This window comes from Pirellulales bacterium (assembly GCA_019636345.1).
Lineage (GTDB): Bacteria > Planctomycetota > Planctomycetia > Pirellulales > Lacipirellulaceae.
The window spans coordinates 461,372-519,042 of sequence record JAHBXQ010000001.1 but is presented as its reverse complement, the minus strand read 5'-3'; the positions used below and the strand labels follow the sequence as shown (position 1 = coordinate 519,042).

Annotated in this window: 44 protein-coding genes and 2 tRNA genes (1 of these 46 cut by a window edge); 21 read left to right on the top strand and 25 right to left on the bottom strand. The window is 66.1% G+C overall.

Annotation, left to right across the window (positions count from 1 at the left end; translation table 11 throughout):
- Positions 1-812: the start of a hypothetical protein gene (locus KF688_01945; protein ID MBX3424417.1), read on the bottom strand. 1,081 nt of this gene lie to the left of the window's left edge; 812 of the gene's 1,893 nt are visible here — the first part of the coding sequence; its start codon is at positions 810-812; the stop codon falls past the left edge of the window.
- A 319-nt stretch (positions 813-1,131) separates the two neighbouring features.
- On the opposite strand from KF688_01945, the gene KF688_01940 reads away from it, so the two are divergent.
- The 4 genes from KF688_01940 to KF688_01925 all read left to right on the top strand — a co-directional run bounded on the left by KF688_01940 (position 1,132) and on the right by KF688_01925 (position 7,259).
- Complete coding sequence (locus KF688_01940; GenBank protein MBX3424416.1) at positions 1,132-1,833, top strand: MBL fold metallo-hydrolase; 702 nt, start codon at positions 1,132-1,134, stop codon at positions 1,831-1,833.
- 749 nt (positions 1,834-2,582) lie between these two features.
- Positions 2,583-4,163, top strand: coding sequence for a MotA/TolQ/ExbB proton channel family protein (locus KF688_01935; GenBank protein MBX3424415.1), 1,581 nt, complete (start codon positions 2,583-2,585; stop codon positions 4,161-4,163).
- Complete coding sequence (locus KF688_01930) at positions 4,160-6,232, top strand: hypothetical protein (protein MBX3424414.1); 2,073 nt, start codon at positions 4,160-4,162, stop codon at positions 6,230-6,232. Before KF688_01935 ends, KF688_01930 begins: the two co-directional genes overlap by 4 nt.
- Positions 6,219-7,259: a hypothetical protein gene (locus KF688_01925; protein MBX3424413.1), complete on the top strand. Its 1,041-nt coding sequence runs from the start codon at positions 6,219-6,221 to the stop codon at positions 7,257-7,259. The genes KF688_01930 and KF688_01925 overlap by 14 nt, the downstream gene beginning before the upstream one ends.
- Positions 7,260-7,272: 13 nt before the next feature.
- On the opposite strand, the gene KF688_01920 is transcribed toward KF688_01925, so the two are convergent.
- The 3 genes from KF688_01920 to KF688_01910 form a co-directional block, all read right to left on the bottom strand.
- Entirely contained in the window at positions 7,273-7,671 is a 399-nt protein-coding gene (locus KF688_01920) for an Rrf2 family transcriptional regulator (GenBank protein ID MBX3424412.1), read from the bottom strand.
- A 223-nt stretch (positions 7,672-7,894) separates the two neighbouring features.
- A complete protein-coding gene (locus KF688_01915; protein ID MBX3424411.1) occupies positions 7,895-8,473 on the bottom strand; it encodes a signal peptidase II in 579 nt (192 codons plus the stop codon).
- 46 nt (positions 8,474-8,519) lie between these two features.
- Positions 8,520-8,900 carry a TraR/DksA family transcriptional regulator gene (locus tag KF688_01910; GenBank protein MBX3424410.1) on the bottom strand — a complete coding sequence of 127 codons (381 nt, stop codon included), beginning with the start codon at positions 8,898-8,900 and terminating at the stop codon, positions 8,520-8,522.
- A gap of 425 nt (positions 8,901-9,325) precedes the next feature.
- Between KF688_01910 and thrC the strand changes: the two genes are divergently transcribed.
- The 4 genes from thrC to KF688_01890 all read left to right on the top strand — a co-directional run bounded on the left by thrC (position 9,326) and on the right by KF688_01890 (position 12,207).
- Entirely contained in the window at positions 9,326-10,798 is a 1,473-nt protein-coding gene (gene thrC, locus KF688_01905) for a threonine synthase (GenBank protein ID MBX3424409.1), read from the top strand.
- A gap of 15 nt (positions 10,799-10,813) precedes the next feature.
- The gene (locus KF688_01900) at positions 10,814-11,287 is read left to right on the top strand and encodes a DUF2975 domain-containing protein (GenBank protein ID MBX3424408.1); all 474 of its coding nucleotides are present in this window, start codon (positions 10,814-10,816) and stop codon (positions 11,285-11,287) included.
- A 361-nt stretch (positions 11,288-11,648) separates the two neighbouring features.
- Positions 11,649-11,909, top strand: a complete 261-nt coding sequence (locus KF688_01895) for an addiction module protein (protein MBX3424407.1) — start codon at positions 11,649-11,651, stop codon at positions 11,907-11,909.
- The gene (locus tag KF688_01890) at positions 11,902-12,207 is read left to right on the top strand and encodes a type II toxin-antitoxin system RelE/ParE family toxin (GenBank protein MBX3424406.1); all 306 of its coding nucleotides are present in this window, start codon (positions 11,902-11,904) and stop codon (positions 12,205-12,207) included. Before KF688_01895 ends, KF688_01890 begins: the two co-directional genes overlap by 8 nt.
- Before the next feature lie 325 nt (positions 12,208-12,532).
- On the opposite strand, the gene KF688_01885 is transcribed toward KF688_01890, so the two are convergent.
- The 3 genes from KF688_01885 to KF688_01875 form a co-directional block, all read right to left on the bottom strand.
- A complete protein-coding gene (locus KF688_01885; protein ID MBX3424405.1) occupies positions 12,533-13,030 on the bottom strand; it encodes a toll/interleukin-1 receptor domain-containing protein in 498 nt (165 codons plus the stop codon).
- Positions 13,031-13,210: 180 nt separating this feature from the next.
- Positions 13,211-13,549 carry a hypothetical protein gene (locus KF688_01880; protein ID MBX3424404.1) on the bottom strand — a complete coding sequence of 113 codons (339 nt, stop codon included), beginning with the start codon at positions 13,547-13,549 and terminating at the stop codon, positions 13,211-13,213.
- A gap of 630 nt (positions 13,550-14,179) precedes the next feature.
- Complete coding sequence (locus KF688_01875) at positions 14,180-14,980, bottom strand: DUF1566 domain-containing protein (GenBank protein ID MBX3424403.1); 801 nt, start codon at positions 14,978-14,980, stop codon at positions 14,180-14,182.
- Positions 14,981-15,526: 546 nt separating this feature from the next.
- Between KF688_01875 and KF688_01870 the strand changes: the two genes are divergently transcribed.
- The 3 genes from KF688_01870 to KF688_01860 all read left to right on the top strand — a co-directional run bounded on the left by KF688_01870 (position 15,527) and on the right by KF688_01860 (position 21,096).
- Positions 15,527-16,570, top strand: coding sequence for an SUMF1/EgtB/PvdO family nonheme iron enzyme (locus KF688_01870; GenBank protein MBX3424402.1), 1,044 nt, complete (start codon positions 15,527-15,529; stop codon positions 16,568-16,570).
- A 96-nt stretch (positions 16,571-16,666) separates the two neighbouring features.
- Complete coding sequence (locus KF688_01865; protein ID MBX3424401.1) at positions 16,667-18,106, top strand: aldehyde dehydrogenase family protein; 1,440 nt, start codon at positions 16,667-16,669, stop codon at positions 18,104-18,106.
- 209 nt (positions 18,107-18,315) lie between these two features.
- On the top strand, positions 18,316-21,096 hold the full coding sequence (locus KF688_01860) for a proprotein convertase P-domain-containing protein (GenBank protein ID MBX3424400.1): 2,781 nt from the start codon (positions 18,316-18,318) through the stop codon (positions 21,094-21,096).
- Positions 21,097-21,171: 75 nt separating this feature from the next.
- Here KF688_01860 and KF688_01855 read toward each other — a convergent pair.
- Positions 21,172-21,243: transfer RNA gene (locus KF688_01855), tRNA-Gln, on the bottom strand.
- Between the two features lie 186 nt (positions 21,244-21,429).
- On the opposite strand from KF688_01855, the gene KF688_01850 reads away from it, so the two are divergent.
- Positions 21,430-23,115, top strand: coding sequence for a SpoIIE family protein phosphatase (locus KF688_01850; protein MBX3424399.1), 1,686 nt, complete (start codon positions 21,430-21,432; stop codon positions 23,113-23,115).
- Between the two features lie 75 nt (positions 23,116-23,190).
- Here the strand turns inward: KF688_01850 and KF688_01845 are convergent, their stop codons facing one another.
- Positions 23,191-24,000, bottom strand: a complete 810-nt coding sequence (locus KF688_01845; protein MBX3424398.1) for an SDR family NAD(P)-dependent oxidoreductase — start codon at positions 23,998-24,000, stop codon at positions 23,191-23,193.
- A 370-nt stretch (positions 24,001-24,370) separates the two neighbouring features.
- On the opposite strand from KF688_01845, the gene pyk reads away from it, so the two are divergent.
- The 3 genes from pyk to KF688_01830 all read left to right on the top strand — a co-directional run bounded on the left by pyk (position 24,371) and on the right by KF688_01830 (position 31,002).
- Positions 24,371-25,858, top strand: coding sequence for a pyruvate kinase (pyk, locus tag KF688_01840; GenBank protein ID MBX3424397.1), 1,488 nt, complete (start codon positions 24,371-24,373; stop codon positions 25,856-25,858).
- A gap of 255 nt (positions 25,859-26,113) precedes the next feature.
- Entirely contained in the window at positions 26,114-26,506 is a 393-nt protein-coding gene (locus KF688_01835; GenBank protein MBX3424396.1) for a response regulator, read from the top strand.
- A gap of 302 nt (positions 26,507-26,808) precedes the next feature.
- On the top strand, positions 26,809-31,002 hold the full coding sequence (locus tag KF688_01830) for a response regulator (protein ID MBX3424395.1): 4,194 nt from the start codon (positions 26,809-26,811) through the stop codon (positions 31,000-31,002).
- A gap of 16 nt (positions 31,003-31,018) precedes the next feature.
- On the opposite strand, the gene KF688_01825 is transcribed toward KF688_01830, so the two are convergent.
- Both KF688_01825 and KF688_01820 read right to left on the bottom strand, forming a co-directional pair.
- Positions 31,019-31,924 (bottom strand): hypothetical protein, encoded by a 906-nt coding sequence (locus KF688_01825; protein ID MBX3424394.1) that lies wholly within the window; start codon positions 31,922-31,924, stop codon positions 31,019-31,021.
- Positions 31,925-32,208: 284 nt separating this feature from the next.
- A complete protein-coding gene (locus KF688_01820) occupies positions 32,209-33,120 on the bottom strand; it encodes an NAD(+)/NADH kinase (GenBank protein MBX3424393.1) in 912 nt (303 codons plus the stop codon).
- A gap of 263 nt (positions 33,121-33,383) precedes the next feature.
- On the opposite strand from KF688_01820, the gene KF688_01815 reads away from it, so the two are divergent.
- Entirely contained in the window at positions 33,384-34,337 is a 954-nt protein-coding gene (locus KF688_01815; protein MBX3424392.1) for an alpha/beta fold hydrolase, read from the top strand.
- Between the two features lie 42 nt (positions 34,338-34,379).
- Here KF688_01815 and KF688_01810 read toward each other — a convergent pair whose 3' ends face one another.
- From KF688_01810 to KF688_01770, 9 genes are all read right to left on the bottom strand, one after another.
- Positions 34,380-34,949 (bottom strand): hypothetical protein, encoded by a 570-nt coding sequence (locus tag KF688_01810; protein MBX3424391.1) that lies wholly within the window; start codon positions 34,947-34,949, stop codon positions 34,380-34,382.
- 226 nt (positions 34,950-35,175) lie between these two features.
- Positions 35,176-38,457, bottom strand: a complete 3,282-nt coding sequence (secD, locus tag KF688_01805) for a protein translocase subunit SecD (GenBank protein ID MBX3424390.1) — start codon at positions 38,455-38,457, stop codon at positions 35,176-35,178.
- Between the two features lie 145 nt (positions 38,458-38,602).
- Positions 38,603-38,995: a preprotein translocase subunit YajC gene (gene yajC / locus KF688_01800; GenBank protein MBX3424389.1), complete on the bottom strand. Its 393-nt coding sequence runs from the start codon at positions 38,993-38,995 to the stop codon at positions 38,603-38,605.
- 253 nt (positions 38,996-39,248) lie between these two features.
- A complete protein-coding gene (tgt, locus tag KF688_01795; protein ID MBX3424388.1) occupies positions 39,249-40,400 on the bottom strand; it encodes a tRNA guanosine(34) transglycosylase Tgt in 1,152 nt (383 codons plus the stop codon).
- Positions 40,401-40,596: 196 nt separating this feature from the next.
- Positions 40,597-41,922 carry a tetratricopeptide repeat protein gene (locus tag KF688_01790; protein MBX3424387.1) on the bottom strand — a complete coding sequence of 442 codons (1,326 nt, stop codon included), beginning with the start codon at positions 41,920-41,922 and terminating at the stop codon, positions 40,597-40,599.
- Positions 41,923-42,070: 148 nt separating this feature from the next.
- Positions 42,071-42,144 (bottom strand) — tRNA-Thr (locus tag KF688_01785).
- Between the two features lie 121 nt (positions 42,145-42,265).
- Complete coding sequence (locus KF688_01780) at positions 42,266-45,217, bottom strand: hypothetical protein (protein MBX3424386.1); 2,952 nt, start codon at positions 45,215-45,217, stop codon at positions 42,266-42,268.
- A gap of 213 nt (positions 45,218-45,430) precedes the next feature.
- Positions 45,431-46,429 (bottom strand): isocitrate/isopropylmalate dehydrogenase family protein, encoded by a 999-nt coding sequence (locus KF688_01775; GenBank protein ID MBX3424385.1) that lies wholly within the window; start codon positions 46,427-46,429, stop codon positions 45,431-45,433.
- Positions 46,430-46,572: 143 nt separating this feature from the next.
- On the bottom strand, positions 46,573-46,992 hold the full coding sequence (locus tag KF688_01770; protein ID MBX3424384.1) for a hypothetical protein: 420 nt from the start codon (positions 46,990-46,992) through the stop codon (positions 46,573-46,575).
- 689 nt (positions 46,993-47,681) lie between these two features.
- On the opposite strand from KF688_01770, the gene KF688_01765 reads away from it, so the two are divergent.
- Positions 47,682-49,079 (top strand): RtcB family protein, encoded by a 1,398-nt coding sequence (locus tag KF688_01765; GenBank protein ID MBX3424383.1) that lies wholly within the window; start codon positions 47,682-47,684, stop codon positions 49,077-49,079.
- A 92-nt stretch (positions 49,080-49,171) separates the two neighbouring features.
- Positions 49,172-49,354 carry a CPXCG motif-containing cysteine-rich protein gene (locus KF688_01760; protein MBX3424382.1) on the top strand — a complete coding sequence of 61 codons (183 nt, stop codon included), beginning with the start codon at positions 49,172-49,174 and terminating at the stop codon, positions 49,352-49,354.
- A 3-nt stretch (positions 49,355-49,357) separates the two neighbouring features.
- Here the strand turns inward: KF688_01760 and KF688_01755 are convergent, their stop codons facing one another.
- The gene (locus tag KF688_01755; GenBank protein MBX3424381.1) at positions 49,358-50,479 is read right to left on the bottom strand and encodes a chemotaxis protein; all 1,122 of its coding nucleotides are present in this window, start codon (positions 50,477-50,479) and stop codon (positions 49,358-49,360) included.
- A gap of 297 nt (positions 50,480-50,776) precedes the next feature.
- Here KF688_01755 and KF688_01750 point away from each other — a divergent pair, with 297 nt between their 5' ends.
- The gene (locus KF688_01750; protein MBX3424380.1) at positions 50,777-51,580 is read left to right on the top strand and encodes a polyphosphate kinase 2 family protein; all 804 of its coding nucleotides are present in this window, start codon (positions 50,777-50,779) and stop codon (positions 51,578-51,580) included.
- A 96-nt stretch (positions 51,581-51,676) separates the two neighbouring features.
- Here the strand turns inward: KF688_01750 and KF688_01745 are convergent, their stop codons facing one another.
- The gene (locus tag KF688_01745; protein ID MBX3424379.1) at positions 51,677-52,768 is read right to left on the bottom strand and encodes a protein arginine kinase; all 1,092 of its coding nucleotides are present in this window, start codon (positions 52,766-52,768) and stop codon (positions 51,677-51,679) included.
- Positions 52,769-52,976: 208 nt separating this feature from the next.
- Positions 52,977-53,495, bottom strand: coding sequence for a UvrB/UvrC motif-containing protein (locus tag KF688_01740; protein ID MBX3424378.1), 519 nt, complete (start codon positions 53,493-53,495; stop codon positions 52,977-52,979).
- A gap of 386 nt (positions 53,496-53,881) precedes the next feature.
- Here KF688_01740 and trpE point away from each other — a divergent pair, with 386 nt between their 5' ends.
- Together trpE and KF688_01730 are read left to right on the top strand one after the other, a co-directional pair.
- Positions 53,882-55,444: an anthranilate synthase component I gene (trpE, locus tag KF688_01735; GenBank protein ID MBX3424377.1), complete on the top strand. Its 1,563-nt coding sequence runs from the start codon at positions 53,882-53,884 to the stop codon at positions 55,442-55,444.
- A gap of 195 nt (positions 55,445-55,639) precedes the next feature.
- A complete protein-coding gene (locus KF688_01730; protein ID MBX3424376.1) occupies positions 55,640-56,191 on the top strand; it encodes a YqgE/AlgH family protein in 552 nt (183 codons plus the stop codon).
- 18 nt (positions 56,192-56,209) lie between these two features.
- Here KF688_01730 and KF688_01725 read toward each other — a convergent pair whose 3' ends face one another.
- Complete coding sequence (locus KF688_01725; GenBank protein ID MBX3424375.1) at positions 56,210-56,947, bottom strand: DUF4405 domain-containing protein; 738 nt, start codon at positions 56,945-56,947, stop codon at positions 56,210-56,212.
- 214 nt (positions 56,948-57,161) lie between these two features.
- The gene (locus tag KF688_01720) at positions 57,162-57,581 is read right to left on the bottom strand and encodes a 6-carboxytetrahydropterin synthase (GenBank protein ID MBX3424374.1); all 420 of its coding nucleotides are present in this window, start codon (positions 57,579-57,581) and stop codon (positions 57,162-57,164) included.
- Between the last annotated feature and the right edge of the window lie 90 nt (positions 57,582-57,671).

Genomic DNA, 57,671 nt, shown 5'->3' with positions numbered 1-57,671 from the left:
TAATACCGTCGGTCGAACAGCGGGTGCATCGCCTCGGGAAACGTCTGCAGATCGACGACCGTGCCGATCGGCTTGTCGGCCATCGATTCGCTGAACGTGCAATCGAGCAAGTAGAATTGCGACGGATAGTGGTTCCGACCCAACCACCAATCCTGCACCCCCGTGAATTGGCAGTTCCGCAGCACGTACTTCATCCGCGGATCCATATGCCCGTCGTGCCACAACGCGGCCGTGCGATCGACCTCCTCGAACTGCGAATCGCGCACGAAGCACCACCCGCGCGGGCAGACGAAATCGACCCGCCCCTGAAACGAGCAATTGCGGTGGTAATACATGCCGAACGACGTGTTCCACAGCGACACCGTATCTCCCCCCACCCCGAGCACGTTGCAGTTGTCCAGAATCAACCGATTAGGCTGTCCGTAGATCGAGAAGGCGTGTTCGCCGCTCGGCTGGGTGTTGGTGATCGAGAGATTCTCCAGCACGCAATCGTCGCCGAACAAATTCACGACCCCGGGGCCGAGCCGATCGGGGCGTCGGTCGTATTCGGACCGGGGATAACTGAACTCGATCCGCACCCCGTCGCGACTCGCGCCGCGCAGCGTGACGCGATTCTGATCGAGCCGGAACCGTTCGTTGTAAACGCCGTCGGGGATCTCGATGACGACGCGCTCGCGGTTGTCGGCCGGGACCGAGTCGATCGCCTGTTGGATCGACCCGACGACCTTCACGACCCGCGGAGCCGCCGGGCATTCCCGCGTCAACGCCGAACACGAACACACGCACGCCAACGCCGCAGTCGACAATCGCATAAACGTCGCCTAAAAAAAGACAAGCGGCTCAACGCCGCGGAGAGAAGCCAAGTCAGGGAAGCGACGATCGCCGCCTCCGCCCCTGCGATTTTAATGAGACCAACGGTCCCCGCCGACCCTCCCCAAGGGTGCGTCTGCGTCGATCCCGGGCGAAATTCCGCAAGCGCGCGAGCCGGGACCTCTGCGTCCCTGCCCCCCGACGCGAGTCCTGTCAGCGCCGGAGGAACTTCGAGATCGCATGGTTCTCGCAGAGGGTCCTTCCTCAGTTCACGTCGATGGGAGTAGGATAAATCCCCCCCGGCCGTGCCGAGCTTGTCCCGTGATTCACCCGATTCGCCTGCGTCTGTCCACCGCGTACCTCGTTTGCAGCGAGCGCCCCGTGCTCGTCGATGCGGGGAGTCCCGGCGAAGCGAAGCGAATTCTTCGCGCCGTCAAGAAGCGCGGCGTCGAGCCGCGCGACGTCGCCCTGATCGTCGCCACTCACGGTCACGCCGATCATGTCGGCGCCGCGGCGGAACTCCAGCGGCTCACCGGGGCGCCCATCGCAGCCCACCGCGGCGATTTGCCGATGATCCGCGCCGGCCGAATGAGCAACCTCGTCCCCGTGCGACCGCGCCATCGAATCCTCCTGCCGCTGGTCGATCGACGATTCGAGTCCTTCGAGATCGACGTCCCGCTCAGCGAGGGGGCGTCGCTGGGCGAGTGGGGACTGCCGGCGCAGGTGCTGGAGACCCCGGGCCACTCGCCCGGTTCGATCACGCTGGTGACGGCCGACGGCGACGCATTCGCCGGCGACGTCCTCATCGGCGGTTTTCTCGGCGGGCTCATTCAGCCCTCGCGACCGCGGCTTCCCTACTTCGCCGAGGACCTGCCGCAACTTTACGATTCCATCGACCGCGTGCTGGCCGCGACGAACGGGCGGCTCTTTGTGGGACACGGCGGCCCGCTCGATCACCCGGCCGTAACGCGGTGGCGCGAGACGCTCCCGCTCACTGCCGCGATCGGCGCGCCGGCGACGTAGGACAGCGCTCGTCCGCTGCGCACAAAAAAAGGCAGGCTCGGTCGTCGACGTCGACGTACCGAACCTGCCGTCCCCCCTGGGATGTGCGATAAAGCTCGCGGTCTGCGCGCATGCGCTTCCGACGTTGGTGGCCGAGCAATCGGCGCCGCGTGAGAAGCATCCCCCTTTGCACGCGCGGCAGAGAGTGCGACGCCCCGCGGTTCCCCCCCGACGGCGGCCGTCGCTCCTTGCGAGCACAAGAGATATCGACCGCGGACGCATCGCTCCTTTGGCAATCTTTGTCGGTTCCTCCGACGAAGCCCAGGGGAGGGTCCCGAAGTGAAGTTCTTGCTGGAACCAGTCGGCTGCAGACTCGGGACTGGCAACCGAGCTTCGGCTCCGGCGCCACGAAGGACTTCTCATTGACCGCAGTTGGGCGCCGAGCAAGGCGTCGCCGGCCGTGAGTCTGCGGCGATCTCCGGTTGCCTGCGTCGTTCCCCCCGAGGGGCGAGACCCACAAGGTCCTTGGCGCACTTGGCGGTTCGAAAGGGGCCTTCGCAGTCCCCCTTGCCCCCAGCCCCTTCGCCAGCACCGCTGGCGCCGGCGTCGGCGTCGGCAGATTTCGCCAAGTTTGACTCAGCCGAGTTTGCCGGTTGCGCCGATTCTGAGGGAACAGCGACAGACCCGCCGCGGCGGTGCGCGCTCGGTTCGTCTGCTTGCTGTCAACAAAATAAGACGCCGAAACGGGGTCGTGAGAAAGGAAGCTCGTCGTGAGTCGCATTACTTCCGTATCCGAATGGCTGTTGCGACAAGGGGTCGTCTGGGGCGGGCTCTTCTGCCTGGCCTTCTACGCCTTTGTGGTGCGCCCTGCCGACGACGCCAGCACGATCGGCCGTTACTTCGACGGCGACGGCTGGGAGGTCAAGTACGCCACGGCCACGCTGTTTTTCGTCGGGCTAGCCGGCCTGACGATCCGTATGCTGGGGCTGCTGGTGCAGTTCGGGGCCCTCGAGCGGACCGGGCTGTCCGCCCCCCCGGCCGACGGGCAGACTCCCGCTGACGCCGACCGGCTCCTCGCCGAAGTCGACGCGGCGCACGAGAGCCTGCAGGACGGCTACTTCCTGCGCCGGCTGCGGCACGCGTTGCTGTACGTCAAAGACAAGGGCTCGGCCGACGCGCTCGACGACCAACTGCGCCGACTCGAAGACGTCGACCTCGACCGCATGAATCAAAGCTACGCGACGGTTCGCGTGATCGCGTCGACGATCCCCATCTTGGGCTTCCTCGGCACGGTCATCGGCATCACGCTCGCCATCGGGCAGCTCTCGGGCAAGGACATGGAGCTCAGTCTGCCCAACGTCATCGCGGGGCTGAGCGTGGCGTTCGACACCACGGCGCAGGCCCTGGCGTTGTCGATCGTGCTGCTGTTCACCAAATTCGCCGTCGAGCGGGTCGACGGACGGCTGCTGAGCCTCGTCGACGAGCGAGTCAATCGCGAGCTGTTGGGTCGCTTCCAGCAGCTCGGGTCCAGCAACGACCCCCACTTGGCCAGCGTTCGGCGGATGAACGAGCAACTGCTCGCCACGATCGAAACGGCCGCCGCCCGGCAAACGGCGCTGATGGGCGACGCCTTCGCCCGCGTCGCCAGCGCGTGGGAACACACGGCGGCGTCGGCGGCCAACGCGCTGCGCGAGTCGCTGGCCGACAGTCTCGCGGCGGGGCTCGACGCTCATGCTCACGCCCTCAACGAGGGAGTCGCCGCTCACACCCGCGACATGAAGGACATGCTCGTCCGGCACGCGGAGATCCTCAGCGAGAACGTCGAGCAACACGCCGGCGCGTTCGTCGCGGCGATCGAAACGCAAGGCGAGACCCTGGCCGGGGCGATGAACCGTCACGCCGATTTGTTGGTCGCCACGGAGCGGGATCTCGGCGAGCAAAACCGGCGCCATCTGGCCGAGGTCGAAGCCGCTCTCGGCGAAGCGATGGTCGTCGCCGCGTCGCGCCAGGAGAAGCTCATTCAGCAAAGCGAAGAACTGCTCCGCGAGATGCAGGTCGCGCTCGTCGAGGCCGCCGGAACGACGGTCGCGCAACAGGAGCAGCTCATCAAGCAAAGCGACGTGCTGCTGCGCGTCGTCGAGTCGACCGGCGCCGTTCGCAAGTTGGAAGAGGCGCTCGTGAGCAACCTGACGCGGCTGGCCACGGTGCACGACTTCGAGAAGCTCGTCAATCACCTGTCGACCTCGCTGCAGTTGCTCAATCTCCGGATCGGCCGGCCGCTGGCGATTGCGCGCGACGATCACTCGGCTGAGACCCCCTCTGAGACCAACTCGAAAAGCCAAGCCGCATGACGAGTCGCCGGGCGATTAAATCCGCCGACGCGATCGCGCTGTTCCCGTTTCTGGCAGTCCTGTTATGCACGATGGGCGGCCTCTTGGTGCTGCTCGTGGTGCTTTCCGAGGCGGCCAAACGGCGAGTCGAGCGCATCGAACCGGCGTCGATCGCCGAAGCGCCGGCCGACGCCGAGCGCCGGGCCGCGATCGTCGCCGCGCTGCGCGAGCTGGAAGCCGAGCAGGCCAAGCTCGGCGAGCTGCGCCGCCAGGCGGCGGACAAGCTGCGCGAAGAGCAGGCTCGGCTCGCCCATAGCGAGGACGCCCAGCGGCGGCTCGAGCACGACCTAGCCAAGCTCCATATCGCCGCCGAACAGCTCAAGGCGGCCGAGAACAACCAAACGGTCGATCGGCTGCAAGCCGCGGCCGAACTCCGGCGGCTCGACCAACTGGTCCGCGACACGCAGCAGCGCCTCGACGAGTCGCGCAATCAGGACACGGCGCCCAAGTCCTACGCGATCGTCCCCTACCAGGGCGCCAGCGGCACGTATCGCAAGCCGATCTTCGTTGAGTGCGTCGCGGACGGGGTCGTCATTCAACCGGAAGGGATCAAGCTCTCAGCCGACGATTTTCTGATGGCCAGTCGCGCAGGCAATCCGCTTGCCTCGGCGATCCGCGCGGCGCGGGAGAAGCTCAACAGCGAAGCCCGTCAAGCGGGGACCGAGCCCCCCAACGCCTATCCGCTGTTGATCGTCCGGCCCGAAGGGGACCAGGCGTACTTCGCCGCGGTGAAGGCGATCCGGGCGTGGGACGGCGATTTCGGCTACGAGTTCGTCGAGTCCGACGCCAAGCTCCGCTACGCCGCGCCCGACCCGGTGCTCGCCGACGTCATGTCGCACGCGGTCATGCAATCGCGCGAGCGGATGCAGGCGCTGGCCGAAGCGGCGCCAAGCCGATTCGCCGTGCGGATGGCCGGCGGAGGCCGCGGGACCGGAGCCGGGGGAGGCGGCTCGGGACTCGGCGGAGGCGAAGGCAACGGCGAGGGATCCGCCGCGGGACCCGGCGACTTCGCAGCGTCGGGAGGATCGACCGCCTATCGCTCCGAAACGTTCAACCGCGAGCAACAACTCTCGATGCAACTCGCCGGCGGCGGGGGAGCGCCCAGCGGCGGCGGTCTCGGCAGCAGCGCCGGCTACAGCGGCGAAGGGGGCGCGGACTTCAGCGGCGCCGGGAGCGGAGCCGCGGGAGGTCAGGGAATGCTCGCTGGGAGCGCAACGGGAGGCGGCGGCTCGGCTGGAGCCGGATCAACGTCGGCGACGACCAGCAGTTCTGGCAGCGGCGCAGCCGGAACAGGAGCTGGAGCCGGAGCCGGAGCCGGAGCCGGAGCCGGGGGAGGCGCCGGCGGACAATCGGGCCCCAGCCTCGCCGGTTCGGCAAGCGGTTCTGCCGGTGCGACGTCGTCCGGTCAGACGGGCGCCGCGGGAGCGACGGCCATGAACTCGTCGAGTTCGTCGGCGGCCGCGGCCGGTGCGCCCGGCGCGGACGCCGGCGACCCCACGCAACAGGTCGCCGGCGGCGCCGCTTCGAGCAGCAGCGCCGCCATGTCGGCCGATCCGGACGCCGTCTCGGGGATCGTCTCGATCCCGAACTCCACGGCGAAGAGCGCCCCCTCCGAACACAGCTTGGCGAAGACCCGCGGCGTCGACTGGGCGCTCAATCTCGCCAGCCGCAACGCGGCGCCGATCAGTCGACCGATTCAAGCGATCGTCCGCGCCGACTCGATCTCGGTGCAATCGAGTCGAATCGCCGACCCGGGCGCGCAACCGACCGGCTCGGAAGTGCGACTCGATCAGCCGACCGACAAGGCCGTCGACGAACTGGTCGACGCCTTGCGCAGCCAGGTGAAGACCTGGGGGCTCGCGGGGCAGAACTTGTATTGGAAACCGGTGCTCGTGGTGACCGTCGAACCGGGCGCCGAGCCGAACGCGACCAAGCTGGCGCGGCTGATGGAAGGGAGCGGCATCGACGTGCGGCTCCCCGAGACCGCCGCGCGCACCGGCACGCAGGAGCCTAGCCATGCGACGCGGTGAGTCGGACGAGGGGATGCCGGGCGAGGACTCGTTCCTCGACGTCATCGCCAACATGGTGGGAATCGTGATCATCCTGGTGATGGTCGCGGGGGTGCGCGCAGGGCGGCTCTCGGAAGCGAAATCGCACTCGCATAGCGCCGCTCCGGAGGCGGGCAAGCCGCTGGCCGAACTCGACGCCGCGCTGCTCGCCGCCCGGCGAAACATGGTCGCCGAGCAGAAGGAGGTCGAGTCGGCGGCCAATCGGATGCTCGGCGCCTATCAGGAATGCAAGCTCATCGAAACGCGCCGCATCGAACTCGAGATGGTTCGCGCCGCGGTCGAGCAGGACATCGCTGCGCGCCGGGCGAAACTCGATGCCGATCGCCAGGAGGAGTTCGACGTGCAGCGCAAGCTCGTCGAGGCGCAGATCCGACTCAACGAACTGTCGCAGGAGCAGTTGCGCCAGTTGGGCGCGGCCCCCGAGGTCGAGACGCTCGAAGCGACCCCGACCCCGATCGCCGAGACCGCCGGCGACGACGTCATTCACGTGCGGCTCTGCCACGGTCTGGCGGCCGTCGTGCCGGTCGACGCCCTGGTCGAGGAAATGCACCGCACCAACGGCGTGAGCTACCTGCGGCAACAGCTTAGCGCCCGCGATTCGGCCTCGGACGTGTACGGCCCGATCGACGGGTTCCGGATGCGGTTCCGGGTCGAGCGGTACGCCGAGGTGCTCGCCGGCCCCAATCCCAACATGACCGTCGCGCGCGCCAAACACGTGCAACGAGGGGTGTTTCTGCCCGAGCACGACGACATCGGCGTGCCGGTCGAGCAGGCGCTCATGCCGGGGGGGGTGCTCGAGCGGGCGATCCGCAACCGGCCCTCCAATCGCACGGCGATCCTGGCGTGGGTCTACCCGGACAGCTACGACGAACTGCGGCTGTTGAAGCGGGCCTTGTGGGAACAAGGAGCCCCGCTGGCCGTGTGGCCGCTGCGGACCGGGCAGCCGATCGAGTTCTCGTCGGAAGGCTCGAAGGCCGCGGCGCAGTAGCGAACGCTGGGCCTCAGGCCGCGCGGCTCAGCTCGTGCAGCGTCACTCGAGCAAGGCGGCGACGGTGTTCCTCGACCGCTGCGGCCAGCAGGGCGCCCAATCGGGCGCTCAGTTCCTGGGAGAGCTCGGGGAGGTCGAGCGGCTCGGCCTTCAGCGGCCCTTGGGTCGCCTCGACGATCTCGAGGAGCGAGATCTCGTGCGCCGGCCGGGCGAGGCGGTATCCCCCCACCACTCCGCGAGTCGACACGAGCAGACCCGCGTTGACCATCATCCGCAGGACCTGCAGCAAGAACCGTTCCGGCATCTTCGCCGCCTCGGCCATTTGCCGGCAGGGGACGGGGGGCGCGGAAGGATCGTCCGACAACTGAACCGCGGCCATCACCGCGTACATGGCTGCTCGAGAGAGTTTCATACGCGTCGCGACAGAACAGATCCCGACGGCAGGCGGATGCGACCGTTCGCATCTGTCACGCTTGCCGCACTCGACAGCAACTCACGTCGGGTCTACCGGGATTCTGAGCGAGAAGTAAACACAACAACCATAAAACTCCTCTCAGATGCGGCGATTTGCGGCATCCCGCAAGCTGCAGCGCGACTGGGGCCTTTCCGACGCCCCGGGCGGCCGCTGCCGGCGCTCAGCTCTCGACCGCCGGGCGCTGGGGCCGGAACGACGCGAGGAGGAGCGCCCCCGCGCCGCAAACCAGCAGCGCATCGGCCACGTTGAAGTTGGGCCACACGAGCCGCTCGGCCGGGTCGTCGCTCCAGCGGCCGGCGAGGAGGAAGAAGTCGCGTACGGCGTAGACGCGCTCGCCGGCGCGGGAAGGGTCGAATCCTCCCCACTCGAGCCCCGGCAGACCGAGCCGGTCGTAAAGGTTGCCGAGCACGCCGCCCAGCACGAGGCCCAGGATGGCGGCAATTCGCCAATCACCCTCGGCGCCGCCGCGGAGGAGCCACCAGGGAATCGCCACGCAGGCCGCCAGACCGAAGGCTGCGAACAGGGCGACCTTTCCCTGTCCCATGCCGAACAGGGCGCCTTCGTTCAGGCTGAGCTGGATCCCCGCGTACCCGGTCCAGGCCCAGCGGACCTCGTGAGCCAGCAGGTCGGGCTGCGCGAAGGCCCACTGTTTGGTGAGCAGATCGACCGCGCAGCCGGCGACGGCGATGACCGCAAACAGCGCCACATGACGCCGACGAGTCGAGAGGCTGCGATCCATCGCGATCACCATGCAGAATGAGGGCCGCGCCCTGCCGGCGGCAGGGTCAGCTCCCGCCCCCGTCCCGATCGCGGGCCTCGGCGCACTTGATGCAAACGGGCGTGAAGGGGAGGGCGTTGAGCCGCAGCTTGGGGATCACCCCCTCGCAATCGACGCACTTGCCGTAGACTCCGTCTTCGATCCGTTGGAGAGCCAGTTCGATGTTTCCGAGCTGATCCTCTTCGGTGGCCAGCAGGCTGAGCGTGAACTCTTGCTCGTAGTTGTCGCTGCCAAGCTCGGCCATGTGGATGGGCATGCTGGAGGAGTCGGGGCCCTCGGCGCCCGATTTCCGCAGGGCGGCATCGGCCATCGAGCTCACGTCGCCGCGGAGTCGCGAGCGCAAATCGAGGAGCCGATCCCGATAAACCTTCATGTCCGCATTCTTCATCGTGTGCTTCTCCTGAGGAGCCCGATGCGACTGCATGGGCGCGACGAGCAAGTTGAGACCCCTTATTGTAAACCCGTCCTTAACGACCGTCAAACCGCTGGCCGCGCTCGCCACGCGGCGCAAGTTGTTTGATTGCCTGCGGTTGCGAGTTGCGAAGGAAAGTTGAACGCCGCCCCCTGCCAGCCTACGCGGTCCGGTCCGCGGCTCGGATCGGCTCGTCCCCCAGCCGCTCGACGGCGACCGGACGGGCTCTCGACGAGGGGGCGGGGCGTCGCGCCGGGACGCCCCCGTTGAGACCCTGGGGGCTTCGTCGTGCGACGCCCCCGTCGCACGAACGAGGGAGCCCAAGTCGGCGTCTGTGCCCCGAGCGCGTCCGCGTTGTCGCGGGTCGTCGCGGGCAGTAAACTACTCTTGTAAGTCCTTGCATGGCATGCGGTTATTGGCGACTTGCCGGTGCGCCGCGAGATCTCGGAGTCCCGACCGTGGCGACCCTCGGCAACGTGAAGACCGATCTGGCGTTCCAGCAGTGCCTCAACCCCGATTGCGGGGCCACGTACGACGTGGGCGAGGTCCGGACCGCGTGCGCCGACTGCGGGGGACTGCTCGACGTGTCGTACGACTGGGACCGGCTCGGGCCCCCCGATTCGCTTCGCTGGTTCGAGAAAAAATGGGCTCGCCGCAACGAGCCCCTGTGTCGCAGCGGCGTGTGGCGGTTCCACGAACTGCTGTCGTTCGCCCCGCCCGAGAAGATCGTCACGATCGGCGAGGGGCAAACTCCCCTGGTCCCCACCGACGGCGTGGGGAAGTACGTCGGCATGGACGCGGGGCGGCTGTTCCTGCAGTACGAGGGGATGAACCCCTCGGGCAGCTTCAAAGACAACGGCATGACCGCCGCGTTCAGCCACGCCCACATGATCGGGGCGAAGCGGGCTGCGTGCGCCTCGACCGGCAACACCAGCGCCTCGCTCGCCCTGTATTGCTGCTCCAGCAAGCTCATGCAGGCGGTCATCTTCATCGGCTCGGGGAAGATCAGCTACGGCAAGCTGTCGCAGGCGCTCGACTACGGCGCCCTGACCGTCCAGATCGAAGGAGACTTCGACGACGCGATGCAGCGCGTCAAAGAGGTGAGCCAGCAACTGGGCATCTACCTGGTCAACAGCGTCAATCCCTTCCGGCTGGAAGGGCAGAAGACGATCATGTTCCGCGTGCTTGAAAGCCTCGACTGGGAGGTTCCCGACTGGATCGTCGTCCCGGGGGGGAACCTCGGCAACTCGAGCGCGTTCGGCAAGGCGTTTCACGAGCTGCACGAGTTGGGGCTCATCGATCGCATCCCCCGGCTGGCGGTCGTCAACGCCGCGGGAGCGAGCACGCTCGACGAGTTGGTCAATCGCCGCGGCGTGCGCTGGAACGACGGCCGGCCCGACATGGACGCGGTCGGCGCCTACTACGCCGAGCTCGACGCGGCGAAGGCCAAGGCGGACACGATCGCCAGCGCGATCGAGATCAATCGCCCGGTGAATCTCACGAAGTGCCTGCGGGCGCTGTCCTGTTGCGACGGGGTGGTCCGCGAGGCGAGCGACCAGGACATCCTGGACGCCAAGGCCCAAGTCGGCGCCAACGGGTTCGGCTGCGAACCCGCCTCGGCCGCGAGCGTCGCCGGGGCGAAACTGCTCCGCGAGCAAGGGGTGATCGCCCCCAGCGACCGAGTCGTCTGCATTCTCACGGGCCACCAGCTCAAAGACCCCACCGCGACGGTCGCCTATCACACGACCGACCAGGACGAATTCAACCGCGTCCTGGGCAAACGCGGGGTGAGCCGCGCGGCGTTCGCGAACCGTGCGGTGAAGACCCCCAACGACTTGGCGGCGATCGTGCAGGCGATTCAACTGAACAGTTAAGCAAGCGAGCGGACCATGCAGCGAAGCGCCACGGTGTTTCTCCAGTTCGTCGTCGTGCTGGTCGGCGTGGGCGCCCTGGCGTTTCTGCTCGGGGAACCGCACTTCGAGGGACGAAACGCCCACGCGACGCCCTTCGAGGTGTACTTCCACGATCCCTTCCTGGCGTATGCGTACGTCGCGTCCGTGGCGTTTTTCTGGGCGCTCTATCAGGCCTTCAAGGTGCTGAGCTACGCTGGGCGGCAGGAGATGTTCACCCCCGCGGCCGCACAGGCGTTGCGGACGATCCGCCATTGTGCGTACGCGCTTGTCGGCTTTGTGGCGCTCGGCGAGGCGTTCCTGCTGCGCTACAGCGACGATCCCCCTGCGGCGATCATGATGGGGGTCCTCTTCGCATTCGGCGCCCTGGTGATCGCCGCCGCCGCTGCGACGCTTGAACGAATCGTCCACGAGGCGGCGGGGCTCAATCCCAAGCGCGACTTGCCGGCGTAGCTTGGGCCGGCCAGATTGCGAGCAAGAGGGAACGCAGCCAAGACTGTTCGGCGCGGAGCTTGCGTGCATCGTTCCGGGGCGGATCAGACTCAGGCGAGAGGCGTAGAGAGGCGGTTCGGTTGTCGGCAGGCCGCGCTGCTTGCTGGGCTCCCGGGGGATGCTTTGCCGCGCGCTCACTAGCAACGTGGTTCGGCTCTCGCGATTTGGATCGAAGAAATCAACTGCGTTCCTTTCTCCTTCGACTCTCAGGAACTTGGAGAAAGTCGCGGCCCTGACGTTGTGAGAATGGCTTGCGTCGAGCAGGCGAGATTGTGATAGAATGAAAGCGCCGGCTGCCACGAAACCCGCGAGAAGCGACCCGATGGACACTCAAGCCCAGCACATTCTTGCCGAGGCGCTTAAACTGCCGGCGGACGCGCGAGAGGATTTGGCCGTTCGTCTGATGGGGAGCGTTGAGCCGACCCAAGCCGAGGCTAAAACGGTCCGGCAGGCGTGGATCGAAGAGGTTGACCGAAGGGTCGCCAGCCTCGAAAGCGGGGAAACGACGGCAATCCCCATTGAAGACGCCTGGCCCGGTATCACCGGCAAGCCCTGGCAATCGAAGTCACCGGACAATGGCTAAGCGGCTCGCATTTCTGCCGGAGGTCCCTGGCGAGATTCAAGAGGCCAGCGACTGGTACGCCGAGCGGAACCCCGAGGTCGCCGACCAGTTCCTGGCCGCCCTGGAGCGCGTGCTGGGCTTGATTGAGGAACATCCTCGGCAAGGCGCCTACCACGATGACAGCCGGTTGTACCGCTGCCGTCGCCTGACCCGATTCCCCTTTGTCGTCGTCTACCGAGAAGACGTTGATCGCACGCTGATCGTCGCCGTCTACCATGCCAGCCGACACCCAGATCACTGGAAGAAGCGGGGGCAATGATCCGTTCGGCTGGTCGCAGGTCCAACGCCTTGCTGACCCGCAGGCGGGTGTCAAGCTGTTGCTGGGTGAGCTTCCTTCGCGGGCGACTCGGGCAGCGAGACAGCGGGCGGTCCAGCATCAGCAACATTCAGGTTGCTGAGACTTGCAGCGGAGACACGACCTCAGCGGCTTTGAGTGCGTTCTGGGGCGATTGGCTCTGGGCAGCTAACGTTCGAGCTGAATCGCCCGGAGCGGCCGGAAGCTTTGTCCGGCAGACCGACAATAACTGCCCCCAGTCCGCCGGGCAAAGCAGTCGGCCTTGGAGGGTCGCCTCTCGAGCGAGGGGTTAGACGGCAGTCGCAGCCAGGAACGTACGTGCGGCAGACAGCATCTGGTTCGGTGAGCGGCGGTCCTGCGCATAGAAGAGCTCTTGTGACAGCTCAGAAACGAGCTGAATGAGGGCGTCCAAGCTCTTCAGGTCGCAATACACAAGGCCTTGTAGCAGCGCAGGGATCTTCGTTGTTGCGCTCTCCAGCACAAGAGGCGCCAGGGAGGTTTCGAGAGCCCATGCGGCACCTATCTCGAAAGCGACGAACTCACTGCTCAACGTGTTCGGGGTGATCAAGGGCAGAAAGTAGTCGCAGTTCTCGATCTCGTCACGCAGTCGGTTGGCGATCAGTGAACCAATCGCGAGGCCAGTTGGCGAGTGCGACGTGCAGCGAATGTCATCCGGTTCAAGGCCAACGCCTGCGATCAGGAAGTTGACCAACGCCTCCGCGATATTCTTGTCTCTGTGCGAGTGGCTGATGAAGACTGCAATCTCCGAGTCGGCGTTCCGCGGCATGTATGGAGGACTCCTGGATGTGCGACGACGGCGCCTTCTGCCGCCTAACGCCAAAGCTCAGTTGCCCGCCCTCAAGCGAGCAGGATCGATCATCAGTATACCGCCGTGGAGGAGAAACGCCAAAGCGACCGTAGGGTCGGCGCAGGGCCGCCGAGTGAACGGCAACGCGTTGCTAGGCGATTACTTGGAAACCAAGAATATGAGACCCAGCACAATAGCAATAGGAGCCCAAAACTGCATGGGAATAAAGAACAACGTGTTGCCGCCTCCGATTTGGAGTACGACTTGCTCTCCTGTGTTGGGATCAACTAAAGTCCGCTCAGGCGCCTTTCGGTTCAGCCAACGACCAAGTGGCCATAGTATTGCGGCAACAACGCAAAAACCGATAAACTTCACCCAGGGATTGTTTTGATAGAACGCATCGTCGCCGGCGATAAACTCAGAGATGGCTTCTGTCAGCGCCAGAACCGCTAACCCGATGATTGGCACAAGAAATCCCCAGCGCTCCGAGACAAACATGCACACACCGCCGAACTTGTTTATAGAATGCTTAACGTAACGCCTGGAGGCTACAAGGTCGTCAGCCTAACGCGCAGGCGGCCGAGCCTCGCAAGTCGCAGTGTAGACGCGGGTTGCGTCTCTATCAATCTTCTCGCTGCGTGATGCAGTGCCGATCCGTTGTTCAAACGGACGTGCGGCATGGCCTCGACGGGCCGTCGTCGTGGGCATGTCTTCCCGATACTGCGCCATGCCCACGCGGACGAGGGCATGCCACACTGGGGGAAACGGAGCGAGGGAGCGGTTGAACCGGTTCGAGGCGTTGGCGGCAGTCACCGGCGGCTAGCGCCGGCCGCTCAGGAGTGGCGAATGAATGGCGGAACGTGCGGCTTGTGACTCGTTTCGTCGGCCCCGCTTGTCCAGCAGCCTGCTTAAGAGACTTTGGGGCGAGAGACTCGTGACCATGAGGCCTTCCGTGATTGTCGGCCTTCGCCTTGGCCCAGCGATGGTTTTGAGGAGACACGAACTGCCAAACCCATTCGCGGTTGGCAGGGGGAGACTTGCGAGCCAGACGCAGGATGGGCCGCCAGTCGTTAGATCCGAACAGTCGTCAGAGTTGCGTCCCCGGGGGGGGAATGATTTGCCACGCGATCAATCGCGCCGTGGTTCGGCTTCCGCGCTGTGGACCAAAGAAATGTGCGTTCCCTTTCTTCTTCCAAGGGCGGCTGCGAACAGCAGAACGGGCCCCGCCAGCCAGGCACTGGAAAGCTCTGGCACCACCGCGATCTGCCCGCTGAACACGGGCCACACGTAGAAGGGAAAGTCCTTGTTGAGAAAATACTGGTCTCCCTGGCCGACGTGGAAGCCGTAGGGCTGAACAATGTCGGTGTTGTCGAACAAGGTAAACGACCAGTACTGCGCATGGACTTCGTCGGTGAAGTAGTTCAGGGGATCCGCCATTCCGGTGAACGTGGAGTTCAACTCGTCGTAGTAGAGCTGCCCGAAGTCGCCGGATTTGACGTAGCCGCTCGGGAACGGGTTGGGGTAGACCGTGTTGATCGCGTCCGGCAGGCGCCACCCGTTGATGCCGCCGTACGAGACGGCGTTCAAGTACTCGACGAATGCGAAGGCGCCGTAGAACGTCGCTCTGCCGTCGGCGCCCCATGCCCCCGAGTAATCGCCTAAGACAAGCGTGTGCACCTCGGGGCCCGAGAACGAATAGGACAGCGTGACCGTGGGCACTTTGTCGGCGATGGCGTCGAAGACGGCTTGGGCGCCGCTGGCGTTGATCCAACTGCCGAGCAGGTTGCCGTGCTGCAACCAAGTGACGTCGCTGACGCTGCTGTAAACCAGATCAATGCCGCCGGCGTTGTACGGAGTCAACGTGGCGCGAGCATTGAGGCTGGCGATGCCGGCGCATAACGCACAGACGATGAAGGTCAACGTTCTCATGACACGCCTTATCCACTCTTGTTTTCGGATCGAACACAAACGCTTCAAGGGGACGGCGCCCTGGAAGTGCGCCGTGCATGCCCAAATTATCACGGCAAAATGCAGGACGCAAATAGATTTTTATTGCGATGGGTCGAGACGGTTCGGTTCGGTTCGGCTGCGGCATGCCCCGTACTGCTCGCTGCGTTCCCGGGAGGAATGATTTGCCACGCGCTCCATCGCGCCGTGGCTCGGCTTTCGATGGTTGGACCGAAGAACTGAGCTGGGTCCCTTTCTACTTCTCGGTTAGTGAGAACTCCGCTTTGTCGCTGCTGGCGGTTCAATGAAGGGACTCTTCAGTTCACCTGTCTACGCGCCGGCCAGCGTTGAAGCGCCGATCATTCCTAGCGCTTTGACACAAGCCGGATTTCGGGGTGGCGACGGCGCAACATCTCACTCCGTCAACAGGTTGCGTCGTCGCCACCCCGAATATACCAGCTGACAAAGCGCTAGGTTACAATAGGTCCGCTTGGCTCGTCACCGCCTCTGTTTCTCAAGGAATGTCTCATGCAGCCGATACGCTTCGCGGCACTCTTCTTGTTGGCTTTCATGGCCAGCGCGGCGACTCATGCGATTGAGATTGACACTGTGTCCGTCGGCAATCCTGGCAATCCGGCGGATACCCGTTACCTCGACGCCGAACACCCGGCCGGGGTCGGCTCGGTCGGCTATTCGTTTCGCATTGGCAAAACGGAAATCACCAATGCCCAGTATGCGGCCTTTCTGAATGCGGTGGCCGCGTCGGACCCGTACGGGCTCTATCACGAGATCTACATGCAGCAAACCTGGGGAGGAGTGGTGCGCAGCGGAGATGACGGCAATTACGCTTACGCCGTCAAAGATCCTGCGTTGAGTGGTGCGTATCCGTACGACAACAAGCCGGTGATGTTTGTGAGTTGGGGCGATGCGGCGCGGTTTGTGAACTGGCTGCATAACGGACAACCGACCGGCGCGGCAGATGCCACAACGACCGAAGATGGCGCCTATCCGCTCCACGGTGCAACAACCGCAGCAGAATTGATGGCCGTCGCCCGCAACCCCGGCGCGAAGTGGTGGATTCCAACCGAAGACGAATGGTACAAAGCCGCTTATCACAAGAACGACGGCGTGACCGGCAACTATTGGAATTTTCCCACTGCGTCTGACAGCGAGCCCGACAACAACTTGCCGACGGCGGACACGGGCAACTCGATCAATGCCCGGTCTTGGAGCGGCAACTACACGACCGGGGACTACAATTATTCCTTGACCGACGCAGGCGCCTATACGCAGTCGGCAAGTTCCTACGGCACGTTCGATCAAGGGGGCAGCGTGTGGGAATTCAACGAACGGGCGTTCTCGGGTTTGTATCGCGGTTTTCGCGGCGGTTCGTGGTCCAACTCTACGATTGATCCCCAGGCTGCGGGTTGGGGCCGCGATGATCCGACGTTTAAGTTCGTGAACAACGGTTTCCGCGTCGCGACGATTCCCGAGCCAAGCACTCTTTACGGCGTCGCATTGGCCGCGATCGGACTGCTCTGGATGGGAAGACGGGGGACGCTGCACGCCTGATCGGCATGGGATTTGCGCACTTGCTCGTCCGACGGCTGATCGTGCATCTTATGGGGCACGGTCGCCAGCATGTACCAATTGCCGAACAGGCGCGGGATGTCCCCTGTGTTGCCCGACGTGATTCCTTTCTTCTTGGCCGGCGAGTCGCGGCTGAGCGATTCGCAGTTGCCGGTTCTCGACAAGTATTCCGGAGTCGAGATTGCGCGCGTGGCGGCGGCCGACGCGGCGGCGATCGACGCGGGGATTGCGGCGGCCGTTGAAGCGGCCGGGCCGATGCGGCGGATGGCGGCTTACGAGCGGCAGGCCGTGCTCGAGCATTGCGTGCGGCGGTTTGGCGAGCGGCGCGAGGAGCTGGCGCAACTGGTGTGCGCCGAGGCGGGCAAACCGATTCGCGACAGTCGCGGCGAGGTCGAGCGGCTGATCCTCACGTTCAAGGAAGCCGCGGCCGAGGCGGTGCGGATCGGGGGCGAGGTGCTCGATCTGGACGTTGCGCCGCGGGCTCGCGGGTATCGGGGGATGTGGAAGCGCGTGCCGATCGGGCCGTGCTCGTTCATCGCGCCGTTCAACTTTCCGCTGAACTTGGCGGCGCACAAGATCGCGCCGGCGATCGCGGCGGGGTGTCCGTTTGTGCTGAAGCCGGCGAGCCGGACGCCGCTGTCGGCGTTGGCGATTGGCGAAGCGCTGGCCGAGACGGATCTGCCGCGGGGGGCGTTTTCGATTTTGCCCTGCCATCGCGACGGGGCCGAGTCGTTTACGACCGACGAGCGGTTGAAGCTGCTGAGTTTCACCGGCTCGCCCGCGGTCGGGTGGGATCTCAAGGCGCGCGCCGGGCGGAAGAAGGTCGTGCTCGAGCTCGGCGGCAACGCGGCGTGCATCGTCGACGAGGACGCGGACCTGGACGACGCGGTCGAGCGGCTGGTGATCGGCGCGTTCTGCCAGTCGGGGCAAAGCTGCATCGGCGTGCAGCGGATCTTGATTCATGAGGCGATCTACGACGAGTTGCGCGACAAGCTGGTCGCCGCGACCGAGCGGCTGGTTGCGGGGGACCCGCGCGACGAGGGGACCTTCATCGGGCCGTTGATCGACGCCAGCGAGGCGGAGCGGCTCGAACGGTGGATCGCGTCGGCGGTCGCGGCCGGAGGGAAGCTGCTGTGCGGGGGGCGGCGCGAGGGCGCCGTGCTGACCGCGACGCTGTTGGAGGACGTGCCGCCGAGCGAACCGGTGTGCGCCGAGGAGGCGTTCGGTCCGGTCGCCGTGCTGAGTCGGTTCCGTGATTTTCGCGACGCGTTGGCCGAGGCGAACGCGAGCCGGTTCGGGTTGCAAGCGGGCGTGTTCACCCGCGACATCCACAAGGCGCATCTCGCGTGGGACGAGCTCGAGGTCGGGGGCGTGGTGATCGGCGACGTGCCCAGTTGGCGAGTCGACCACATGCCCTACGGCGGGGTGAAGCACAGCGGGCTGGGCCGAGAGGGGATCCGCTGGGCGATCGAGGACATGACCGAGCTGCGGATGTTGGTCGTGCGAGATCGCGGGTAGGAGCCGTCGACGGGGCGAGGGCCGAGGCGGGAGGGGCGAGCACGGCGTTCTTCTGGGGGCTTCGCTGCGCTGCGACCCCAGCCACCCGCTCTCATTGCACCAGAAGAGCGCAACCCGCAACCTGGGCGAGGGGAACCTTTTCTTGCGGGATTCGGGGGTCCCAAATAGACTAAACCACTGCGGAACGGGGCTTGAGGGATCGCTTTTCCATGGACAATTTCCACGCGTTGCGAGCCGCGGGAGGGCGGATGGCGGGGTTTGCGCGCTCTCCGGGAGGCGGCGGGACTCGGCGCGTTCTGCGCTTCGAGCCGCTGGAGAGCCGCGTTCTGCTGGCCGCCGATCTTGGCTCGGCCTGGGCGACCGCGGCGCCGGTCGTCGAAGAGGCGCCGGTCGATCCCTGGTACGAAACGGCCTCGAGGAGTCTTGCCGGCGAGGTCGACGAAACCGATCCCGCGCCGCAGCCCTCGGATCTCGAGCTCGTGTACGCGGGCGCCGCGCCGCTGGAGGACACGTTCTTCCTGCACAGTCTGCCGGGGGCGACGAAGGTCATCTATCTCGACTTCGACGGCCATACCACCAGCGGGACGCAGTGGAACACCTCCTACAACGGCGGAGCGGCGTTCACGACCCCGGCCTACAGCTTCGAGGGAGACAGCACGTTCTCAGCGAACGAGTTGACGCGAATTCAAGCCATTTGGGCCCGAGTCGCCGAGGACTTTCTGCCGTTCAACGTGAACGTGACGACGCAAGACCCGGGAGTCAACGCGCTGCGCAAGACGTCGGGCAACGACTCGCAGTACGGCATTCGGGTGGTCATCGGCGGCAGTTGGTCGGATTGGTACGGCTCGAGCGCCGGCGGGGTCGCATACGTCAATTCCTTCACCAGCAGCACCGACACGCCCGCGTTCATCTTTTCGCAGAACCTGTCGAACGGCAGCGAGAAGTCGGTCGCCGAGGCGATCGCGCACGAGGTCGGCCACTCGTTGGGACTGAATCACGACGGCACGACGACCGGCACTGAGTACTACGGCGGCCACGGGTCGGGGGCCACCGGTTGGGCGCCGATCATGGGGGTGGGCTACAACCGGCAACTCACGCAGTGGAGCAAGGGCCAGTACCCTGACGCTAACAACACTCAGGACGATCTCGCCCACATGACGCGTTCGGCCACCGGGGTGACGTACCGAACGGACGACCACGGCGGGACGATCGCGTCGGCGACCAACGTGACGATCGCCGACGCCAGCGTCTCCGCCGAGGGGATCGTCGAGCGCAACACCGACGTCGACTTCTTTCGCTTTACGACCGCCGACGGGGCGGTGAACCTGAACGTCTCTCCCGCGGCGATCGGGCCCAATCTCGACATTCTTGCGAAGCTGTACGACTCGGTCGGCACGGTGATCGCCGCGAGCAACCCCGAGACGAGTCTCTCGGCGTCGTTCTCGCTGACGTTGACCGCGGGGACATATTACCTGTCGGTCGAGGGGACCGGCAAAGCGGCGTCGGGGACCGATTACGGCTACTCCGACTACGGGAGCCTCGGGTACTACAAGATCGCCGGCACGATCGCCTTGGCGCCCGTGCTGGGCAGCCTCCAGGGAGTCGTCTGGAGCGACGACGACCGAGACGGCGTCCGCGGCCCGGGCGAAGCGGGGCTCGCCGGCTGGACCGTCTACATCGACGGCAACGACAACGGAACGCTCGACGTCGAGACGACCGAGGTCGCTTACGCCGAGGGAGCCCTGGCGCTGGTCGACGGCGGCACGACCGTCTCGACGGTCGACGTCGCGGGGGTCGCGGGGACGATCTACGATCTCGACGTCACGCTCGACGTGACTCATGGAAACGTCTCGGACCTGTACGTCTGGCTCGAGAGCCCGGCGGGGACCACGGTCGATCTGCTCCAGTTGTTCAGCGGCTGGGGACCCGATCTCGATTCGACCCACTTCGACGACGAAGCGCCGCAAACGATTCAAGAAGGCGAGGCCCCCTACTCGGCGACGTTCAAGCCGGCCGCGCCGTTGTCGGCCTTCGACGGCCAAAGCGCCGACGGCGTGTGGACGCTGCGCGTGTTCGACGCCGTCGGGGGAGGGAGCGGGACCTTGGAGGGCTGGTCGCTGTCGATCCATGCCTCCGCCGAAGCGATTCGGCAAACGGACGCCGCGGGCGAGTACGTCTTCGCGTCGCTCGTCCCTGGGACGTACGTCGTTCGGCAAGTCGTCGAGGAAGGGTGGGAACAAACCGCGCCGGCCGGCGTCGGCGTCGGTCGGATCGTGACGGTCGGCTCCGGAGAGGCGGTCGTCGCGCAGGACTTCGGCAACGCGGTGGCGCTGATCGTCGCTCCGTCGGCCGATTTCAATCTCGATCACTACGTCGATGGCGGCGATTTCTTGGCCTGGCAGCGCGGGTTCGGCGCGACGGCGGCTGCCCATGCCGACGGGGACGCGAACTTCGACGGCGTCGTCGACGCGAGCGACCTGGAGATTTGGTTCGAACAATACGGCGAGACGGAACCGCCGGTGAACGGCGCACCCGCATCGGCGCCCGCAGGAGCGATTGCGGACGAGGGGACGGGCGCCGGTGACTCGTTCGACGACGCGCTTGTCGACGAGCTGCCGGTCGACGACGACATGGCTCTGGAGTACGCCGTGGCCGACTGGACGTCCGGGGCGCCGCAGACGGCGTTGACGGCGCTCTTCGCCGGCGAGCCCGAGCATGCCGCGGCGGACGACGACGCAATGTCGGGGCGGTTCGCCCATTCGTCGGCCGAGGCGAGTTTCTCGTTCGCGCGAGGCTGCGACGAGAGGATCGCGCCCCGCGGGGGACAGCACGCCGGGGAGTCTTGGCAGCGACTTGCCCGACAGACGGCCGATCACGACCATGTCTGGGAAGCCGAGGACGCCGCCGGGGAAGCGGGGTTCGGCCCGCGGCTGAGAAGCGGCCTGCCGACGCTCGCGGCAGCGCGAATTGCCCAGCGTCATGGGGGATGAGGCGGGCCGTTGGTCGGGCCTGTATGCCGGGCAGCACGCCCGGTCAGGCCCGCGTTCAGGGCGGCTGACGGCAAGCTGGGGTGCTAGGACTTGAACCTAGAATAACAGAGTCAGAATCTGTCGTGTTGCCAATTACACTACACCCCAGTGCGGCGCCGGCGCAGGTTCGGCGGCGGCGGTTGGCAGTGGTCAAAGTTAGGTCCGAGGGGGCCGGGAGTCAAGGGCGGCGGTTGTTGACGGCTGCGCGCAAACGCCCGTAGAATCGCGGCTTACGCCGCCGGCCGCTGCGCCGGCGCAGCGGTCGCCGCCCACTTGGCTCTCCCCGCGTTTCGCATGGCCACGCTCAAGATCGTTCAAGGCCCCGAGGTCGGCAAATCGTTCACGCTGCCGCCGACCGGGACGGCCGTCGTCGGCCGCAGTCCCGAGTGCGACGTCGTGCTCGACGTGGCCGCGGTCAGCCGCAAGCACGCCTCGATCGAGGTCGGCCCGCAGCAGATCTGGCTGCAGGACCACGGCAGCCGCAACGGGACCTACGTCAACGGCCAGCGGGTCGTCGACCGGGTCGAGTTGCGCGACGGCGACCACGTCCTGATTTGCGACGTGCTGTTCGAGTTTCGCATCATCGAGGGCCCGACGCTGCTGGGGGGCGGGGGGCCGCAAACCTCGTCGTTGCTGACGCCGCTGGCCGAGTTGGACGACGACGAAGGCCCCGGGGCCGACATCGTGGCGACGCTCGACGTGTCGCGGGGCGTGTCGAACGCGTGGCAATCGGCGCGGCCGGAGACGCAGCTCGCGGCGATTATCGAGATCTCGCACAACCTGGGGCAAACGCTCGACGAACGCGAGATCCTGCCCAAGATTCTCGACAGCCTGTTCAAGATCTTCGTCCAGGCGGACCGCGGGTTCGTCATCAAACGGCCGGCTCCCGAGGCGCGGCTGGCGGCGGTCGCGGCCAAGGCGCGCCGCGGCGGGGACGACCAGGAGATGCGGTTCAGTCGCACGATCGTCCAAACGGCGATGAACGAGAAGAAGGCGATCCTGTCGGCCGACGCCGCGAGCGATGCGCGGTTCAACATGGCGCAGAGCATCGCGGACTTTCAAATCCGGTCGCTGATCTGTGCGCCGCTTATCGACAACAACGGCGATGCGCTGGGAGTGATCCAGATCGACACGAGCGATCAGCGCAGCCGGTTCACCGAGCAAGACCTGCGCGTGCTGGCCGCCGTGGCGAGCCAGGCGGCAATCGCCATGGACAACGCCCGGATGCACGAAAGCATCATGCGGCAAAAGGCCCTGGAGCGCGATCTGGAACTGGCTCGCGAGATGCAGCGGACGCTGTTGCCTTCCAAGGCGCCGAACGTGCCGGGGTACCACTTCTTCCAGCACTACGAATCGGCGTATCAGGTCGGCGGCGACTACTACGACTACATCGCCCTGCCGGGCGAGCGGTTCGCGGCGGTCGTGGGGGACGTGGCGGGCAAAGGGGTCTCGGCCGCGATCATCATGGCCAAGCTGTCGAGCGACGTGCGGTTCTGGCTGGCGCGGGAGGACGACCCGGCGCTCGCCATGAAGCAAATCAACGCCGCGTTCGCCGCCTACGGCTGGGACGACCGGTTCGTCACGATGATCGTCGCGGTCATCGACCCCAAGAACAACGAGTTGACGCTGGTGAACGCGGGGCACATGCCGCCGCTGTTGCGACACGCCAGCGGCGCGGTCGAGGAGATCGGCGGGGACGAAGCCGGACTGCCCATCGGCGTGGTCGACGATTTCGACTTCGAGCCGTATCGCCGCCCGCTCGCCCCGGGCGATTTCCTGACGCTGTTCACCGACGGCTTCAGCGAGGCGATGAACCGCGATCGCGAACTGTTCGGCCTGGAACGGCTCGCCGAACTGGCGGGCAACAACGAGGTGCCGAGCGACTCGCTCGGGCCGTATATCTTGGAAGAGGTCCGCAAGTTCGCCGGCACCTTCCCGCAAAGCGACGACATGTGTCTGGTGTGCTTCGGGCGGGAGTGAGCGGGAGTTGCGAAGCCGGTTTCTCCGCAACCGGCAGAGGCGACTTTTGGGAGAAAGTCGCCCACCTAGGGACAACTACGAGTTCTTCCGCAGCAGCCAGTCGCCGAGTTTGGGGCTGAGCGCAGCGAGGGCGAACAGCAGGCGGGCCTTCGCCGGGACGACGAGTTCCGCTTGACGGCGTTCGCACGCCGCGAGGATGCACACGGCAAGCCAGGCCGGGTCGATCGCTTTGAGCTTCGCCCCGCCGCCCGGTTTGGTCGCCGACTGCGGCAGGCCGGCCGTTTTGTCGGCGTAGCGCGGCGACGCGTCGTCGCGGGCGATCGGTCCCGGGCAGACGAGCAGCGTGTGGAGCCCCCGGGGCCCGAGTTCCAGCCGCAACTGCTGGGCGACCGCGGCCAGCGCGTGTTTGCTCGCCGGGTAGCCGCCGAGGTAGGGGAGCGCGGTCTTGCTGGCCAAGGAGCCGACGAGGACGAGGCTGCCGCGGCGGTCGACGAGCGTCGGGGCGAACGCGCGGACCAAACGGACGGCGCTCAGGCAGTTCACGTCGAACAGTTGCTGCATGTCTTCGGGGGTCGTGTCGGCCAAGCTGCCGCGGGTCGAGCGGCCGGCGCAGTGGACCACGAGGTCGAGTCCTCCGAACTCGCTGGCGACGGTCGCGGCGAGTCGGTCGACGTCCTCCTGCCATGTGACGTCGGCGGGGCAGGGGACGGCGTGGGCGCCGGCGGCGCGGATCTCGGCGACCGCGGCTTCGAGCGGTTCGACCTTGCGCGCGCACAACGCGAGGCGCGCCCCCTGTCGCGCGAGTTCCGCGGCGACGTGGCGCCCCAAGCCGGCCGAGGCGCCGGTGACGAGGCACGCTTTGCCGGCCCAAGAATTGCGTGCCATCGGTGCGAACCTTGAGAACCTTGCGGACGTCGGCGGGACGCGATCGGTGAATCGGGCGGGAATCGTCGAGCCGGCGGCCCGCGCCCCGCTGCAATGCACGACCCTCGCCGCCGTCAGAACCGGCACGCCGGTGACCAAACTTCGGGCGCCCGGAGGGGGTCGCGGGGTTTCGCCGGATGCGAAATCCCGCCGGAAAAGTATCGTTCAGGAGCCCGGCAGCCACAACCTCTGATCGAGCGGGTCCCCTCGCGCGTTTGCGAGTTGGCTTCCCAACCTCGACTCCAAGGCCCACAATATGTCGACTTGCCCGCCCGTCGTACTTCCCTCCCTTCCCGCCTCGTTCACCGCCCTTGCCGCCGCGGACAGCCTCATGGACGCCTTTCCCTTGTCGCAGGATCACGTTCGGTGGGCCCGGACGAAAATCGTCGCCACGGTCGGGCCCGCTTCGAGCGAGCCGGAGCAACTGGCCGAGTTGATTCGCGCCGGGGCCGACGTGTTTCGCGTCAACATGGCCCACGGCGGCCCTGACAAGCAGCAGGGTTACGTCGACCGTATCCGCCAGGTGAGCCGCGATCTGAACGTGCCGGTGGCGATCCTGGTCGATCTGGCCGGGCCGAAGTTTCGGCTGGGAGAGATCCCGGGGGAGAGCGTCTTCTGCCGGCGGGGGGAAGAATTCTTTTTCGTCGCCGGCGAGTCGCAAGCCCCCAACGAGCTCACCTCGGGCTATGAACCGCTGCTGCGCGAGTTGTCGCCCGGCGACGTCGTGATGCTGGCCGACGGGACGGTGAGCATGCGGGTCGAGACGGTCAAGCCCGAGCGGGTGTCGATGCGGGTGCTCAACCAGGGGACGGTCCGCAGTCGGCAGGGGATCAACCTGCCGGGGGTCAAACTGAGCGCCCCGGCGATCAGCGTCGAGGACCACCAACACGCGTTGTGGGCGGCCAAGGCGGGGGCGGACTTCGTGTCGCTCAGCTTCGTCCGCTCGCCGGACGAGGTGCGGACGCTCAAGGACATCGTCCGCTCGACCGGGTCGAAGGCGGGAGTCATCGCCAAGATTGAAAAGCAGGAAGCCCTGCAGCGGCTGTCGGAGATCGTGCGCGAGGCGGACGGCATCATGGTGGCCCGCGGCGATTTGGGGGTCGAGATCGACGTCGCGAGGATGCCGATCGAGCAGAAGCGGGTCATCAAGACCTGCCAGGAGTTCCACAAGCCGGTGATCATCGCCACGCAGATGCTGGACAGCATGCACGACTCGCCGCGGCCGACCCGGGCCGAGGCGACCGACGTGGCCAACGCGATTCTCGACGGCGCCGACGCCTGCATGCTGTCGGGCGAGACGGCGATCGGCAAGTATCCGCGCGAAGCGGTCGACATGATGAACCGGATCGCCCTGGCGACCGAGGAGACCATGAGGGGCCGCCCGCTTCGCAAGCTGGTCGAGGCGGACGACGGGCTCCACACGATCACGCGCGGCGTGGTGCGCGGGGCGGGGACGATCGCCCAGGTCGTGGGGGCCAAGCTGGTGGTGGTGGCCAGCCACTCGGGCCGCACGGCTTTGGCCCTGTCGCAACAGCGGAGCTTCGCCCCGACGATCGGAGTGAGCACGGTCGAATCGACGCTGCGGAAGATGTGCCTGTACTGGGGCGTGACCCCGCTGCGCGGGGCGCCGGCCACGAACGTCGAGCAACTGATCCGTCACATGGACGTGTGGGCCGCGGGCGCCGGGCTGACCAAGCCGGGCGACTCGATCGTGATCGTCGGCGGATCGCACCTGACCGCCGGCCCCGCCGACGAAGAACTGGCCGCGGGGGTGCACGACATTGTGATCGTGCATGAGGTCGAGGCGATGTCGGACTGAGGGGCTCCGCGGGCTTACGCCTTGCGGCTCGGGGTATGCGATTCGCGGCTTGAAGGATCGAGTTGCATGAATCTCGATTGATTCCCGCGCGGTGGTGACAACTCGCCGTCGATCGGAGACAATGGCAGGCGGAGCGGGGGGGCCGGTCGTGCGGCCTCCGCTCGGAACCCCGGTCAGGTCGAAGTCGGCGGCGCGCTCATCGAAGCGCGAGGAGATCGAGACATCGTCGGGCGCCGCAGCGCCCGGAGCAACCAGATGTCGAGCCCAGTGGTCTACGTGGTGGATGACGACGACGATTGCCGCAGGGCGCTCGGGTCGTTGCTGACGGCGATTGGGGTTGCGGTGCGCACTTTCTCAAGTCCCGGCGAGTTCCTAGAGCAGTTGCCGCACGATTCATGGGGCTGCCTGATTACGGACTTGCGGATGCCGCGCACCAGCGGGGTGGATTTGATTCGACGACTGCGGGCGATCGATTCCGAATTGCCCGTGATCCTTATCTCCGGCGTGTTTCACGGCAAGGATGCGGCCGAGGCCGAGGAACTGGGGGCGGTCGCGGTGCTGTCCAAGCCCTTCGGCGCGGCCCAGTTGAAGGAATCGCTCGATCGCGCGTTTCAGATGCTCGAGCAACGGCGGGCGGCGTCGCACTAGCGAGATGTCCCAAGACTCAAGAATGAGCGGCAGGCGCTCGCCCTCGCTGAAGTTCGATCGAGACCTTGGCGGCAATTCACCGGCGGCTCGCGCCGTCCGCTCATGGTCTTTGGGACACAGGCGTTCGCTTGCGTGCGGTTCGAGCGTCGTTGTCCTGTGAGGTTTTTTCCCCGTCGGGCCGCCGGCTTATGTTGCGATTGGCGCAATCCTGGAAGAAGTCGGCGGGACGGCAGGGCGCTCGTGCGGCGCGGACCGGCTCTGGGCTCAAGAGCAGCGACTCCCGCGGGGCGAGCGCTCGCGTCATGCGGCATGCAGCGGTTGCGATTCTCCTTGCTTGGCCGAGCGGACATGCCGCCGTCGCGGTCGAGCCCTTTCAGCCCGCGTACGTCGACCCGCTGAGCGAGCCGTGGCGGGTGCGCGTCTTTCCGGAACTGAGCGGTCTCGGGGCGAATTGCGTCTCGGAGGCCGCAGACGGAACCATGTGGTTCGGCGCCGTCGGGGGCGTCTGGAGCTACGACGGTTTCGATTGGGTTCATCACAGTGAACCGGACTGCCCCAATCAGGGCGACTCGGTCTGCGCCGGCCCCGGCGGAGAGGTGCTCGTCGCGATTGGCTCCTTCGTCTATCAATTCAAGAATAAACAGTGGACGCCGCTGTTTCCTCCCCATCCCGATCGGATCGACCTGACGTTCCGAAAGCTCGTCACGGCAAAGGACGGGACCGTTTGGGCGGCGACGTCGTCGGGGGCGCTGCGCTACGCCGACTCGACCTGGACCCTCTACACGACCGGCGAGATTGCCGCCCGCTTAGCGGCGAACCAACTCAAGTCGGTTCGCGTCGAGATCATTCCCGAAAAGGTCGTCCAAGCGCCGCGAACCAGCACGCTGCCGGCGGAGCGGCACGACTTCGAGGAAGTCTGCATCGATCCGCGCGGGCGCGTGTGGCTGGGAACCGCCGGTGGCGAGGTGTTGTGCTTCGACCGGTCCTCAGGAACGTGGTCGCTGTTCAACGAGACTGACGGACTGACCGTCGGGCGGCGGCCGGCGATTCTGGGGCTAAGCGACGGATCGACATGGGTCGCGTACGGGATCGATTCGGATGGCCTCAACATCTACGACGGCGAGTCGTGGCGAATCGAGTCGTTGGAGGGGTTCGGCGCCCCTGCGCGTTTCGGAAGTCCGATCGAAGCGAAGGACGGCACGGTCTGGCTGTCAGGGCACTACCGGATCGGAGTCTATCGCGACGGGCAGTGGACGACTTATGCGAAACCCGAGCATCCCGTTCCCTACGCGCTCAACTTCCTGCTGCAGTCGTCCGACGGGGCGCTGTGGATTGGCGGCTCGAACACCGAGATCGTTCGCATCGATTACCAGACGTCGCGATGGCTGACGATCGAGGACCTGAATTTCGGGTGGGAAAGTCCCGCGGGCGAGCAGTGGTTTCTCCATCGCAACGGACGAGTCGTCGTCAATCGCGACGACGACTGGACAAGCTACGGGCCCGAGGACGGCGTGATCAATGCGCCGACGGCCCTCATGGGAACACGGTCCGGCGAGGTTTGGGTCGCCGGAAGCCACGACTCGACGGCAGCGACGGCGCGGTTCGACGGAACCGCCTGGACGCGATTCGTTCACGACGAACTGTCCTGGGGCGTCGACCCGCGGGGGGTGCTTGAGGCGTCCGACGGCTCGCTCTGGTTCTCCGCGGCGGTCGACTCGAGCGCACACGAAAAATACTGCCACGGCATCCTGCAGTTCAAGAACGGCGTCTGGATCCACCATCACCAGGCGGAGCGGACGCCGACGACTGGCGTCACGGAGTTGTTGCCCAAGATCCCGCAACTTCCGGCCAAATTGAATCTGCTGGGGGAATCCCGGGACGGACGGATCTGGGCCGGCCGCAATCTGCTGATCGCCCGGGGGCCCGACGGGTGGGTTCGCATCCCGCCGACCGAGCCTGAAACGGGAGCGATTTTTTCAATGCTGTCCACGAGCCGGGGCGACCTGTGGATCGGGTCGCAACAGCACGGCGTACTGAGCTACGACGGAACGACCTGGACGAATCACCAAGGGGAACGCGGGTTGTCGGCCAACTCGGTGTTCAGTCTTGCCGAAACGGAGGACGGAGCGATCTGGGCGGCGACCGATCGGGGCTTCAGTCGCTTCGACGGCGATCTGTGGACCCCGACGTCGCTGCCGGCGCAGTTGACGCTTACCACGGACGGCGGCGGGCTGAAGGCGTCGGGCGCGGGGAGCGTCTGGATCAACCGCTGCAGCCGGGAGTGGAGTCTTCGCGCCTGGCCTCTGTGGGCCGAAGAAATGAAGGCGGCGACGATCGAGTATCAAACCACGCGTCGCCGCTTCCACGGGCCGGCTCCTCGGACGGCAATCGTCGCGGGGGACAAGACCGTGCAGCACCCGGGCAATCTCTCGGTCCTGTGGACAGGCGCGGCGGCGTGGAGCGACGGGCAAGGATCTCAAATGCAGTACTCCTACCGCCTCGACGATCAACCGTGGTCCCCCTTTACGCCCGACCGGGGGACCTCGTTCTTCTCGCTGCCGGCGGGGGCGCACCGTCTGGAGGTCCAGGCGCGCGACAAAGACTTCAACGTCGATCCCACGCCCGCGATCCTCGAGTTCGTCGTGACGCCGCCGGTGTGGCGGCAAAGCTGGTTCATGGGGATGATCGTGACGTTCGCCGGGCTCATCGCGGCTCAGAGCTATCGCGTGGTGCGCGAGCGCGGTCGGCTCCGACGGGCCAACACCGTGCTGGGCACGGAGATCGTTGAGCGCATCCGCACGCAGGAGGAGATCCGCGCCGCGAACGAACGCTACGCCGAGCAGGAGGCGGCGTTGACGTCGTTGACGCAAGCGTATGCGCTCCACCGGCCCGAGGCGACGGAGCTGATCCGTGACGCGGTCGAGATCGTCGCCCGAACCTTGCGGACAAGACTCGCCAGCGTGTGGGTCTACGGTTCGGACCAGCGGACTCTTGCGTGCCGCGAACGGTTCGATCAGACCGCCGACGCGCAAGCGACCGGAACGACGCTCGCGGCGGACGACTGCCCCGGCTTCTTCGCCCAGATCGCGACCGGCGCGTTGTTCAGCGTCGCGGCCGCCGCGGAGGACGAGCGGACGCGGGGGTTCGCCGCGGCACTGTTCGGCGACTCGGGCAAGGGGGCGATCCTGGCCGTGCCGATCCACGTGTCGGGGAGCGTCGCCGGCGTGCTGTGCGCCGAACACGTCGGATCGGCGCGGCAGTGGACGACCGACGAAGAAACGTTCGCGATCGCCGCGGCGAATATGATCTCGCTGTTGTTCGCCGAGGAGGCTCGCGGACAGGTCGAGGAGCGGCTCCGACAGTCGCAAAAGATGGAGGCCATCGGTCAGTTGGCGGGGGGAGTCGCTCACGACTTCAACAACATCCTGGCGGCCGTCATCATGCAGCTCGAAGTTCTGCGGATGCGCAAAGAAAATCCGGCTGAGGTGCTGGAAGGGTTGCAGGAAATCCAAAGCTCGGCCGAACGCGCAGCGGACCTGACCCGGCAACTGCTGCTGTTCGGAAGCAAACAGATGTTGAGGCCGCAAAAGTTGGACCTCAACGAATCGGTGCGGCAGATCGTGCGAATGCTTGAGCGACTCATCGGGGAGGACGTTGCGCTGCGGTTGCAACTCCACCCGGAGCCGTTGCCGGTGAAGGCCGACGCCGGCATGGTCGACCAAGTGCTCGTCAATCTGGCCGTCAACGCACGCGACGCCATGCCTGCGGGAGGAGAACTGACGATCGAGACGATCGAGGCGACGATCGGCGCCCCGCTCCCCGGTTATCAACCCGAAGTCGCCCCGGGACGATACGCGGGCGTCGTCGTCCGCGACGCGGGCGTCGGGATCCCCCCGGAGATCTTGCCCCGCATCCTCGACCCGTTCTTCACGACCAAGGAACCGGGCAAGGGGACGGGGCTCGGGCTCGCCACGGTGTTCGGCATCGTGAAGCACCATAACGGCTGTCTCAACGTGCAGAGCGAAGTCGGCGCGGGAACCACGATCACGATTCTGCTTCCCTACGCCGCCGACGCGCAAGGGAGCGAACGCGTCTCGTCGCAATCCGGCGCTGCGCCGCGCGGCCGGCGCGAGACCATATTGCTGGTCGAAGACGAAGGGGCCGTCCGGCGGCTCGCTCAGACGATTTTGGAGCAAGGCGGGTATCGCGTGCTCGCGACCGCCAGCGGCGTCGAAGCCCTCGAACTGTGGCGGACCAACTCCGAACCGATTGCCCTGTTGCTGACGGACCTAGTCATGCCGGGCGGGGTGAACGGGCTGGAAGTCGCGCGGCGGCTCCGCGAGGACGACCCCGGGATCAAGGTCCTGTATATGACCGGTTACAGCCCGGACGCCGCCGGCAAGGAATTGCGCCTCGGCGATCTGGAGAACGTGATCGCCAAGCCCTTCACCCAGGATGCGATCCTGCGCAAGATTCGGGAGTGTCTCGAGGGCTGACGGTTGCAGCCGGCAGTCACTTCGTCGTCGTGTGCGACGCCTTGCTCACCGCGTCGCTGTCGACGGGAAGCAGGCGTTCCTCGAACCGCGAAGCGAAGTGCATGCTGCTCGCCTGACCGGCGAAGCCGAGCACCCGGGTGTCGCCGCTGTGGCGTTGCTCGACGATCCGGCCCGCTTCCAGATCGAACCGCACTTTGCCGGTGGTGAGTCGATCGACAAGCTGCGACCGGACGAACGGGTCGACGGGGGTGAGGATGTTGTACTCGACGCTGATCGTGGCGACGCCGTTCTTGACCGCAACGAGCTTGCAGATTCGCCGGGTGCGGACGGCGATCTTGGCGCCCCCCTTGCGCTCGGCCGGGACGTCGTAGACGTTCGACCACCGCTCGCCCACGGCGATCGGCTGGGCGGGCAGCGGCAGCGTGATGGGCATGTCCTTGCTCGCCACGGGCTGGGGGTGCTTCTCCTCGCGGCTGACGACCTCGCCGCTGGGGGAGATCCGCACGACCGAGATCGGCACGTTCACGGCCGCGGCGACCCCTTCGAAACCTGGCGGGGGCGAGGAGTCCTTCGCACTGTCGTACGAGTGGCTCGGTCCGCCGGGAGTGTCGTTGGTCATGCGAACCGACTCGACGAGGTGAACGAACTCCATCTCGCCGTCGGGCAGGACGTCGGTCACTTTCCACGCCTTGGTCGACTCGCTGAGCGACTCGGTCTGTTGCGTCTTGCCGTCGATCGTGGTCCGGACGTTCGTGGCGTGTTCGACCTGGTAGCGAAGCACCTCGCCCATCTTGAACTTGTAAGCGAGGGCGTACTTCGTCTTGGCCGGGGTTGCGGCGCGAACCGACGAGGTCGACGCGACGATTGCGACCAAGGCGACCGTCAGAAGAATCCGGTGCGAGGCACGGTGGGCAAGAGTCATGAGAGCGCTTCCTTGCACGAACGGTGGAGCGCCGACGGCTGCGGCGATCGAAGGGGAGGGGAGATCGTAAGTTGAGATTCGGAGGCCGACGCCGCGACAGCTTGCCTACGGAGCGTCGGAGTCAGGACTTGGACGGCAGTTAAGATTCCGGCTCTTGCTTCCCGGTTGCGTCCGCAACAAACCTAGCGATTTGTCAGCTCGAGTTTTTTTAGGCTGCGTCAAAGCACTAGCGCTTTGTCAGCTCGAGTTTTTTTGGGCCGCGTCAACGACTTGCCTGTTTCGGCTCAATCGGTTCCCTTGGTCGGCAGGCGACCGCCCCAGCCAAGTTTTTCGCGGAGCGTGCGGTAGTAGCCGCGGCCTTCGACCTCGATCAACTGAAACTCCGCGTCGGCGCGTTGGATGCGAATGCGATCGGTCGGCAGCAGAGTGCACACGACGTCGCCGTCGACGACCAGCGAGGTCCCCGCGTGCGGTCGGGCGACCGCCAACTCGTACACGCGATCGGCCGCGTCGACGACCGGGCGGTTGGTGAGCGTGTGGGGACTGATCGGCGAGACGACGAACGCCTGCAAATCCTTCCGCAAGATCGGCCCGCCCGCCGACAGATTGTGAGCGGTCGATCCGACGGGGGTGCTGACGATCAAGCCGTCGCAACTATAGGTCGTGACCAATTCACCGTCAACGTAAAGCTGCACCTCGAGCATCGCGAACGGGGAGCCTGCTAGCACCGCAGCCTCATTGAGCCCGGTCCCTTCGTACCGCAAATCGTGCGCAGCCCAAGCGGGGCCGTCCTTGCGAACGTGCCAGCGGAACATCAGGTGCTTGACCAACCGGTACCGTCCCGAGACGACGCACTGCAGCGCGCTGTCGAGGTATTCGGGCCGTACGTCGGCGAGGAACCCCAATCGACCGAGATTGACCCCCAAGACGGGAATCTGTCGATCGCCCATGAGCCGGGCGGCGCGGAGCATCGAGCCGTCCCCGCCCAGCACGACGGCGACGTCGGCCCGGCACTCGGGAAGAACGCCGTCGAGGTCGGCGACCGCGGCGACCGTGTCGAGATACCGGTCGATGAGCGGCCGCAACTCGGCGGCTCGGCTGGCGAGTTCCGGACGGCTGGCGTCGGCCAACACGACCGCCCGCAACCGGTGCGACGGGCTGCTTGTTTCGATTGAGACGGGTTCGACGAAGCTCATGCCCCCCATGATACCACGCCCGAGATCAACGACCTACGCATGCGCGTCCGAAGCAGAAAACGCTGAGCAATTGGGGGCATTTCGGAGCCGCTGCAAGACAGCAGGAACTCTGCACGGCTCGTGCCGACGGCTTCGTTCGCAAGAGCGTTTGCTCTGCAACTGTTGCGACGGCTGCTATGATGGATTTCGGGGGGCGAGAACCGACGCGGCGACTGCCGCACCGACGGGCCGCGACGCCGCAAATCAGCACCGGGAACACGACGATGAAACGACGCGCAATCGAGGTTCTGCGGAGGATGCTCCTCGCGACCGTCGCGTGGGGGCTGGTCGCTTCGCCGAGGGCGTTGGCGCAGCAACGCGATCGCGTCGCCCCCGACCCGGCGGAATACACTCTGACGACGCGGGACGCCGTGCAGTTGCGCATCACCTATTTCCCCAGCGACGCCGGCGTCGACGCGACGACAGTCGTCTTGTTGCACGACCAGGGGGAGTCGCGAGCCGTGCTGCGCGAGCTGGCTCTCGCCCTGCAGACCCCGACCGACCCGCAGGCGCACCGCCGCGCGGTGGTCACGGTCGATCTCCGCGGCCACGGCGACAGCAAGACCGCTCTGGGCTACGACGATGCGCCGATTGAACTCGACGCGACCCAGTTTCGGCAGGAGGACTACGAAAACATGGTCGGGTTCGACATGGAGGCGATCCGCAGCTTCTTGGTCGAGCAAAACGACGGAAAGAAGCTCAATCTGAACAAGCTGTCGCTTGCGGGGTGCGGCATGGGCGCCACGATCGCCGCGATTTGGGCCGCCCAGGACTGGGCCACGCCCCCGCTGGCCGTCCGCAAACAGGGGCAGGACGTGAAGGCCCTTGCGCTGGTGTCGCCGGCGTGGAGCTACAAGGGACTCGCGCTGAACCTAGCCCTGCGGCAACCCGACGTGAGGCAGCGCGTCTCGCTGTTGCTGGCGTACGGCGACCAGTCGCGCGACGCGGCACGCGACGCCCGCAACATCTTGAGGAACGTCGAGAAGTTTCACCCCGCGCCGCCGGCCGACGAGGGAGTCACGCGCAAGACCCTGTTCGTGTACGAGTACCCGACGACGCTGCAAGGGACGGCGCTGGTCACCAAGTCGGAGTTCGCGCTCGCCCCGAAGCTCGACGAATTCCTCGCTCTGCGCGTCGACCGGATCGACTTTCCCTGGGTCGGCCGCAAGGTGAAGTGAGCGACCTGGAAGCGGACTTCGTCGCTCCGAGTCCCACGGCGGTCAGGGCGCGTGTCGCGGGGGGAGTTGCAGTTCGGCTCCGAGCGGCAGCAGATACGGGTTCGTGAGGACGTCGCGGTTGAGATCGAAGATCTCGAGGGCCCGGCGCTCGTCTCCCAGCCGGCGAGCCGCGATCCGCTCGAGCGTGTCGCCGTTGTGGATCACGTAGATCTCCGGCTCGGCGACGGGGGCCGAGGATGCGGCCCCCAGTCCGGCCGTCTGGTACACGACCCCCTCGGGAACCAGCGGAGCGGCGACGCCAGTCGGACCGAGCCGGGGGGCGCCGTCCGGTTCGGCAAACGCCTGTGGGTCGGTCGCGGAAGGATCAAGCCCGACGATCGTCGGCATGGTGACGGGCGAGGCGGCTGCGATCGGCGCCGCGACGAGACGGTCGTCGTCCGCAGCGGGAGTCGGCAGAGCGGGAGAGGCGACGGGGCGCTGCTCCCACGCGCTCACGGCCTCGATCGGCCCGACGACGGACGGTTCGGGGGCCGAGCGGCGAAAGGGGAGGGCGGCCGCCGTTCCGACGGCCAGGACCGCCAGGGCGGACGCGATGCGACGTTGACGGCTCATGCGGACCACGAAGGGGACGAAGTTCCGACGAGCGGAGACCGAGGGAGATCCTCTTCCGCGTCATCGTCCGCCAACAGGGAGCTTCGCGAGCCAATTTCGCCCAGAACTGCGCCGCAGACGCCGCGGCAGGACAAACTGCGCGCGTCGCGCGACCCGCGCCGGCGGCGGCGACCCGTGCGAACGTGCCGGACGTACCGGTTGGGGAAACCGACCTGGGAAGCCCGCGTCAGGTCCCGCTCACGGGTTGCGGCAGCTTGGCGCCGTGGGCCTTGTCGCTCATCCACAGCAGGGTCGGCGCCGCCACGTGGATCGAGCTGTACGTACCGACGACGATGCCGATCAGCAACGCGAAGGCGAATCCGTGAATCCCGTCGCCGCCGATGAAGTACAGCACAATCACCGTCAACAACGTCGTGCCCGAGGTCAACAGCGTGCGACTCAAGGTCTGGTTGACGCTGGCGTTGATCATGTCGCGAGTCAGACGGGGGCTCTTTCCCTTGACTTCGCGAATGCGGTCGAACACGACGATCGTGTCGTTCAGCGAGTAGCCGATGAGGGTCAAAATTGCCGCGACCATCGGCAGGCTGATCTGGAACTTTTCCAGCTGAAGCAGGCTGGCCAAGGCGGGGACGCCGTCGACGACGTAGGCCGACAGGGCGACGATCCCCAGCGTGATGATCACGTCGTGCAGCAGGGCGACCACCGCGGCCAAGCCGTAGATGACGCCGTTGAAGCGGTACCAGATGTAGCCGATGATGCCTGCCAGCGAGATGACGATCGCCGCGATGGCGTCGCCGGCGAGCTTGCCCGCCACGCGCCCGCCGATCTTGCTGGCCAGCGGAAAGACCGGGTGGCCGTTGATTGTCGATTCCAGTTTGGCGATCACCTCCTGGGCCTCCGCCTCGGGCAGCGCGAGCTGCACGTCCCAGGTGACATGCCGCCGCTTGCTGGTCGGGGCGTAGTTCGGTTCGGGGCTCGACAGCCGATAGGCGGCCCCGGTCTTCTTGGTCGCTTCGAGCGCGTCTTGGACCAGCTTGTCGAGCGCGTCGTAACCGATCCCGTCGTCGCTCGAATCGTCCTCGCCCAGGCTGAACTTCAACGTCGCTTGCGTGCCGTTGACGAATGCGTCGTTGTCGTCGTCGTCGGCGTCGGCGTCGGCCGTTGCGGCGGCTGCGCTCTCGGCGGCGGGCTGGTCCGCAGGTGCGGCCGAGTCGGCCTCCTCCTCGGCCGGCTGAGTCGCTTCGCCGACTTCGTCGGCATCGTCGGCATCCTCCGCAGGGGCGGCCTCCGCCGCCGATTCTTCCTCTTCGGCGGTCGCGACCGACTCGTCGCCGTCGTCCTGCAACAGCGACACCAGCGCGAACGGTCCCGCCGGCACGCCCCACAGCCGAGGCGCCCCGTTGCGCGGCATCGTGGCGGAAATCGGCTGGAGCTTCTCTCGTTCGACGTGATAGGTCTTCAACTTCCCTGCGAACGCCTCGGTCAGCAGCAGTTCGACTGCAGCGACGTCCTCGTTGACGGACGTCACCGTGTAGCGGGTCTGCGTGTCTCCGACCTCGACGAGCGTCAGATTCTGCTTGCCCAGGTCAGTTTTCTCCTCGATCGTCTTTTTGACCTCGGCGAACGACATTGGCTCCTCGAACACCATCGTCACCGAACTGCCGCCGGTGAAGTCGATGTTCAAAATGTCGCGTCCGCGGGAGAACAGGCCGAACAATCCGAGGGCGACAAGCAACAGCGAGGCCGTGACGCAGAACCGCTGCAATCCCATGAAGTCGATCCGCGTTCCGCCTACCAGCCGGGCCATCGTCAGCTTCTTGAGGTAGCCGGTCTTTTCGGCGACGTCGAAGACGATTCGCGACATGAACACTGCGGTGAACATGCTCATCAGGATGCCCAAAATGAGCGTGACGCCGAAGCCTTTCACGTTGTCGGGGGCGATCTTGTAAATGACGATGGCCGTGATCAGCGTCGTGACGCTGGCGTCGACGATGGTCGACATGGCCCGCGCGAAGCCGTTGCGGATGGCCATCCGCAGGGCCGTGCCGCGGTCGAGTTCCTCGCGGATTCGCTCGAACACCAGCACGTTGGCGTCGACCGACATGCCGACGGTGAGCACCAAGCCCGCCAGCCCCGGCAGGGTGAAGGCGCCCTTGATCAGCACCATGCAGCCGAGGATCAACAGCACGTTGGCCGCCAGCGCCATGCAAGCCACGAGACCGGCGAACCGGTAGTAGAACACCATGAACGCCAACACCGCGGCCAGCGACACGGCGATCGCCTTGCGCCCCTTTTCAACCGTTTGCTTGCCGATCGTGGGGCTGATCTGCTCGCGGCTGATAGGGTCCTTGTCGAGCGCCGCCGGCAAGCTGCCGGCCTGCAGGATGCCGACGATCTCCTCGACCTCCTTCTGGGTCATGTTGCCTTCGATGATCCCCTGGTCCGTGATCTTGCTGTTGATGCTCGGGGCGTTCAGCAGCCGATTGTCCAACAAGATGCCCAGGCGGTACTTCTCGCCCGAGGGGTCGGGCAAGTTGGCCGCAGTCAACTCGCCGAACGCGAACGACCCGGCCGTGTTGAACGAGAAGTTGACCGCCGGCTTGCCAAGCTGGTCGGCGCCGACCGAGGCCGACTTGAGATGCTGGTCGCCTTTCACGTCCTGACCGTCGTTGGTCAACACCAGCATCTGCGGCTCCGTGGCCCCGACGCGGCGCACCAGCGACGCGTCGTCGCCGATCTGCGCTTCGTCGTAGCCGACCCAGCGGGCCACAGACGTGCCGTCGTCGAGCCGGACGATGTTGGCGCCCTTGGGGAGCTTCTCGGCCAGTTCAATGATCGAACGATGCTTCGAGAACTTTCGCGAGGCGACAATCCGGAATTCGAGCGCCCCGGCGGTGTAGATGCTCCGCTCGATGCTCTCTAGTTCCTCGGGGCTCGCTTTGGGGATGATGATCTCGATTTGCCCCTCGCCGTAGCTGCGGATCGAGACTTCCTTCGTGCCGGTCGGGTCGACGCGCTTGGCAAGCTGGGTCACCAGGGCGTCGACGAGCTCCTGCTGGCTCCGTTTGGGAGCGTTCGCTTGTCGGTCGTCCCCCCCCGCCTCCTTGTCCGCGGCCGCTTGCTGATCAATTTGGTAAATCAGCGTGATGCCGCCGCTGAGGTCGGGACCGAGCTTGATTTCGCCCCGCGAGACGACCACCGCCGCGGCCGCCAACGTGCCGATCGCCACGGCGAACTTCCAGCCATGGTCAGGCATCCGCAGGCGCTTGCCGAGCCAATTGCCGATGAAAGCCGGCGCGATGAAGATCGCCAGCACGATCCCCAGATTGAGCAGCCCCTGTTGCGAGATCCCCTCGGCGGCCGCAGGATCGGCCGCAACCGCCTCCTCGCCGGCTTCCTGAGCGAACGCCGCGGTCGTCGCCGCCATGGTCAGCGCCGCGACCCCGACCGCCGCCGTCCGCGTCCGCAGTCCCGTCGCCAGATTCCGCCAGTCAACGCGCCTGTCCATCGAACTTCCACCTGCGAATTGTTATTTGCTCTCGCCGCGAGGCGAGGCGTCGTGGTTTGATCGCCGTGTCGCCGACGCGAACGGCCGCTTGGTTTGGCTCTGCTTTTCTGAAGTCCGCCTGTCTCGAAGTTCCGCTCTGCTTCGGCTACGCTCCCTTGCCGTCCTTCTTGTCGTCGTCGACGACCACGCGCGACACGGCCGAGAGGTTGACGCGCAGCTTGGCGCCGGTCGATTCATCGACGCGGATCGTCACCTGATCGCTGTTCCGCTGGACGTTGGTCACGACGCCGTGAATCCCGCCGATCGTGACGACACGATCGTTCTCCTTGAGTTCCCCGAGCATGCTTCGGCGCTGCTGCTCCTCGCGCTGCTTGGGGCGCAGCATGATGAAATAGAACGCCAGAAAAATCGCGACCAGCACCCAGGGGCTGAACAGCGCCGGCGGTTGCTCGACAGCGGCTCCCCCTGCCGCGTCAGCGGCGCCCTCGGCCTCGGCGGCGAGCAGAAACAGCGAGTTCAACGAACGGGCAAATGGCATGGCGTCAGCTCCGCCGGCGCCGCTGATCGGGCGGTCCGCAAGCAGGAGTTGTCAAGGATTCGTGGCGTCGTTCGGCCTCGCGACCGCCCGGTGCGGGCGAGGCCAGGGAAGGCGAACGAACAAAAACGGCCCGACGCGCCACCACGCTGCCGGGCCTCACGCCGAACAACAATCGGCGTATCTTAAATCCTGACGCCATAAGGGACAAGGGCGGGAGAACGAAGGCGAACAGGGGAGGGGGGAGGCGGCCTGCTCAGTCAGTCCTGCCGCCTGTCCCGTGACGCCTGCCCCCTTGTTTCTGCCAGCCGCGGAGCTTCTCCTCGCGGAACTCGGCGTAGGCGTCGGCTTCGATCGCCGCGCGGGCCTCGGCCATCAGCCGCTGGTAGTAGGTGAGGTTGTGGATCGAGGCGAGGATCGGGCCCAGCATCTCGCCCGCCTGAAACAGGTGCCGCAAGTACCCGCGGCTGCGCTGGCAAGCTGGGCAAGGGCACCCCGGCTCGATGGGCGACGGGTCGCGCTCGTGGACCAAGTTCCGCAGTCGCAACGGACCGGCGTCGGTGAAGACCAACGCGTTGCGACCGTTGCGCGTCGGCATGACGCAATCGAACAGGTCGATCCCCCGAGCAACCCCCTCGACCAGATCCTCCGGCCGGCCGACCCCCATCAGGTATCGGGGCCGGTCCGCGGGAAGAACCGGGGTCGTCTCGTCGAGGATCGCGTACATGTCCTCCGGGGGCTCGCCGACGCTCAGCCCGCCGACGGCGTAACCGGGAAAGTCGAGTTCGACCAGGGCCGCCGCACAGCGGCGTCGCAGTAGCGGGTCGAGCCCCCCCTGAACGATGCCAAACTGGGCCTGATCGCCCCGGGTCGCCGCCCGTCGGCAGCGTTCGGCCCAGCGAACGCTTCGCCAGGTCGCCTCCTCGACCGCCGCGGCCGAGTTGGGAAGGGCCACGACGTGGTCAAACGCCATCGCCACGTCGCTCCCCAGGGCTTCCTGGATCGCGATCGATCGCTCCGGGCTCAGTTCGACGAGGCTCCCGTCGATGTGCGAGCGGAACGTGACTCCCTGCTCGGTGACCACCGACCGTTCGGCGAGGCTGAACACCTGGAACCCGCCGCTGTCGGTGAGAATCGGCCCCGTCCACCCCATGAAGGCATGCAACCCGCCGAGTTCGGCAACGGTCTGTTCGCCGGGCCGGAGGGCGAGGTGGTAGGTGTTTCCCAGCACCATCTGGGCGCCCGTCTCGCGGAGCCGCCCGACGTCGACCCCCTTCACCGTGCCGAGCGTCCCGACCGGCATGAACGCCGGCGTCTGGACCTCGCCGTGCGGCGTATGAAACGTCCCTCGCCGCGCACCGGGAGCGCTCGTGCCGTGCAACTCGAAGCGGAAGAGCGCGGCGGTCACAAGTCAGGTCTTCCTCGCGCAAAGGCGCGCTGGGGCGCAAAGAAACGCAACGCCAAGACGCCCGGTCCGGCGGAAGCCACCTCAGCGACCATGCCGCGGTCAGCGAGCTGCGAAAGGGCGGCGTGCAAGCTGAATTTTCATTACGCCTTCGCGCGAGTTCCTCCGGGGGGAGACCCGGGGGCAATTCAGGCCGGGCTCAGTCGCCGCGGAGCTTAAGGCCGTGGGTCGTGAGCTTCTCGCGGACTTCGTTGAGGCTGGTGACCCCGAAATTCTTGCATTCCAGCAGGTCGTCCCCCGTGCGGCGGACCAATTCGCCGATCGTGGTCAGTCCCAAGCGGACCATGCACTTGCGGGCCCGGACCGAGAGATTGAGCTCCGCGATCGGACGATCGAGCAGGGCCCGCTCGTCGTCGCTCATGGAGGTCGCCTCGTAGACCGGCTCTTCCTGCCACTTGTTGGCGGCGAACTGGCCCAGTTCGAGCCCCTTCGAGGAGAGCATCTCGCGGATTTCGACGAGCGACGTCTCGCCGAAATTCTTGCTGGACAGCAGTTCCTGCTCGGTCGTCTCGGTGAGATCGCCGAGGGTCATGATGCCCATCTTCTGCAGGCAATTGCGGCTGCGGACCGACAATTCGAAGTCGGTGACCGGCACGCTGAGGATCTGCGACAGCCGATCCTGCCGGCGACGAGCTTCCTCGTCGTAGTACATGTCGCGCGAGGCGTCGGCGTCCTTGAAGTACAGCCGGGCCCGTTCGTGCGACGGATACGAATCGAGAATGCGGTTGTAGCACTGCTTGGCTCGCTCGTACTGCTCTTGGTCCTCGTAGAGCACGCCCAGGTTCAGCAGCGTGCCGACGTGGGCGGGGAACTGCTTGGCGGCCCGCTCGTAGAGTTGAATCGCCTCGCGGTCGTTGCCGTGACGGTCGTTTTCCATGGCGAGCCCGAACAGGGCGCCGGAGTGGCTGCCGTCGGCGTCGATCGCCCGCTCCAGCAGGGCGACCACCTCGGACCGGTTCCCCCCCAAGGCCGAGACAGTGGCCGAGCGCTGGTACAGGTACTCGGCCGTCTGCTCGACGGCGCCCGACAGCTTGTCGAGCGTAGCGAGCGACCCCTGGGGATCGCCGTTGTAGCGCTGGGCCTCGGCCCGGGCCAGGGCGACGTCGTCCTTGTTATAGCCCGCCTTCTCGGCCGATTCGTACGCGGCCAGCGCGTCGCCGTAACGGTCGAGCGACAAGTGGCTCTTGCCCAGGTAGAAGTGGGTGAGGGCCCCGCCATCGGCGGCCTTCAGCGTGTTGACCGCGTCGGAATAGCGCCCCAGCAAATACTGGCAGACCCCCAGCCGGGCCGACGCCGCGGGAGACCGACCCTCCTGCCGCTCCAGTTCGCCGACCGACTCGCGGAGGATCCGCAGGTTGGTCGGATCGGCCGACAGGGCGGAGCGGATCAGCTTGATTTCGTTCGGCCCGAACGTGCTGTTGGAGACGACGATCTGCTTCAGGTCGACTTCGGCTGCCTGCAACATCAGTATCCCTTTTGTGATCTCGAACAACGCCCGGAGAGATTCGCGACCGGGGCGGGGTCGCGCCAGGGTCCTCGCGGGCTCGCAGTACGCCGGCTGGCCGGCGGTCGCCTGACGGCCGTCGCGCCCTGCGACAAAGGCGCCCAGGAAAAGCCAGCGGTCGGAGTCGAACCGACAACCCCCGCATTACGAATGCGGTGCTCTGCCAATTGAAGCTACGCTGGCGGAGCCCGGAGGGCCCAAGGCGAGCCAAACCGGGATAGCCCGGCAACTTACAACATTTTCCAGGGGTCGGCAATGCCCCCGCGCGGGCGGTCGCCGCGCTGCTTGCGCGAGCCCCCGCGGTTTACCGGCGGTCGCCACGATTTCGCTGCTGATTCCCTCGGTTCTCGCCGTTACGCCCCTCGCCGCCGCGGGACTGGCCCTGGCCTTGGGCTCCCTGGGACGACGGCTTCCCCCCAGGCCACGGCTGCGACAGCGCCTGCGCCAGGGCCGACTTGAGCGCCGCCGAGGTCACGTTACCCCGCACCTCGACGACCTCGACCGTCGACTCGGGGTTCGCCCGCTCGTCGAGCTGAACGACGATTTCGCGGATGCTCGTCCAGACCTGCTCCTCGGCTGAGATGATCAGCGTGTTGGAGATCTCGTCGACGCCGATCGACAGGGCGCCCTCGAAGGCCATCTTCACGGGGGCCGACTTCTTGTCTTTGTCGTCGCTGTCGCCCCCGCCGTAGAAGCGATAGTAGGTTTCGTTGCGGGTCGTCCGCTGGCCGTCGCGACCGCCGTTGGCGAACTCCTTGTCCTTCGAGCTCAACAGGTCGCGATAGACCTCCTTGAGAGCCGTGGCGATGTCCTGCGCCCGGGAGTAGCGAATCGGAATCGCCTCGGTGCGGCGCGAGGCGACGGCGTCCTCGCCCACGGGCTCGTCGTAGATCTTGATCAGCTTCTCGATGACCGCCAATTGCGACTTGCTGGCCCCCTGGACCAGAATCGTATTGGTGTCGATGTCCCAAATGAACTGCAGCGGTCGCCGTCGGCCGAGGGTCGCCGGGCCGGCCGCCTTGTCGCGGGAGCCGCGGTAGTCGCCCCAATAGTCGTAGATCGGCTCTTTCTGGCCCTTGAGCTCTTCGGCGAAGTAGTCCTTGAGATTGAGATACACGTAGTAGACGTCGGCATGGCTCAGTCGGAACACGGCGAACTCGTCCTGCGGCGGCTGCAATTCCGCCATCAGTTCTTCGAGTTGGTCGAGCGCGGCCGGGTCGGCGGAGCTGAGCACGAGCCGGCCGTCAGGAGTGACGGTGAGCGTGATCGGCGGAGCGGTCGCCCCCGCCGCGGCCTCTTCGTCGACCGGGGCTGCGACGAAATGCGCCCGCAGCGAACCTCTGCGTTCGATGCGGGTGACCTTGTCCTCGGTTTGGGGCGCGGGGGCCCGCGGCTCTTCCGCCGGGGCGTCTTGCTTCGAGTCGAGGCCGTTGATGATCAGCGGGTTCTTGCCCTGCCATGATTTTTGCAGTTGTTCGAGCAGCCGAGCCGTCTCCTCCGGGCTCTGGGCCTCGTACACGCGCAACCGATCGCCGCCGACGCCGGGAGTCGGCACGACCCCCAGTTTGGTCAGCAGGGCCATGACCTCTTCGTACTCTGCTTCGGTCGCCCACAGCAGCAATCGGTTCTGCTCCACGTCCGGCTGAATGCGGAAGTCCCCTTCCTGAGTCTCTTCCTCCTGCGGCCCGCCCCAGCCGTAGAACATGTACGAGCGCTGGCGATTGTTCTGGTTGTCGGGCTTCTTCTCGCCCACCATGAGCGCTTGGATCGTGCCTGCGACCTGATCGGCGGCCGAACGACGACTGAGCGGAATGACGTGCAGCCCCCGGCCGCTGCCGTCCAGCTTGTCGATCATCCGCTGGATGCTCTCGTGATCGCGGGCCGTGGCGTAGGCGAAGATCGTTTTCGATTTGGCGTCGGTCTGCAGTTGCGTGAGCGGATCAAGGCTGCCGATCTCTTTGAGCGCGTTGACGATCGCGTCGGGGCCGGTCGTCACGGTGCGGTATTTTCGCATTTCCATCGCCCCGGCCGCGGCGAAGTCGCCGTCTCCCGAGGGAACGTCAAGTTCGGCCACCGTGCGTTCGATGATCGCCATCTGCTCGGGGGGAGCGTTGACCAGCAGCGCGTTGCGCCGTTTGTCGACCGCAATGTGGACCGGGGGACTGTCCTTCGACAGCATCTTGCTGACGTCGGCGCCGCGCTGCTGCATCTGCATCATCATCTGCATCCGCTGCTGTTCGAGCTGCACCTCCTGCGGTCCTTTGCGCGCCGCAGGGTCCATTCCCAGCACCACCATGACTTGGTCGGCAATCCAATCGGCCCGTTGATACCGAATCATGAACGGCCGAGGTCGCACGTCTTCCTTGATCGCCATCTGCTCGCCGTACAGCAGGTCGCGGACGTCGCGCAAATTAACCACCGCGTCGATCACCATCAGTTGCTTCGAGGCCAACAGCGGCACGACCCTGGCGTTGGGGCTCAGCAGGATCTTGACGTCCTCTTTGGCCTTTTCCGCTTCCATCGTCGCGGGAAGGACGAACCGCGCCCGCACGAACTCATGCGGGGGGTAGTCTTCGAGGCTGTCGGGATCGACCTGCGGAATCAGGCTCGGGTCGAGCTTGTCGATCTTCACGGCCGAGAGGATCTCTCCCTTGACCAGCAGCGTATAGCCCCGGGCCATCAGGTGACGATTCAAAAGATCACGCGTCTCATCGAGCGTGTAGCTGCGCGTCGTGGTCAGGTTGAGATAGTCGCCGGGCAGTTCGGTCCAGTCGAAGCTGTAGTTCGCCACGTCGGCGTACCATTGCAGCACGTCCTTCCACGGCTGGCCGTGAAAGCTAAACCGGACGCGGCCCTGTTCGTCGGGGGCGATCTTCAGTTCCGCGGGGTCGGCCTTGGTCTCGGGCTTGTCGGGACGCTTCACCGTGCTGGCTTCGCCGCCGGAGCTTTCGGGTTTCTTCCCCTCATCGGCCTTCTGCTCGCCTGGCTTGGATTCCTTGGGCTTGTCGACCGGCGGGCCGCCCGGTTGCGGCCGGCCCATCATCTCCATGGCGCGACGCTGGGCCGCGGCGGGGTCCTTTTTGGCCAGTTCCTCAAGCTCCTTCATTTGCTCCGGCGACAACGGCGAGGCTGCGGGCATAGCCACAGGTTGCTGCGCCGCTGCGATCTGCGAGGTCAGGCGACACGCGCCGCCGACCGCCGCCAGAACAACCGCCGACAAGGCCGCCCAGCGGCCGCAAGAGACGAAGCGTGGCATTGCAAGCTATCCCGAGAAAGGGGGGCGCCGATCCTGTTCCAAGGGAGCGAGTGCGGCGCACCGCCCCCCCAGACCCCCAGTGTAGACGAACCGCTCCCCGGGGCCAAAAGATCCTTGCCTGCCCCCCGCCGCGAGGGTATCCGGGGCGACACAACCAGGGCGTCGACCCTGGAGCCGGCCAACGGCCCCCCCGACCGTTTCATCAGATCCCGCTTACAGGGCGGCGATGACCGCCCCGACGAACTCGTCGGTCCCGGCCGAGCCTCCCAGGTCGCCGGTGACGGTGCGCCCGGCGCCGATGACTTGGCCGACGGCGCGCTCAATCCGATCGGCCGCAGCCTTCTCGCCCAGAAACCGCAGCATGAGCACCCCGCTGAGGATCAGCGCCGTCGGGTTGGCGATCCCGCGGCCGGCGATGTCGGGGGCCGTGCCGTGGACCGCCTCGAACACGGCGATCCCCTCGCCGACATTGGCGCTGGGGGTCACTCCCAACCCGCCCACGAGCCCGCTGCAGAGATCCGACAGGATGTCGCCGAACAAGTTCTCCATCACCATCAGGTCAAACGACTGGGGGTTGCTGACGAGCTTCATCGCCGCGGCGTCGACGATGCAATCGTCGAACTCGATCTCGGGGTACTCCCCGGCGATCTTCTGGCAGCACTCCAGGAACAATCCGTCGCTCAGCTTGAGGATATTCGCCTTATGGATGCAGGTCACGCGGCGCCGGCCTTGCCGGCGGGCGACGTCGAACGCGAACCGAGCGATCCGCTCCGACGCGACGCGGGTGATGATTCGCTGACTCTCGACGACCCCGGGGACGACCTCGTGCTCGAGCCCGCTGTAGAGCCCCTCGGTGTTCTCGCGCACGACGATCAGGTCGACGTCGCTGAACCGCGTGAGGATCCCGGGCATCGATCGGGCGGGGCGGTAGTTGGCGAACAGATTGAGCTTCTGTCGCAACGCGACGTTCACGCTGCGGAAGCCGCCCCCTTTGGCCGTGGCGGTGGGACCCTTGAGCGTCGCATCGACCGCGCGGACCCCGTCGATCGTCTCCGCGGGGAGCGGATCGCCAAGTTGCTCGTACGCCGTCTGCCCAGCGGCGAGCTCCGTCCAGGCGAGATCAAGACCGACGGCGTCAAGGACGCATCGCGCCGCAGCGCACACTTCAGGACCAATGCCGTCGCCAGGGATGAGCGCGAGGGAGTAAGGCATGACGGGGGCTCCAAGCGGGGGGAGAGGGGCGGGAAGGGGAGGGGGGGCGCAAGCGGGAGGGCAATTGACGGCGACTGCGCTGTCGCCGCGATTCTTTGCCGCCAGTTTAACGCCTCGCCCGCGGAGCCCCGACTGTTTTCCCGCTAATCTCTGGCCGACGGCGGCACCGTCAGCACCGACGCCCCGCCAGCCGTCACGGAAATCGCCAGAAACCCCTCCTGCGGCGGCGTCGCCAACGCCGGGGCCAAGTACGGGAACACCTCGGGGATCTCGCGCCGAGCCTCGGCGAAGCTCACCACGCGGGCGAACGTCGTGGTTTCCTCCGGCGACTCGCGCGCGAATTCCTGTTCGGCGATCGCCGCTTCGACCGCCTCGTCGCCGACCCACGCCCGGGCGATCTCGCCGCCGATCTCGTCCTCGCAATCCACGAGCACGACCACGGGGGTCGGCACGTTGCGTTGGATCGCCTCGTCGTATTCGGCGAACACCAAGGGGAGACAGCTCTCAAGGAGCGCTTGCTGCGACTCGAGCGCCGCTTCCAATTCGTGCTGGTCGTCGTCCATGCCGAGCAGTATCGACCGGGCGGACGAAAGAATCCATAGCCTGTGCGCGAACAACGCTCGTGGAGCGACTCATGTCAGGAGCAGGCGCACAAAAAAAGCAGCCCGGCCGTCTCGAGGACGACCGGGCTGCCGTCGTTGGTTGCTTTGAGTCCAGATGCGCGTCGGAATTGCACGCCGACCAAGCCGTCAGGCGGTCGTCGGCATACGGCATGTCCGCCGCAGCAGGCGCTCAGAAGCAGGTGGTGGCGTCCGCCATTGGACACCCGCCGGTGATCAACGGTTTGCACCACCAATCTGGCGTATCTCACAAAGGTTCAACGGACCACCTCCTTCCTTACGGGGTTTCAGCGGCTTGGGGCGTCGCTGCCAGAGGACGCTTCAAGCGGCCAGGATTGCCCGTCGTGCTGCGTACTGCACGACCTACGGCTGCATTATAATCACGGCCCGGCGAAGTCGAGCAAGATCGATTGAGAATTTTGATTTCGCCGAAAAGTACGCCGTCGAATACCACGACAGACGCGCTGCCAGCGTCAAGGTTCGCGCCGCAGAGCGTTAAATCGAAAACACGTGCTCCAGGGCTCCTGTCGATCGACTCGCTGCGAACCTCGCGCTGGCGGGGAACGTCATCGCGGGACGATCGCGTTGCCGCGACCGCCAACCTGCTTACCTCCGACCTCTCCCCCCTCCCCATGAACCGTCGCCAATTGCAGAAGCTCGGCGTCCCGCCGCAATGCGCGGCCGCGGCGATTGATGCGCTCCGCGCCGCGGCCTGCGAGGGTCTGGGGTTTGGGCTCAAAGGGAAACGAGCCAAGGAGCTCGTCCAGCAAGTCGTCGCGGCGCCGGCGACGTATCTGCACGACCCGATCTGGGGAGGACTCGCCCGCGAGCTGAGCGGGCGCGCGGCCCTGCCGGTGCATGAACCGCCGACCTACCAAACTTGGGGCGACGAGATCGACCCCGCTGCGCACCAGCAAATGCGGGACGCCTGCCGCGTCCCGAAGGCCGTCGGGGCAGCGCTCATGCCCGACGCTCATGTCGGCTACGGCTTGCCGATCGGCGGGGTGCTCGCCTGCGAGAATGCGGTCATCCCCTACGCCGTCGGGGTCGACATCGCCTGCCGGATGAAGCTCTCGGTCCTCGACGCGTCCGTCGAGCGACTCGAAACGCGCCGCGAGCCGTTCCGCACCGCCTTGGAGCGCGGCACGCGGTTCGGCGTCGGCGTCGAGCATCGCCCGCCGCAGGATCATCCAGTCATGGACGCCGACTGGAACGTTTCGCGGATCACCCGCGATAGGAAAGACACGGCCCGGAAGCAACTCGGCACGAGCGGCTCGGGGAACCACTTCGTCGAGTTCGGCGTGCTGACGCTCGCTGAGCGGGACCAGCAACTGGGGCTCGACGCGGGGCGATATGTCGCGCTGCTGTCGCACAGCGGCAGTCGCGGCGCGGGGGCGGCCGTCTGCAGCACCTACTCGGCGATCGCTCAGCAGAAACTCCCTCGCGAGTACAAGGACCTGGGCCGGTTGGCGTGGCTCGACCTCGATTCCCAGGCCGGGCAGGAATATTGGGCCGCGATGAACCTCATGGGAGAGTACGCCGCGGCGAATCACGCGGTCATCCACCGGCTGGTCGCAAGCTTGTTGGGGGCGGCGATCGTCGCGGGGGTCGAAAATCATCACAACTTCGCGTGGCTCGAGCGGCACGGCGATCGGCCCCTAGTGGTCCACCGCAAAGGCGCCACCCCTGCCGCGGCCGGCGTCCTGGGGGTCGTTCCCGGTTCGATGGCCGACCCCGCGTTCGTCGTCCGGGGGCGCGGCTCGGCGGCCAGCTTCGACTCGGCCTCTCACGGCGCGGGGCGCTGCATGTCGCGCACGCAGGCGAACAACACCTTCCGCATCGGACACGTGAAGAAGGAGTTGGCCGAGCGGGGGATCGAGGTCCTCTCGGCCGGCAGCGACGAGGTTCCCGGGGTCTACAAAGACATCCGCCGGGTCATGGCGGCACAGGCCGACTTGGTCGAGATCGTCGCCCAGTTCGATCCGCGGATCGTCAAAATGTGCGGCGACGGCAGCCGGGCCGAAGATTGAGCGGGATGGTTGAGGTACGATCTTTGATCGGCAGCGACGACCCGCCTTTCCTCTTGATCGCCAATCGAGCATCACCCGCCTAACATCCCCGTATGGACGACGAAGCCAGTTACGTCTGCGATCATTGCGGCGAAGAGATCATCGTGCCGATCGATCTTTCGGCGGGCGAGGAGCAGTCGTACGTCGAGGACTGCCCCGTGTGTTGCAGCCCGAACGTGCTCCACGTCGCGGTCGACGAAGACGGCCGAGTCAGCGTGTGGAGCGAAGGGGAGTGACCGTCAGAATTCCATCGGCTGAATCACTACCGAGTGCCAGCCGGTCGAGTAGGTCTCGAACCCCGGGGCCTGGGCGTGTCCGATGCACGAGCGGCGACCGTCGATCTCGCAGACCGCAAAGTTCTTCTTTTCGCTGAGGAGTTCGGGCAAGTGGGGAATCGACAGCTTTCCCTGCAGTTGCTTGCCGAACGAATCGGCCAGCAGGTGGCCCGACTCGTCGATGATCGCGCTGCGCGTGGCGGCTCGTTCGTCCTCGGCGACGGGCACCTGCTTGAGGATCGTCTGAGCAAGCCCCTCCCAGTTGAAGACGATCCCCAGCACGCCGATCAACTCGCCGTCGGCCCGACCTTCCGCGCGGACGCCGCACGAGTAAACCAGCGCCAATTGATTGTCGACCAACGGCGAGGCGTGAGCGCCCTGAAAACCGAATTCGTCGCCGCTGTGGGTGGCCGTCGCGGCGCGGAACCAGGGAGCGTGCGATTGATCGCTGCCGACGCTGGCGTACTGACGCGGCCGGCCGTTGGCGACCACCCGCCCCTTGAGATCGCACAGCACCAAGTCGTAGTAGACCGTGTACGCGCTGAGGATGACCCCCATGCGCTGACTTGCAAAGGCCCGGGCCGAGTCGTCGGCCTCGGGGCACAAGGCGTCGACCAAGCTGCTGTCGGTCGCCCACCAGCGGACGTCGCAGGTCCGCTCGTACAGGTTGCGATCGATTAGGTCGATGTTCACCAGCGCCAGGTCGGACAGTCGGGTCCCGCGGACCCGATTGCCGATGACGTCGACGAGTTCGTCGATCGTGCGGCGGGTCGTGCTGGCCAATTCGTGAGCCGCCTCGGAGGTCTTGCCTGAGAGGGTTTGCATCTCTTGGGCGACGACGCTGAAGGCGGCGCCGGCTTGTCCGGCGCGGGCGGCCTCGATCCGAGCGTTCAAAGCCAGCAATTGGATGTCGCTGTTGATGTCGTTGATCTCGCCGATGGCGTTGGCCATCGTCGCATTGAGATCGTGCACCAAGGCAGAGACGCTCTTGGTTTCGTCGTTCGCGGCGACGCTTGCTTCGGGAGCGGCGACGGACATGGTCAGGCCTCCGAGATTCAGGCCGCAAGGGGGGAGTCGGCTGGCCATCGATCGGCCGCGGCAGAAAGCGGTCTGTCAGCCCCTGCCGGACAGGGTCGCCCGGGGGACTCAGATAGATACAATGCGGGTTGCCGCGAGGCGGCCCGTCGGCACGAAAGCGATGGCATTTCTTCCCAGCCTGTTATCCGACCGTGCGGATTGGTTCGATTGCGCCGGCGACTTCGCGCCTTGCTCGGAGCGACCCTGGGGCGAGACCGCGAGCGATCCCCTCAGGGGGCGGATCGAGGGCGAACCTGCCAAGCATCGACAGACTCCGCTGACTTCCTTCAACGAACCCGGCCTGCCATGATCCAATCGCTCATTCCCCGCTTTGGCGAACCCGTGAAGCTGGCCGACTACGACCCTCGCCGTGTCGACGGGGAGTGGGACAAGAAGTCGGCCGAGGAGCAGATCGCGAAGAACACCGAGGCGAGTCGTGAACTGGCCTACCGGCTGTACGCCGAGGATCGTCGCGCGCTGCTCTTGGTGCTGCAAGGGATGGACACCTCGGGCAAGGACGGCACGATCCGCACGGTGATGACCGGCATTAATCCGCAGACGTTCCAGATCACCGCGTTCAAGCAGCCGAGCGAAGAGGAACTCGATCACGATTTCCTGTGGCGAATCCACAAGGCCGTGCCGCGTCGCGGGCATGTCGGGGTGTTCAACCGCTCGCAGTACGAGGACGTGTTGGTGGTGCGGGTCCGCAACTTGGTTCCGGAAAGCGAATGGAAGTCGCGCTACCGGCGGATCAACGAGTTCGAGGAACTGCTCGTCGACGGCGGGGTGACGCTGGTGAAGTGTTTCCTTCACATCAGCAAGGACGAGCAACGCGAGCGGCTGCAAGCACGGCTCGACGATCCGAGCAAACGGTGGAAGTTCAGCAAAGGGGACCTCGCCGAGCGGACGCTGTGGGACGACTACCAACAGGCCTACGAGGCGGTCCTTTCCAAGTGCAACACGCCGCTCGTCCCGTGGTACGTCGTCCCCTCGGACCGCAAATGGTATCGCAATCTGGTCGTCAGCCAGATCTTTCGCGAGACGCTGGAAAAGATGGACCCGCAGATCCCGCCCCCCGAAGAAGGGCTCGACGGAATTGTCGTCGAGTAAGCGAACCTATGCCGAGCGCTCACGGAGCATTCTGCTCGGCGAGCCTGCCGGTGCGCGGCGGCTCCGCTTCACGGCTTCACGGGTTGCGACTTGAGCCTAATTCGCCGAGGGGTCGCCCGGCGTCGCGTCGGGAATCAGGTGACGCCGCAGATACGACGCCCGCTCGATGCGTCGATCGGACTGATCCAGTTCCATCCCGGCGAGTTTCTGCAGGTGAGCCGGCTGCGTGTGGAGCAAGAGCTTGTTGATCGTCGGGATCGACAGGTCGCCGATCAGCCCCAGGTTCACGCCCATCCGCACGCTCGACAACAGGTGCATCGACTCCTCGGAGCTGATCGTCTGCGCCGTGCGGAGGATGCCGTACGCCCGGCTGACCCGGTCATGGAGCGTCTCGTGACTTTCGCGAACCAGGAAGTCGCGAGCCTGCCGTTCGTAGTCGATCAGCACCGGCACGACGTCGGCCACCTTCTTGGCCAGCTCGTCCTCGGTCTGGCCGAGCGTGAGTTGATTGCTGATTTGATAAAAGTCGCCGGTCGCCTGCGACCCCTCGCCGTACAACCCGCGGACGGCGAGGTTGATTTTCTGCAGGCTCTTGAACACCTTCTCGATCTGGCGCGTAATCACTAGCGCCGGCAGGTGAAGCATGACGCTCACCCGCAGCCCGGTGCCGACGTTCGTCGGGCAGGCGGTCAGGTACCCCAGCCGGTCGTTGAAGGCGTAGGTGACCTGCTCCTCGATGAGATCGTCAAGCTGGTCGGCCTGCTCCCAGGCGGTCTGCAGGTCAAGCCCGCTTCGCATCACCTGGATCCGCAGGTGATCCTCCTCGTTGATCATCACGCTGTACCGTTCGGCCCGATCGATGACGGCCGCCCGAGCGCTCTCGCTCTCGGCGTGCTCGCGGCTGATGAGCTGTCGCTCGACAAGAAAACTGCGATCCAGCTCCGGCAGTTCGCCGACGTTGACGTACTCCATGTCGGCCGGGGCTCGGCCGCTGGCCTGCAGGGCGTCGAGCTGGCCGTGGAGGATCTTTTCGATCTCCGCCCGATCGGCGACCGTCGCCCGCGAGATGAACGGGAAATCAGCCAGATTCCGCGCCAGTCGGACGCGGCTGCTGATGACGATGTCGGATTGCGGGCCCGAGCCTCGCAGCCATTCGCCGGTCGATTGGGCCAGTTCGTCGAGGTTCATAAGGCAATGCGGCGGGAACTGGCGCTGGGGAAGAACTGCCGAGGCACTGAGGTCACGGAGAACAAATGCTCGCTCGAAGCAGCGACGACGAGCGAAGCGCAACCGGACGATTCGACCAGCCCGGCTCGCCAGCGTTCGTCTCGCCGTTCAACTCCGTGCGTTTCGCGCCTCCGATGTCCTGTCACTCTGAAACAACTTCTCTCTGCGATTACTCGCTCGCGGGTCGAACGTTCACTTCAATCTCGCGGATCTGGTCGCGCAGTTCTGAAGCCCGTTCGTAGTTCTCGGCGCTGACCGCGTCTTTCATCTCGCGCCGCAGACGGATGAGCTGCGTCTGTTCGTCGGCGCCGCGGGGGCAGCGTTTGGGGCTCTTGCCGATGTGCTGGGTCTGGTCGTGGATATTGAGCAGCAGCGGCTCGAGTTCCTTCTCGAAGAACACGTAATCGTGCGGGCATCCCAGCCGCCCCTGCTTGCGGAACTGCAAGAACGTGATGCCGCACACCGGGCACGCCCGCTGGTCGAGCCGCGCCAGTTCGTCGGCCGTTTCGCCGACCGCCAGATGCTGAGCCAGCAGCCCGGCCATGGCCGGCATGACCTCAGCGGCTTCCTCAGGGGTCGGCGTCAGGAACGCCTGGGCGCATTGCTCGCATAGATGGACTTCGCTCACCCCGCCGATCAAGTCGGTGATGTGAAACGTGGCGGCGCGGTCGCATTTTTGGCATTTCATGATAACGCGAGCAGACGAAGGAGCCGGACTAGCCGCGGATCGAAGGGCGCACAGGTTGCGACCGATGCGAGCAACCGGGACCGGCCGCGCCGCGGCGACCCTCAAGCCGTAGGGGATTCTAGCCGTGCCCCAGGGAGTGTCAAGCTGACCGCGAACGATGCTAAGCCGTTGACGGCCAACAAGTTCAGTCGCGCACGCTCGCGCCGTTGTGACCCCGCGCCAGCAGTGATAGAGTGGGCTTTGGCCCGCCTTGGGGCGAGCTGCCGATCACCTTGCCGCGAAGCGTCGTGTCCGCCGTCAACCGGCGGCGGCAGTCCTCGTTGCATGGCGGTTGAGAGTCGCTCGCATTCGCTCGCCGATTCGCCTCCCAGTTCCCCGGACCCGGCATGTCCCATCTTCCGTCCGCTGACTGCTTCGCCTCGCTCGCGGCGGAATACGACTTCGTGCCGGTCTACCGCACCCTCGTCAGCGACGCCCTGACCCCCGTGCTGGCGTTTCGCAAGCTCGACCGCGGCGGCGCGGCGGGGCTGTTCGAGAGCGTCATCGGCGGCGAAAAGGTCGGTCGCTACAGCTTCATCGCCTGCGAGCCGTTCCTGATGGTCGAAGCCCGGGGTTGCGAGGTGACGATCCGTCGTCGCCCGACGGGGCCAGCCACAGGCGCCAAAGCCCCCGAGCAACCGGTCGAGAGCTGGCTGGCCGAGCGCCGCACGGTCGACAACCCGCTGGAGACGCTGCGCGAGCTGGTCGGCGCACTGAGCGTGGCTCACCTCGCGGAGCTCCCCCCCTTCATCGGCGGGGCGGTCGGCTACGCGGGGTACGACACGGTCCGCTACGTCGAGCGCCTTCCCGACGCCCCCCGTGACGACCGCGGGCTCCCCGACCTGGCGTTCGGACTGTTCGATCACATGGTCGTGTTCGACAACGTGGCCAAGACGCTGCACGCAATCGTGCTGGCCGACGTCCGCGGCGCTGCGGGCGACCCCGAGAAGATCGAGGCGGCTCGCCGCGAGGCCGCCGCCCGGGTCGACGCGTACGTTGCGGTCCTGTCGGCCCCGGGCGCGGCGCTTCCGCTGGCCGACATCGCCCCCGGGGCGGAACTGACTCTTAAACCCCGCTCGAACCAAACGCAGGCCGAGTTCGAGGGGGCGGTCCGCAAGTGCGTCGAGTACATCCGCGCCGGCGACATTTTCCAGGTCGTCATCAGCCAGCGGATGGAGGTCGACTTCGACCTGCCTCCGTTCGAGCTCTATCGCACGCTGCGGGTGGTGAACCCCAGCCCGTTCATGTTCTATCTGCGCACGCCGGCCTGCACGCTGGTCGGCAGTTCGCCGGAGATTATGGTCCGGGTGGTCGACGGGCGCGCGACCGTCCGGCCGCTCGCCGGGACCCGCCGTCGGGGCGGAACCGAGGCCGAGGACCGGGCCCTGGCCGACGAACTGATCGCCGATCCCAAGGAGCGGGCCGAGCACGTCATGTTGGTCGATCTGGGCCGTAACGACGTCGGCCGAGTCTCCAAGTTCGGCACGGTCGAGCTCTCCGACGTGATGGTCATCGAACGCTACAGCCACGTCATGCACATCACCTCGAACGTCACAGGAGACCTGCGCGACGACTGCGACGCCTTCGACGCCCTAGCCGCGTGCCTGCCCGCAGGCACCGTCTCGGGCGCCCCCAAGGTGCGGGCCATGGAGATCATCGACGAAATCGAACCGGTCCGTCGCGGCCCCTACGCCGGCGCCGTGGGCTACATTGACTTTGCCGGAAATATGGACACCTGCATCGCCCTGCGGACGGTCGTCGTGCAAAACGGCAAGGCGTACGTTCAGGCCGGCGCCGGGATCGTCGCCGACAGCGACCCTGCCAGCGAGTACCAGGAGACCCTCAACAAGGCCCGCGGATTGCTGACCGCGATCGAGCTCACGCAACGCCGGGCCCTGGGCGACTCCTGAGCGTCCAAAGCGACAACGAAGACGCATTGATCACAAGGCGCCTGAAACGAGCTGCCGGAGGAGGCCGGCGGAGTTTTCGCGTCCGGACCGCCGATCCGTTGCCTCGGACCGGGCCAGCCGTCAAAGTTCCTATTCGTTCCAGCCGACTGTGACGCCCTCCGTGACTTTGTGGATGCCTTGCGGCCCCCCTCGCCCATGAAATCGCTCGCCGGCAAGTTTCTGGTCGCGTCGCCTCATTTGAAGGACCCGAATTTTGCGCGCACGGTCGTACTCATGCTCCGTCACAATGAGGACGGGGCCCTGGGAGTCGTCCTCAACCGCCCAGGCGACAAGACGGTCCGCGAGGTGTGGGAGCTGATCGACGCCGCCGAGGTCGACTGCGACGACGACATGTATCTCGGCGGGCCGGTGCCGGGGCCGCTCATCGCGATTCACGACCAGCCCGATCTGGCCGACGAGGAGGTTCTGCCCGGGGTCTTCATGTCGATGCAGCGCGATCCCATCGACGCGCTTGTGCGCACCCCTTCTGCCGAGTTTCGCCTGTTCAGCGGTCACAGCGGCTGGGGGGGCGGGCAACTCGAAGGGGAGCTTGAACTCGGGGGCTGGCTCGTCGACTCGGCCAGCGCCGAAGAAGTCTTCGGCGACTTCGAATCGCTGTGGCGCAACGTCTGTAAACGCATCGGCCGCAACATCGCGGCGCCGGGGATCAACCCGGAGGCAATTCCCGAGGATCCCGAGTTGAATTGAGCGGGCCGGCGCCTGCCGTCAGTCGCCGGGGTCGCCGTCCACGGGCTCACCTGCGGGGCGTGGCGTCGCCAACCTTGCAAGCGTTTGTCGCACCTCGTCCATGCCGAGTCCTTGGTCGTGGATGAACGAACTGAAGCGCGTGGTTGCAGGCGTGTCGGCAGGGAGATTGAATTCGCGGCGCAGCGTGTCGACCGAAACGCCCGCGGCGCCTGCGGCCTCGGCGAGGGTGTTGCGCCCGCGGAGGTCGGCGAAGGCCTGCGATTTTTGATCGGCGCCGTGCGACGAGTCCGAGGCTGGCGCGGGTTGCGGCGAAGCTGAAGCGTCTGACTCCGACGAAGGGGCCGGGGCGAGAGCGCCGCGGGTCGTCACGTCGGTCGCCGTAACGAACGGGAGCACGCCCAGGGCGACGACGCCTACGAGACCGGCGAGGCCGAGACCGAACCTCATGCCCGACGCTCCGGACTTCTTTCCCCGCAGCATCGCGACGATCCACTTCCAGTGCAGCGCGAGGTGAACGGCCAGGATGGCCAGCAACACCAGCGCGATCCCGTAGTGGAGCTCGCCCCACTGGTGTCGGTCGAAGCCCCAGAGGAGATCGACCTCGCGCTCCGCGGAACCGCGGCCCCCGCGACCGCCGTGCAGGCCGCCGCTGCCGGGGGGGAGCCGATACTCCAGCACGAGTCCCGTTGCGATCAGGGCCACGAAATTGACGTACGCCACGCCATCGACGAGGGCGTTCCAGTGGGGAGCGCGCATTGCTGGCTTCCTCTCGAAAGAGGCGTTGCGCGGCAACTCCGACGCCGGGAGTGAAAAGACAACCTTTCCCAGGAGAGGGCAATTCACGGACCGCAAACGGGGGGGGCGTGCAAGATCGCCGATCGCCGCCCGCGCGCCGTCAACTCGCCTAGCCGGACCGCGTGACGGTCCGGCTAAGATGTGCCGTCGCGGCGCCGGGGTGTGCCGATACGGATCACTCTTCGCGGTAGGTTGCGTAGCACTTCGGCGTTTCCCACAGCAGCACCTCGACGATCGGGGCCGGCAGGGCGAGCTTGTTGCTTTCCTGGAAGATGTGCTTGGCGATGTTCTCCGCCGTGGGGTTCTCGTCGAACAGGTACAGCGGTTCGCCCATTTGCTGCAGGATCGAGACGACTGGGTCTTCGCGATGGAGCAGCATCCGGTGATCGAGGTTGACGTCGATCCAGGTGCTGACCGCCTCCTTGATGTCCGAGAAGTCGACGACCATCCCCCGATCGTCGAGCGAAGTCCCCTCGATCGTAATGACCGCCTTGCCATTGTGTCCGTGGAGATGCCGGCACTTGCCGGCGTAGTTCAGCAAGCGGTGGCCGTAGCAGAATTCGATTTCGCGAGTGACGCGGAACAGTTCGGGCATGGAAGTGATCCGAGAAAAACTGGCAGGCAGTTGAAAAAGGGGTCTGGATTGCGGGCCCTTGGGATTCGGCCGGCGAAACTCAAAACGCCG

What these genes read in the sequence shown, in the direction of transcription:
- KF688_01930 (MBX3424414.1), top strand. Translation starts at nt 4,160, where the DNA reads ATGACGAGTCGCCGGGCGATTAAATCCGCCGACGCGATCGCGCTGTTC.
- KF688_01925 (MBX3424413.1), top strand. Translation starts at nt 6,219, where the DNA reads ATGCGACGCGGTGAGTCGGACGAGGGGATGCCGGGCGAGGACTCGTTC.
- KF688_01920 (MBX3424412.1), bottom strand. Translation starts at nt 7,671, where the DNA reads ATGAAACTCTCTCGAGCAGCCATGTACGCGGTGATGGCCGCGGTTCAG.
- KF688_01915 (MBX3424411.1), bottom strand. Translation starts at nt 8,473, where the DNA reads ATGGATCGCAGCCTCTCGACTCGTCGGCGTCATGTGGCGCTGTTTGCG.
- KF688_01910 (MBX3424410.1), bottom strand. Translation starts at nt 8,900, where the DNA reads ATGAAGAATGCGGACATGAAGGTTTATCGGGATCGGCTCCTCGATTTG.
- thrC (MBX3424409.1), top strand. Translation starts at nt 9,326, where the DNA reads ATGGCATGCGGTTATTGGCGACTTGCCGGTGCGCCGCGAGATCTCGGA.
- KF688_01900 (MBX3424408.1), top strand. Translation starts at nt 10,814, where the DNA reads ATGCAGCGAAGCGCCACGGTGTTTCTCCAGTTCGTCGTCGTGCTGGTC.
- KF688_01895 (MBX3424407.1), top strand. Translation starts at nt 11,649, where the DNA reads ATGGACACTCAAGCCCAGCACATTCTTGCCGAGGCGCTTAAACTGCCG.
- KF688_01890 (MBX3424406.1), top strand. Translation starts at nt 11,902, where the DNA reads ATGGCTAAGCGGCTCGCATTTCTGCCGGAGGTCCCTGGCGAGATTCAA.
- KF688_01885 (MBX3424405.1), bottom strand. Translation starts at nt 13,030, where the DNA reads ATGCCGCGGAACGCCGACTCGGAGATTGCAGTCTTCATCAGCCACTCG.
- KF688_01880 (MBX3424404.1), bottom strand. Translation starts at nt 13,549, where the DNA reads ATGTTTGTCTCGGAGCGCTGGGGATTTCTTGTGCCAATCATCGGGTTA.
- KF688_01875 (MBX3424403.1), bottom strand. Translation starts at nt 14,980, where the DNA reads ATGAGAACGTTGACCTTCATCGTCTGTGCGTTATGCGCCGGCATCGCC.
- KF688_01870 (MBX3424402.1), top strand. Translation starts at nt 15,527, where the DNA reads ATGCAGCCGATACGCTTCGCGGCACTCTTCTTGTTGGCTTTCATGGCC.
- KF688_01865 (MBX3424401.1), top strand. Translation starts at nt 16,667, where the DNA reads ATGTCCCCTGTGTTGCCCGACGTGATTCCTTTCTTCTTGGCCGGCGAG.
- KF688_01860 (MBX3424400.1), top strand. Translation starts at nt 18,316, where the DNA reads ATGGACAATTTCCACGCGTTGCGAGCCGCGGGAGGGCGGATGGCGGGG.
- KF688_01850 (MBX3424399.1), top strand. Translation starts at nt 21,430, where the DNA reads ATGGCCACGCTCAAGATCGTTCAAGGCCCCGAGGTCGGCAAATCGTTC.
- KF688_01845 (MBX3424398.1), bottom strand. Translation starts at nt 24,000, where the DNA reads ATGGCACGCAATTCTTGGGCCGGCAAAGCGTGCCTCGTCACCGGCGCC.
- pyk (MBX3424397.1), top strand. Translation starts at nt 24,371, where the DNA reads ATGGACGCCTTTCCCTTGTCGCAGGATCACGTTCGGTGGGCCCGGACG.
- KF688_01835 (MBX3424396.1), top strand. Translation starts at nt 26,114, where the DNA reads ATGTCGAGCCCAGTGGTCTACGTGGTGGATGACGACGACGATTGCCGC.
- KF688_01830 (MBX3424395.1), top strand. Translation starts at nt 26,809, where the DNA reads ATGCGGCATGCAGCGGTTGCGATTCTCCTTGCTTGGCCGAGCGGACAT.
- KF688_01825 (MBX3424394.1), bottom strand. Translation starts at nt 31,924, where the DNA reads ATGACTCTTGCCCACCGTGCCTCGCACCGGATTCTTCTGACGGTCGCC.
- KF688_01820 (MBX3424393.1), bottom strand. Translation starts at nt 33,120, where the DNA reads ATGAGCTTCGTCGAACCCGTCTCAATCGAAACAAGCAGCCCGTCGCAC.
- KF688_01815 (MBX3424392.1), top strand. Translation starts at nt 33,384, where the DNA reads ATGAAACGACGCGCAATCGAGGTTCTGCGGAGGATGCTCCTCGCGACC.
- KF688_01810 (MBX3424391.1), bottom strand. Translation starts at nt 34,949, where the DNA reads ATGAGCCGTCAACGTCGCATCGCGTCCGCCCTGGCGGTCCTGGCCGTC.
- secD (MBX3424390.1), bottom strand. Translation starts at nt 38,457, where the DNA reads ATGGACAGGCGCGTTGACTGGCGGAATCTGGCGACGGGACTGCGGACG.
- yajC (MBX3424389.1), bottom strand. Translation starts at nt 38,995, where the DNA reads ATGCCATTTGCCCGTTCGTTGAACTCGCTGTTTCTGCTCGCCGCCGAG.
- KF688_01790 (MBX3424387.1), bottom strand. Translation starts at nt 41,922, where the DNA reads ATGTTGCAGGCAGCCGAAGTCGACCTGAAGCAGATCGTCGTCTCCAAC.
- KF688_01780 (MBX3424386.1), bottom strand. Translation starts at nt 45,217, where the DNA reads ATGCCACGCTTCGTCTCTTGCGGCCGCTGGGCGGCCTTGTCGGCGGTT.
- KF688_01775 (MBX3424385.1), bottom strand. Translation starts at nt 46,429, where the DNA reads ATGCCTTACTCCCTCGCGCTCATCCCTGGCGACGGCATTGGTCCTGAA.
- KF688_01770 (MBX3424384.1), bottom strand. Translation starts at nt 46,992, where the DNA reads ATGGACGACGACCAGCACGAATTGGAAGCGGCGCTCGAGTCGCAGCAA.
- KF688_01765 (MBX3424383.1), top strand. Translation starts at nt 47,682, where the DNA reads ATGAACCGTCGCCAATTGCAGAAGCTCGGCGTCCCGCCGCAATGCGCG.
- KF688_01760 (MBX3424382.1), top strand. Translation starts at nt 49,172, where the DNA reads ATGGACGACGAAGCCAGTTACGTCTGCGATCATTGCGGCGAAGAGATC.
- KF688_01755 (MBX3424381.1), bottom strand. Translation starts at nt 50,479, where the DNA reads ATGGCCAGCCGACTCCCCCCTTGCGGCCTGAATCTCGGAGGCCTGACC.
- KF688_01750 (MBX3424380.1), top strand. Translation starts at nt 50,777, where the DNA reads ATGATCCAATCGCTCATTCCCCGCTTTGGCGAACCCGTGAAGCTGGCC.
- KF688_01745 (MBX3424379.1), bottom strand. Translation starts at nt 52,768, where the DNA reads ATGAACCTCGACGAACTGGCCCAATCGACCGGCGAATGGCTGCGAGGC.
- KF688_01740 (MBX3424378.1), bottom strand. Translation starts at nt 53,495, where the DNA reads ATGAAATGCCAAAAATGCGACCGCGCCGCCACGTTTCACATCACCGAC.
- trpE (MBX3424377.1), top strand. Translation starts at nt 53,882, where the DNA reads ATGTCCCATCTTCCGTCCGCTGACTGCTTCGCCTCGCTCGCGGCGGAA.
- KF688_01730 (MBX3424376.1), top strand. Translation starts at nt 55,640, where the DNA reads ATGAAATCGCTCGCCGGCAAGTTTCTGGTCGCGTCGCCTCATTTGAAG.
- KF688_01725 (MBX3424375.1), bottom strand. Translation starts at nt 56,947, where the DNA reads ATGCGCGCTCCCCACTGGAACGCCCTCGTCGATGGCGTGGCGTACGTC.
- KF688_01720 (MBX3424374.1), bottom strand. Translation starts at nt 57,581, where the DNA reads ATGCCCGAACTGTTCCGCGTCACTCGCGAAATCGAATTCTGCTACGGC.